Annotated in this window: 52 protein-coding genes and 3 tRNA genes (2 of these 55 only partly in view); 11 read left to right on the top strand and 44 right to left on the bottom strand. The window is 63.5% G+C overall.

Annotated elements, in window-relative coordinates; all coding sequences use genetic code 11:
- The 15 genes from HH302_RS20105 to HH302_RS20035 all read right to left on the bottom strand — a co-directional run.
- Positions 1 to 735 carry the 5' portion of an ABC transporter ATP-binding protein gene (locus tag HH302_RS20105; RefSeq protein ID WP_172204442.1) on the bottom strand. Its footprint begins 465 nt before the window's first position, so only the first 735 of its 1200 coding nucleotides appear in the window; its start codon is at positions 733 to 735; its stop codon lies beyond the left edge, outside the window.
- Between the two features lie 38 nt (positions 736 to 773).
- Entirely contained in the window at positions 774 to 1922 is a 1149-nt protein-coding gene (gene dgoD / locus HH302_RS20100) for a galactonate dehydratase (RefSeq protein WP_172204440.1), read from the bottom strand.
- Positions 1919 to 2524 (bottom strand): 2-dehydro-3-deoxy-6-phosphogalactonate aldolase, encoded by a 606-nt coding sequence (locus tag HH302_RS20095; RefSeq protein ID WP_172204438.1) that lies wholly within the window; start codon positions 2522 to 2524, stop codon positions 1919 to 1921. The genes dgoD and HH302_RS20095 overlap by 4 nt, the downstream gene beginning before the upstream one ends.
- Positions 2521 to 3432: an SMP-30/gluconolactonase/LRE family protein gene (locus tag HH302_RS20090; RefSeq protein ID WP_172204436.1), complete on the bottom strand. Its 912-nt coding sequence runs from the start codon at positions 3430 to 3432 to the stop codon at positions 2521 to 2523. Before HH302_RS20090 ends, HH302_RS20095 begins: the two co-directional genes overlap by 4 nt.
- Positions 3429 to 4196: an SDR family NAD(P)-dependent oxidoreductase gene (locus tag HH302_RS20085; protein WP_172204434.1), complete on the bottom strand. Its 768-nt coding sequence runs from the start codon at positions 4194 to 4196 to the stop codon at positions 3429 to 3431. Before HH302_RS20085 ends, HH302_RS20090 begins: the two co-directional genes overlap by 4 nt.
- Positions 4193 to 5260: a 2-dehydro-3-deoxygalactonokinase gene (locus tag HH302_RS20080; RefSeq protein WP_172204432.1), complete on the bottom strand. Its 1068-nt coding sequence runs from the start codon at positions 5258 to 5260 to the stop codon at positions 4193 to 4195. Before HH302_RS20080 ends, HH302_RS20085 begins: the two co-directional genes overlap by 4 nt.
- A gap of 206 nt (positions 5261 to 5466) precedes the next feature.
- Positions 5467 to 6654 (bottom strand): maltose/maltodextrin ABC transporter substrate-binding protein MalE, encoded by a 1188-nt coding sequence (gene malE / locus HH302_RS20075; protein ID WP_172204430.1) that lies wholly within the window; start codon positions 6652 to 6654, stop codon positions 5467 to 5469.
- A 165-nt stretch (positions 6655 to 6819) separates the two neighbouring features.
- Positions 6820 to 8049 (bottom strand): carbohydrate porin, encoded by a 1230-nt coding sequence (locus HH302_RS20070; protein WP_172204428.1) that lies wholly within the window; start codon positions 8047 to 8049, stop codon positions 6820 to 6822.
- Between the two features lie 404 nt (positions 8050 to 8453).
- A complete protein-coding gene (locus HH302_RS20065; protein ID WP_172204426.1) occupies positions 8454 to 10079 on the bottom strand; it encodes a methyl-accepting chemotaxis protein in 1626 nt (541 codons plus the stop codon).
- A 68-nt stretch (positions 10080 to 10147) separates the two neighbouring features.
- On the bottom strand, positions 10148 to 12088 hold the full coding sequence (locus HH302_RS20060; RefSeq protein WP_172204424.1) for a glycosyl hydrolase 53 family protein: 1941 nt from the start codon (positions 12086 to 12088) through the stop codon (positions 10148 to 10150).
- A 108-nt stretch (positions 12089 to 12196) separates the two neighbouring features.
- Positions 12197 to 13087, bottom strand: coding sequence for a maltose ABC transporter permease MalG (gene malG / locus HH302_RS20055; RefSeq protein ID WP_172204422.1), 891 nt, complete (start codon positions 13085 to 13087; stop codon positions 12197 to 12199).
- Positions 13088 to 13100: 13 nt separating this feature from the next.
- A complete protein-coding gene (gene malF / locus HH302_RS20050; protein ID WP_172204420.1) occupies positions 13101 to 14612 on the bottom strand; it encodes a maltose ABC transporter permease MalF in 1512 nt (503 codons plus the stop codon).
- Between the two features lie 44 nt (positions 14613 to 14656).
- Positions 14657 to 15865 carry a maltose/maltodextrin ABC transporter substrate-binding protein MalE gene (malE, locus tag HH302_RS20045; RefSeq protein ID WP_172204418.1) on the bottom strand — a complete coding sequence of 403 codons (1209 nt, stop codon included), beginning with the start codon at positions 15863 to 15865 and terminating at the stop codon, positions 14657 to 14659.
- 100 nt (positions 15866 to 15965) lie between these two features.
- A complete protein-coding gene (locus tag HH302_RS20040) occupies positions 15966 to 17090 on the bottom strand; it encodes an ABC transporter ATP-binding protein (protein WP_172204416.1) in 1125 nt (374 codons plus the stop codon).
- 33 nt (positions 17091 to 17123) lie between these two features.
- Positions 17124 to 19505, bottom strand: coding sequence for a beta-galactosidase (locus HH302_RS20035; RefSeq protein ID WP_172204414.1), 2382 nt, complete (start codon positions 19503 to 19505; stop codon positions 17124 to 17126).
- Between the two features lie 310 nt (positions 19506 to 19815).
- On the opposite strand from HH302_RS20035, the gene HH302_RS20030 reads away from it, so the two are divergent.
- Genes HH302_RS20030 through HH302_RS20020 form a run of 3 tightly spaced genes read left to right on the top strand, consistent with a single transcriptional unit; the run spans position 19816 to position 23914 of the window.
- Entirely contained in the window at positions 19816 to 21813 is a 1998-nt protein-coding gene (locus HH302_RS20030) for a beta-galactosidase (RefSeq protein WP_253946247.1), read from the top strand.
- Between the two features lie 37 nt (positions 21814 to 21850).
- Positions 21851 to 22849 (top strand): aldo/keto reductase, encoded by a 999-nt coding sequence (locus tag HH302_RS20025; protein ID WP_172204412.1) that lies wholly within the window; start codon positions 21851 to 21853, stop codon positions 22847 to 22849.
- A gap of 36 nt (positions 22850 to 22885) precedes the next feature.
- Entirely contained in the window at positions 22886 to 23914 is a 1029-nt protein-coding gene (locus HH302_RS20020; protein ID WP_172204410.1) for a LacI family DNA-binding transcriptional regulator, read from the top strand.
- 24 nt (positions 23915 to 23938) lie between these two features.
- On the opposite strand, the gene HH302_RS20015 is transcribed toward HH302_RS20020, so the two are convergent.
- Positions 23939 to 24994: a glycosyl hydrolase 53 family protein gene (locus HH302_RS20015; RefSeq protein ID WP_253946246.1), complete on the bottom strand. Its 1056-nt coding sequence runs from the start codon at positions 24992 to 24994 to the stop codon at positions 23939 to 23941.
- Between the two features lie 414 nt (positions 24995 to 25408).
- Between HH302_RS20015 and HH302_RS20010 the strand changes: the two genes are divergently transcribed.
- On the top strand, positions 25409 to 26407 hold the full coding sequence (locus tag HH302_RS20010; protein WP_216661996.1) for a LysR substrate-binding domain-containing protein: 999 nt from the start codon (positions 25409 to 25411) through the stop codon (positions 26405 to 26407).
- A gap of 216 nt (positions 26408 to 26623) precedes the next feature.
- Here HH302_RS20010 and HH302_RS20005 read toward each other — a convergent pair.
- Positions 26624 to 26713: transfer RNA gene (locus HH302_RS20005), tRNA-Ser, on the bottom strand.
- 114 nt (positions 26714 to 26827) lie between these two features.
- Here HH302_RS20005 and HH302_RS20000 point away from each other — a divergent pair.
- Positions 26828 to 27511, top strand: coding sequence for a Bax inhibitor-1/YccA family protein (locus tag HH302_RS20000; protein ID WP_172204408.1), 684 nt, complete (start codon positions 26828 to 26830; stop codon positions 27509 to 27511).
- Positions 27512 to 27557: 46 nt separating this feature from the next.
- Here the strand turns inward: HH302_RS20000 and rlmD are convergent, their stop codons facing one another.
- A complete protein-coding gene (gene rlmD, locus HH302_RS19995; protein ID WP_172204405.1) occupies positions 27558 to 28856 on the bottom strand; it encodes a 23S rRNA (uracil(1939)-C(5))-methyltransferase RlmD in 1299 nt (432 codons plus the stop codon).
- 82 nt (positions 28857 to 28938) lie between these two features.
- Between rlmD and HH302_RS19990 the strand changes: the two genes are divergently transcribed.
- Both HH302_RS19990 and HH302_RS19985 read left to right on the top strand, forming a co-directional pair.
- On the top strand, positions 28939 to 30048 hold the full coding sequence (locus HH302_RS19990; protein ID WP_172204403.1) for a cupin domain-containing protein: 1110 nt from the start codon (positions 28939 to 28941) through the stop codon (positions 30046 to 30048).
- A 125-nt stretch (positions 30049 to 30173) separates the two neighbouring features.
- Positions 30174 to 30398, top strand: coding sequence for a hypothetical protein (locus HH302_RS19985; protein ID WP_172204401.1), 225 nt, complete (start codon positions 30174 to 30176; stop codon positions 30396 to 30398).
- Positions 30399 to 30541: 143 nt separating this feature from the next.
- Here the strand turns inward: HH302_RS19985 and bamC are convergent, their stop codons facing one another.
- The 3 genes from bamC to HH302_RS19970 are packed head-to-tail and all read right to left on the bottom strand — an operon-like array spanning position 30542 to position 33577.
- Positions 30542 to 31705 (bottom strand): outer membrane protein assembly factor BamC, encoded by a 1164-nt coding sequence (gene bamC / locus HH302_RS19980; protein WP_172204399.1) that lies wholly within the window; start codon positions 31703 to 31705, stop codon positions 30542 to 30544.
- A gap of 12 nt (positions 31706 to 31717) precedes the next feature.
- A complete protein-coding gene (dapA, locus tag HH302_RS19975; RefSeq protein ID WP_172204397.1) occupies positions 31718 to 32596 on the bottom strand; it encodes a 4-hydroxy-tetrahydrodipicolinate synthase in 879 nt (292 codons plus the stop codon).
- A gap of 57 nt (positions 32597 to 32653) precedes the next feature.
- Positions 32654 to 33577: a histone deacetylase family protein gene (locus tag HH302_RS19970; protein WP_246479837.1), complete on the bottom strand. Its 924-nt coding sequence runs from the start codon at positions 33575 to 33577 to the stop codon at positions 32654 to 32656.
- A gap of 90 nt (positions 33578 to 33667) precedes the next feature.
- Here HH302_RS19970 and HH302_RS19965 point away from each other — a divergent pair, with 90 nt between their 5' ends.
- Genes HH302_RS19965 through mltB form a run of 4 tightly spaced genes read left to right on the top strand, consistent with a single transcriptional unit; the run spans position 33668 to position 38532 of the window.
- Positions 33668 to 34609 (top strand): MoxR family ATPase, encoded by a 942-nt coding sequence (locus HH302_RS19965; RefSeq protein ID WP_172204395.1) that lies wholly within the window; start codon positions 33668 to 33670, stop codon positions 34607 to 34609.
- A gap of 8 nt (positions 34610 to 34617) precedes the next feature.
- The gene (locus HH302_RS19960; protein ID WP_172204393.1) at positions 34618 to 35583 is read left to right on the top strand and encodes a DUF58 domain-containing protein; all 966 of its coding nucleotides are present in this window, start codon (positions 34618 to 34620) and stop codon (positions 35581 to 35583) included.
- Positions 35576 to 37522, top strand: coding sequence for a DUF3488 and transglutaminase-like domain-containing protein (locus tag HH302_RS19955; RefSeq protein ID WP_172204391.1), 1947 nt, complete (start codon positions 35576 to 35578; stop codon positions 37520 to 37522). Before HH302_RS19960 ends, HH302_RS19955 begins: the two co-directional genes overlap by 8 nt.
- Positions 37501 to 38532 (top strand): lytic murein transglycosylase B, encoded by a 1032-nt coding sequence (gene mltB / locus HH302_RS19950; RefSeq protein ID WP_172204389.1) that lies wholly within the window; start codon positions 37501 to 37503, stop codon positions 38530 to 38532. Before HH302_RS19955 ends, mltB begins: the two co-directional genes overlap by 22 nt.
- Positions 38533 to 38556: 24 nt before the next feature.
- On the opposite strand, the gene rpoS is transcribed toward mltB, so the two are convergent.
- The 23 genes from rpoS to rpsA all read right to left on the bottom strand — a co-directional run.
- Positions 38557 to 39495, bottom strand: a complete 939-nt coding sequence (gene rpoS, locus HH302_RS19945) for an RNA polymerase sigma factor RpoS (protein WP_172204387.1) — start codon at positions 39493 to 39495, stop codon at positions 38557 to 38559.
- A gap of 9 nt (positions 39496 to 39504) precedes the next feature.
- The gene (locus tag HH302_RS19940; protein WP_172204385.1) at positions 39505 to 40479 is read right to left on the bottom strand and encodes a peptidoglycan DD-metalloendopeptidase family protein; all 975 of its coding nucleotides are present in this window, start codon (positions 40477 to 40479) and stop codon (positions 39505 to 39507) included.
- On the bottom strand, positions 40476 to 41132 hold the full coding sequence (locus HH302_RS19935; RefSeq protein ID WP_172204382.1) for a protein-L-isoaspartate(D-aspartate) O-methyltransferase: 657 nt from the start codon (positions 41130 to 41132) through the stop codon (positions 40476 to 40478). The genes HH302_RS19940 and HH302_RS19935 overlap by 4 nt, the downstream gene beginning before the upstream one ends.
- Positions 41129 to 41872, bottom strand: a complete 744-nt coding sequence (gene surE / locus HH302_RS19930) for a 5'/3'-nucleotidase SurE (protein WP_172204380.1) — start codon at positions 41870 to 41872, stop codon at positions 41129 to 41131. Before surE ends, HH302_RS19935 begins: the two co-directional genes overlap by 4 nt.
- Positions 41873 to 41928: 56 nt before the next feature.
- Positions 41929 to 42005, bottom strand: a tRNA-Pro gene (locus HH302_RS19925).
- Between the two features lie 46 nt (positions 42006 to 42051).
- Entirely contained in the window at positions 42052 to 42432 is a 381-nt protein-coding gene (locus HH302_RS19920; RefSeq protein ID WP_172204378.1) for a MerR family transcriptional regulator, read from the bottom strand.
- Entirely contained in the window at positions 42407 to 42736 is a 330-nt protein-coding gene (locus HH302_RS19915; protein WP_172204376.1) for an integration host factor subunit alpha, read from the bottom strand. The genes HH302_RS19920 and HH302_RS19915 overlap by 26 nt, the downstream gene beginning before the upstream one ends.
- A gap of 2 nt (positions 42737 to 42738) precedes the next feature.
- On the bottom strand, positions 42739 to 45120 hold the full coding sequence (pheT, locus tag HH302_RS19910) for a phenylalanine--tRNA ligase subunit beta (RefSeq protein WP_172204374.1): 2382 nt from the start codon (positions 45118 to 45120) through the stop codon (positions 42739 to 42741).
- A 3-nt stretch (positions 45121 to 45123) separates the two neighbouring features.
- Positions 45124 to 46155 (bottom strand): phenylalanine--tRNA ligase subunit alpha, encoded by a 1032-nt coding sequence (gene pheS, locus HH302_RS19905; RefSeq protein WP_172204372.1) that lies wholly within the window; start codon positions 46153 to 46155, stop codon positions 45124 to 45126.
- A 69-nt stretch (positions 46156 to 46224) separates the two neighbouring features.
- Positions 46225 to 46584 (bottom strand): 50S ribosomal protein L20, encoded by a 360-nt coding sequence (rplT, locus tag HH302_RS19900; protein ID WP_172204370.1) that lies wholly within the window; start codon positions 46582 to 46584, stop codon positions 46225 to 46227.
- Between the two features lie 15 nt (positions 46585 to 46599).
- A complete protein-coding gene (gene rpmI / locus HH302_RS19895) occupies positions 46600 to 46797 on the bottom strand; it encodes a 50S ribosomal protein L35 (protein ID WP_172204368.1) in 198 nt (65 codons plus the stop codon).
- 148 nt (positions 46798 to 46945) lie between these two features.
- Positions 46946 to 47476: a translation initiation factor IF-3 gene (gene infC, locus HH302_RS19890; RefSeq protein WP_172204480.1), complete on the bottom strand. Its 531-nt coding sequence runs from the start codon at positions 47474 to 47476 to the stop codon at positions 46946 to 46948.
- Positions 47477 to 47501: 25 nt separating this feature from the next.
- Entirely contained in the window at positions 47502 to 49418 is a 1917-nt protein-coding gene (thrS, locus tag HH302_RS19885) for a threonine--tRNA ligase (protein ID WP_172204366.1), read from the bottom strand.
- A gap of 145 nt (positions 49419 to 49563) precedes the next feature.
- Positions 49564 to 49640: transfer RNA gene (locus tag HH302_RS19880), tRNA-Val, on the bottom strand.
- Between the two features lie 97 nt (positions 49641 to 49737).
- Complete coding sequence (locus tag HH302_RS19875) at positions 49738 to 50454, bottom strand: hypothetical protein (protein WP_172204364.1); 717 nt, start codon at positions 50452 to 50454, stop codon at positions 49738 to 49740.
- Positions 50451 to 51341 carry a cysteine synthase CysM gene (gene cysM / locus HH302_RS19870; protein ID WP_172204362.1) on the bottom strand — a complete coding sequence of 297 codons (891 nt, stop codon included), beginning with the start codon at positions 51339 to 51341 and terminating at the stop codon, positions 50451 to 50453. The genes HH302_RS19875 and cysM overlap by 4 nt, the downstream gene beginning before the upstream one ends.
- Before the next feature lie 13 nt (positions 51342 to 51354).
- Complete coding sequence (gene rfaD, locus HH302_RS19865; protein WP_172204360.1) at positions 51355 to 52362, bottom strand: ADP-glyceromanno-heptose 6-epimerase; 1008 nt, start codon at positions 52360 to 52362, stop codon at positions 51355 to 51357.
- Between the two features lie 10 nt (positions 52363 to 52372).
- Positions 52373 to 53314 (bottom strand): D-glycero-beta-D-manno-heptose-7-phosphate kinase, encoded by a 942-nt coding sequence (gene rfaE1 / locus HH302_RS19860; protein WP_172204358.1) that lies wholly within the window; start codon positions 53312 to 53314, stop codon positions 52373 to 52375.
- Between the two features lies 1 nt (position 53315).
- Entirely contained in the window at positions 53316 to 54638 is a 1323-nt protein-coding gene (locus HH302_RS19855; RefSeq protein WP_172204356.1) for a UDP-glucose/GDP-mannose dehydrogenase family protein, read from the bottom strand.
- 30 nt (positions 54639 to 54668) lie between these two features.
- A complete protein-coding gene (lapB, locus tag HH302_RS19850; RefSeq protein WP_172204354.1) occupies positions 54669 to 55844 on the bottom strand; it encodes a lipopolysaccharide assembly protein LapB in 1176 nt (391 codons plus the stop codon).
- Positions 55845 to 55848: 4 nt separating this feature from the next.
- Positions 55849 to 56157, bottom strand: a complete 309-nt coding sequence (locus HH302_RS19845; RefSeq protein ID WP_172204352.1) for a lipopolysaccharide assembly LapA domain-containing protein — start codon at positions 56155 to 56157, stop codon at positions 55849 to 55851.
- Positions 56158 to 56245: 88 nt separating this feature from the next.
- The gene (locus tag HH302_RS19840) at positions 56246 to 56527 is read right to left on the bottom strand and encodes an integration host factor subunit beta (protein ID WP_172204478.1); all 282 of its coding nucleotides are present in this window, start codon (positions 56525 to 56527) and stop codon (positions 56246 to 56248) included.
- A gap of 12 nt (positions 56528 to 56539) precedes the next feature.
- Positions 56540 to 57447: the 3' portion of a 30S ribosomal protein S1 gene (gene rpsA, locus HH302_RS19835; RefSeq protein ID WP_172204350.1), read on the bottom strand. 793 nt of this gene lie beyond the right edge of the window; 908 of the gene's 1701 nt are visible here — the last part of the coding sequence; its start codon lies beyond the right edge, outside the window; the stop codon is at positions 56540 to 56542.

Here is a 57447-nt window from a genome sequence, read left to right as displayed (position 1 = left end):
CGAGCCGATGAAGCCGGCCGCGAACAGGTTGCGCGGGCGGTGGTAGAGCTCAAGCGGCGAGCCCACCTGCGCAATGCTGCCGTAGCGCTGGGTGTCCTCGCCGGTGTTCAGCAGCACGATCTTGTCGGCCAGCGTCATCGCTTCCACCTGGTCATGCGTCACGTAGATCATGCTCGCCTTGCCGAGCTTGCGCTGCAGGCGGGCGATCTCGATGCGGGTCTGCACGCGCAGCGCTGCGTCGAGGTTGGAGAGCGGCTCGTCGAACAGGAACACGCCCGGCTCACGCACGATGGCGCGGCCGATCGCCACGCGCTGGCGCTGGCCGCCGGAGAGCTCCTTCGGCTTGCGTTCGAGCAGGTGCTCCACCTGCAGGATGCGCGCGGCCTTGTCCACGCTGCCATCGATCGCCGCCTTGGCGGTGTGCGCCAGGCGCAGCGCGAAGCCCATGTTGCGCGCCACCGTCATGTGCGGATACAGCGCGTAGCTCTGGAACACCATCGCGATACCGCGCGCCGAGGGCGGCAGTGTGTTGACCAGTTTGCCGTCGATCAGCAGGTCGCCCGAGGTGATGTCTTCCAGCCCCGCGACCATGCGCAGCAGCGTCGACTTGCCGCAGCCCGAGGGGCCGACGAATACGCACAGCTCGCCGTCGGCGATTTCGAGATCGACGTCGCGGATCACCGGCACGTTGCCGGCGTAGGTCTTGTTGATGCCGCGGAAGGAAATGCTGGCCATGCTTGGTTCTCCTGATGTGTTGCTGGTGGTGAGCGGGCTCACCACTCCGCGACGCTGCCGTCGGCGTGTCGCCAGACCGGGTTGCGCCAATCGGGCGCATTGCGGCTGGCGGCGATCACGCTTGCCTCGTCGATCTCGACGCCCAAGCCCGGCCGTGGCAGCGCTGCGATGCAACCGCCATCGATGCGGAAGTCTTCGCGGTTAACCACGTAGTCGAGCAGATCTGCGCCCTGGTTGTAATGGATGCCAATGCTGTGTTCCTGCAGCACGGCGTTGTATGCGACGAAATCAAGCTGCAGGCAGGCCGCCAGCGCGATCGGCCCGAGCGGGCAATGCGGTGCGAAGGCCACGTCGTGCGCTTCCGCCATCGCGGCGATCTTGTGGCATTCGGTGATGCCGCCGGCGTGCGAGGGGTCGGGCTGCAGGATCGCGAGGCCGCCCTCGGCCAGCACGCGCTTGAAGTCGAAACGGGAATACATGCGCTCACCGGCCGCCAGCGGAAGCGAGGTGCTGTCGGCGAGCCGGCGGTAGTGCTCGGCCTGCTCGGGCAGCACCGGCTCCTCGACGAAGAGCGGGCGGAAGGGCTCAAGCTCACGCAGCAGCACACGCGCCATCGGCGCGGCGACGCGGCCGTGGAAGTCGATACCGAAGTCGACCCGCTCGCCGAAGGCTTCGCGCACCGCGACGACACGCGCGACGACGGCATCCACCGCGCGCGGGCCAGCGAGCATCGCCAGTTCTTCGCTGCCGTTGAACTTGAAGGTGTCGAAGCCGGCTTCGAGCTGTTCGCCGATCGCGGCGACAAGTTCGGCCGGACGGTCGCCGCCGACCCAGCGGTAGGTGCGCATGCGGTCGCGCACGCGGCCACCGAGCAGCTCGTAGACCGGCACGCCGAGCGCCTTGCCCTTGATGTCCCACAGCGCCTGGTCGATGCCGGCGATCGCACTCATCAGCACCGGGCCGCCGCGGTAGAAGCCGCCGCGGTACAGCGTCTGCCAGATGTCGTTGATCTGTGCCGGGTCGCGGCCGACGACGTATTCGGCCAACTCATGCACCGCGGCTTCCACGGTGCGCGCCCTGCCCTCGATCACAGGCTCGCCCCAGCCGGTGATACCGGCGTCGGTCTCGACCTTCAGGAACAGCCAGCGCGGTGCGACGCGGTAAGTCGTGAAACGGGTGACCTTCATGCTGCAACGGCCTCCAGTGCCGCTTGCAGCGCGATCGCGCGCGCGTAGGTCTGGCGCGCCGTCTGGCCAGCGCGGTAGAGCGCCCCGCCAAGGCCGGCGCCCGTGCAGCCGGCAGCGATGAAGGCCGCCAGGTTGCGCTCGTCGATGCCGCCCACCGCGTACAGCGGTACCGGCGGCAACACCGCGCGCAGCGCCGCAATGAAGCCGGTGCCGAGGCTCGCGGCCGGGAAAATCTTCAAGGCCGCAGCGCCTGCTGCCAGCGCGGCGAAAGCTTCGCTCGGCGTGGCGACGCCAACCACCGCTTCGATGCCCTGCGCTGCCGCCGCATGCACCACCGCATCGTTCAGGTTGGGTGTGAGCACGAAATGCGCGCCGATGCGTGCGACGCGCGATAGCACCGCGGCATCCAGCACCGTGCCGGCGCCGATGCGCATCTGCGTGCCGGCGTAGCCCAGCGCGGCTTCAAGCGAGGCTTCGGCCCCCTGCGCGTTGAGCGGAATCTCCACGGACTCGATGCCCGCTGCGCGCAGCGCATCGAGCTGCGCGGCGACCTCGTGCTCACGCACGCCACGCAGGATCGCAATGATGCGCGGCGTACTCACAGCGAACCTCCGAAACGGGTTTCGGCGAGCCCACGCAAGCCGGGAATCCGCAGTTCGAGCATTGCGCCGGCAAGCGGTTCGCGCCGCTGCAGATCCGGCGGCAGGAAGGCGCGCGCGGTGGCCACATAGAGCCGCTCCAGCGCCGTACCGCCGAAGCCGGGGCACGCCGGCTGGCTCACCGGCAAGATGTATTCGTCGCTGATGCGGCCGCGTGCATCCAGCCGCACCACGCGGCTGCCGCCCCACAGCGCGCACCACACACCGTCGGCGTCGTCGACGACCGCGCCGTCCGGTTCCACGCCGGCGCCGAAGTACGGGCCGAAGGGGCGCACCGCGCTCACGCGGCCAAGCTCGGCGTCGTAGTCGGCGCAGCGCATGCGCGAGTCGAGCGAATCGGCGAAGTGGATCCGCGAGCCGTCGCGGCTGAAGCACAGACTGTTGGTGATCACCACCGGCGGCAACGCCAAGGGCTGCAAATCGCCAGCCGCGGTATAGCGCCAGAAGCTCTCGCGCGGCGTGCGATCGCGTTCGTTCTTCAGGCCGAACACGAAGTTGCCGGCGCGGTCGCAGCGGCCGTCGTTGATCCGCAGGCCGGCACCGATTGGCAACTGACACAGGTCGGTCAGCGTTGCAGTGTCGAGGTCGAAGCTCGCGAGGGTGCGTTCAAGGCCCAGCAGCACGCGACCGGGCCGTTCACCCAGCGCGAAGCAGGCGAGCCGCGACGGCATTGCCCAGCGCTGGACTTCGCCGCTGGCGGGCGTCCAGGCGTAGAGGCAGCGGCCCTCGATATCGGTCCACAGCAGGCGGGCGGCGTCGGCATCCCAATGCACGCATTCGCCCAGCTCGCAGCGCAAGCCGGTAAGCGAGAACGGCACGGCCGCGATCGGCGGTGTGACGATGCCGTTCATGACCAACCCCCGTCGATAACGAAGTCCTGCCCGGTGCACATCGCGCTGTCGTCCGCCGCGAGGAACAGCGCGAGGCGCGCCACATCCCCCACCTGAAGACGCTGGCGCAGACATTGATTGCGTTCGATCTCTTCGTCGGCACCGGGGCCGACCCACAGCTTGAGCTGGCGTTCGGTCATCACCCAGCCAGGCACCAGCGTGTTCACCCGCACCCCGGCGGCGCCGAACTCGCGTGCGAGGCTGCGCGTGAGGCCGTGGATCGCCGCCTTTGCGGCGGCATACAGCGGATAGCCCGGCGCCTTGATCATCCAGCCATTGGAGCCGACGTTGATGATCGCGCCGCGCCCCGCCGCACGCATATCGGGGAACACCGCCTGCGCGGCGAAGAAGTGATGGCGCAGGTTCACCGCGAAGGCATGCTCCCAGTACTGCGGGCTTACCTCGCCGACGGTATGGCGTTCGTCGTTCGCGGCGTTGTTGATCAGCACCTCGATGCCGCCGCGCGTGCTGCGCGCCTGCACGATAGCCGCCTCCAGCGCCGCCACGTCGCACACATCGCAGGGGACAAACAGCGGGCGATGGCGCACGCCGGCCAACCGGGCGACGAGTTGCTCGCCCGCTTCGCGGTCGATGTCCAGAAAGCTCACGCGCGCATGCTGCTGCGCAAAGTGTTCGACGAGGCTCGCACCGATGCCGTTCGCGCCACCGCTGATCAGCACATGGCGGCCGGCGAGGCTGGGGTAGTACGCGTAGGCTGTGCTCATGCCGGCACCTTCGCGCGCGCAGGTTTGCGCCGTGTCGCCACCGCAGCGGGCTGCGGGAAAAAGGCTTCCGGCACCAGGCCGCGCACGCGTGCAATGCAAAGCGCGCCCCAGCCGGCCAGATCGGCCTGTTCGATATCACTGGTGACCGTGACACGACCAGAGAAGAAATCGTCCCCCGCCACCAGCAGCGCCAGCGCCTCGCGCAGCAGCGGTTTGCCGGTGATCACGAACTGCGTGCCGGGGCTCATGCGCACTGCGCTGCTGTTCTTCAGCGTCATCAGATCCGCCGCCAGCACCGCGCCAAGCAGGTAATTGGCCCGCGCGTTGCGGCCATACACCGTGAATTGATCGAGGATACGCACGACAAAGCCTGCGCGGCCGAGGCCGATGTCGCGCGCGGCGCGCGCGCCGGCCAGCAGCATCTCGGCGTCGATCGAGTCGGCGAAGCCGCTCTCCAGCGAACCGGCCAGAATCGTGTTGTGCGTGAGCACATGCAGCAGCTCGCCCGCCAGCGTGGTGACGCAGCCGATCACCTGCTGCTGCGCATCGAGATGCACGAACTTGGAATGCGAACCGGGCAGCACAACGACCGCCGGCGCGGCGATGCCGACGCGGTCGATGAGGCCCATCGTCTCGGTCTCTTCGCCGCGCATCATGTCCATCGCCTCGCAGTTGTGCAGGCCGAGATCGGCGGCAACGTTGCGCGCGCCGGGCACGAACCACAGCGTCTTGCGGCACACCTCGGGGATACGCGCCGAGGCCATCGCGGCGGCCAGCACATCACACCCCGCCGGCACATCAACATGCGGCACCTGACGCAGCCCCAACTCCGAACTGATCATGCCCGACGCGATCACCCGCGTGACCGCATCAATACCGACGCCAGCGCCTTGCAGCGCATCGGCGATCGTGTCACGCACACCGGCCTTCAAGATCTCACTGCTGCCGCTGATCGCGGTATCACGAACGCCGACCTGGCGGGCCGCGCGATGCAGCACCGCGCCGTCGCGCCACACAGTGACGCGGGTGTTCGTGGTGCCGGTATCGATGGTGAGGACGTTCATGAGTCTTCGTGTCTGCCGCGATGCGACGGGGTGATCCTGGAAAATGCGCTCTCTGACTGAGTGCCATCTTCGCGATCGCGGGCGCGACGATCAAACGATCAATACTTGGGCTTTCGCCTCATTTTTCTTAACGAAAACACACCATCGAAATGCGGCACTCCGAAAGCAGGATTTCGCGAGTGCCGCACCCCAACTGCTGCCGGAAGTCAGCGTTCGCGGATACGCTTCGCAGCCGCGCCCAACAGCTCCGCAGGGGCCTTGCGGCCTTCGACGATGCCTTCCAGCGCGGTTTCCATCGGCGCCCAGAAGTAGGTCATCTCCGGGTTGTTCGGCATCGGTGCGCCATTGCGTGCGGCCTCGCTCATGCCGCGCACATGCGGGTCACTCGCCAGCTCGGCGCGCACGCGCAGATCCGCTGGCACGCCGAGCGACTTGTCGGCGTTGCACGCCTTCAAGGCTGCCGGCGTCAGCAAGGCGTTCTCGATGAACTCGGCGGCGATCTTCCGGTTGGGGCTGGCGCGACTCACCATTGCGCCGGTGACTCCGACAAACGGCGCGCCCGGCTTGCCACCAACGCGCGGAATCGCTGCGGTGCCGAAGTCGATGTTCGCGTCCTTGAGCTTGTCCCACACCCAAGGGCCGTCGATCGTCATGGCGACTTTGCCTTCGAGGAAGGCACTTTCGGCTTCCTCGCGGCTGGCGCCGTTCGGCAGCACGCCGTCTTTCACGAGGCGCGCGAGCAGGTTGGCGCCCTTCTGCGCGCCGGCGTTCGCAACGCCCACGTCGTTGGCGTTCCAGCCGTCTTCACGCGACTTGAATGCGTAGCCACCATTCGCGGCGAGCAGCGGCCAGCTGTAGTAGATGTGCGAGAGATCCCAAAGGATCGCCTTGCGGTTCTGCGGTGCGAGCCGCCTATCCAGCGCCACCACGTCGTCAAAGCTCTGCGGCGGTGCATTCACGTAGCGTTTGTTGTAGATCAGGTGGATCGCCTCGATGCCGATCGGGTAGCCCCAGAGCTTGCGGCCGAGCGAAAACGCCTGCCAGCCCTGTGGGTCGATCGCCTCGCGCACCCGCTGGCTCGGCACCACCGGTTGCAGCAGGCCATCGGCGACCCAGCGGCCGAGGATGTCGTGCGCCCAGATCACCACGTCCGGCCCTTTGCCGGCCGCGGCGGCGTTGTGGAAGAAGTCGGGAATGGTCGCTTCGACCTTCACCGGCACACCAGTCTGCTTCGTGTAGCGCTCGGCCGTGCCGACCCAGGCATCGAAGCATTTGTCCTTGTTAACCCACACAAGCAATTTGCCCTGCTCGGCAGCGGCAACACCGCCCGCTGCGAGCGCGAGACTCAGCGCGGCAAGGCAACGAAGGCGACGAGTCCGTGTTTTGTTTTTCATCATGCGCTCCGCAGTGCATCGCTGCAGCCGACGCGCGATGCACGAAAAAAATGCCGTCTTACCTCCGGGCAAGACGGCAACCACAGGAAGGAGGTGACCTTCCAGTCAAAGGAGGAATGCAGCGGTCCACACCCGTGCCCGCTTACGCGGGCACGGAGCCGACTCTTACCACCAGCTCTCGGCCTGGATGCCGAAGGAGCTGCCGCTGGTCTGCGTGCCGTAGGCGTCGTACGCAACCCAACCCTTGGCGTTCTCGTTCCAGGTTGCGTAGGTGTAGAACACGCGCAGTTCCGGGCGCGAGTACGGCGTGCGGCCGGCCGCTGCGGTCAGCGCGATCGTGCCCTTGGTCAGGTTGCGCGACTTGTCGTCACCCGAGGACTTCAGCTGCGTCCAACCGATTTCGGTCGCCACACCCCAGATGTCGTCGAAGTGGTAGTGCGGGCGGGCACCGACCGAGAACCAGGTCTGGTCTTTCCAGATGTCGGTACGCTTGTCCTTGCGGTAGATGACGTTCGCCAGCGCGGTCCATTTGCCATCGCCCGAGGTGTAGCTGACGTTGTCCAGTATCTGGAGGGTGTCGTCATCCTTCGTCGTGTCGGTCGCGATCTGACCGAAGTTGCCGTTCGCCATCGACGCGGTACCGTACTGGATGCCAACACGGTTCCAGGCGTTCAGGCTGCCCAGCTGCGCATCGTAGAAGGCGCCGACGTACCAGCCGTCCTCGGCCTTGTAGGCCTTGTTGCGGCTTTCCTTGCCCATCGCAAAGCCGGCGTTGACCGTGAGGTAGCCGTTATCGTGCAGCTTCACGCTTTCGAGCTTCAGCAGGTTGGCGTAGTACAGGGTGTCGTCGTCGGTCTTGCTGGCGTCGTTCCAGGTCACCGCAGTGCGTTCGATCGCGTAGCTGAACTTGCCGAAGCCGAAGTCCAGGTTCTCGATACCGGCGCCGTCACCGTCGCTGTTCTGGTACTTGTAGTCGAGGATGTGGATGTCCGGGCGGTCGTAGTAACGGCGGCCGGCCCAGATGCTCGCGCCCTTCAGCACGCCTTCACCCAGGTTGTGGCCCGACAGGTACAGCTGCGACCAGTTCACATCGGCGCCGTTGATCGAATTCGGATAGCCCTTCCAGCCGGTCACCATCGCGTGGCCTTTCCACACGGTGCCATTGGCCATCGCGGGCGCTTCGACATCCAGGCCCAGTTCAGCGTAGTTGTCGCATTCGTTACCCAGACGGTACTTCGCCGGGCCGAGGCCGAAACAGGCCTGATCGCCCTCGTCGCTGGCGCCAAAGCCGGCGCGGAAATAGCCGTTGCTGGAAAGCCCCGGCGCAGCGATTGCGCTGGTGCCGGCCATCATGAGTGCAGCTGCAATCACACGCATCGGAAACCGTTCTTTCATGATTTGTTTTCTCCTCAAAAAACCTTGTCCACCCACTGTGGCGTGCTGCCGCCCGCATCAATTGCGGGCTGACATTCCTGTTGTCGTCGCCGACGACATCCGGGTATCGGCGACGATGTATTTCCTGGATTAGCTGCCGCGTCGCGCTCGAAATTCGCGTATGACCGGCGGCCTGTTTTGCATTGTTCGTTTGACTGGAATTGCGCTGCAAACGAGCTTTTTTGGGCGCTTCGTCAAGTTTGATTTAACGAAGCGCTTGCCTTCGAAGGCGTGCAGAAGCCTTGCCCGGCGCGGGTTTCGCGCAGGCGACGACTGGAATTCAGGCTTGCTGTTGCTGCGCTGCGCGCTAAGGCGCGCCAGCCCTGGGTGGGCCGCAGCCGGGTAGTTGTGTGCGCGTCATCGGATCAGGCCAGGCGATAGGCCGAGATGGCCCGCTGCATGTCGGCCGCGAGGCTGTCGAGCTCGCGCGCAAGCGATGCGCTGACGCTGGAGGAGCGACTTGCGTCCTCCGCCATCTGCGCGATCTGCTCGACACGTTGCGCTACTGCAACACTGGTACTGCCCTGCTCGCGAATCGCATCGCTGATCTCGGTGACGCGCGCTTCGGCGCTCGCGTTCGCATGGGCGATGCGCTGCACCGCATGGCTCGCATCGTTGGCACGCGCCACGCCCTGCGACACGCAGTCGACAGCGTGATCCATGCCCTCGATCGCTGCGCGTGCGCCACCGCGGATCGCGTCCACCATCTTGGTGATCTCGCGTGTGGAACTCGCTGTACGTTCGGCGAGCTTGCGCACTTCGTCCGCCACCACCGCGAAGCCGCGCCCCTGCTCACCCGCTCGAGCAGCTTCGATTGCGGCGTTGAGCGCCAGCAAATTGGTCTGTTCGGCGACTTCACGGATCACCGCTACGACGGACGAGATGCGGTCGCTGTCCGCACCCAACGCGCGGATGCGGTTCGAGGCCTCATCCACCGCCGCGGCAATCTGGGCAATGTCGTCCAGCGTGCGGCCGATCACCTCGCCACCGCTGGCGGCCAGCGCGCCGGATTCGCGCGACAGCGAATGTGCTTCGCCGGCCTGGTCACCGATATGCGACACGGTGACCGTGAGCTGCTCCATTGCCGCGGCCATTGCGGCGGCGGCTTCGCTCTGCGCATCGGCACTCGCCGCACCGTCGCCTGCGCCCTGCGCCACGCGCGCTGCAGCGGTACCGACCCGAGATGCGCCGCCGGCGAGCGCCACAAGATCAGTCTGCAGTGACTCGAACAGCGCGTTGAGCGATTGCGCGATGCGGCCCAGCTCGTCGGCGCGCACCACCGGCACGCGCAGCGTGAAGTCGCGCTCGGCGCCGATGCGCGTCACGGTGTCCTGCACGCGCCGCAATGCGTCGGCAATACCGCGCACCAGCATCGCACCGAGGCCCGCAACCGTTGCAATCGCCAGCACGATCACCGACGCAATCATCAGGTGACCGCGCTGCGCGTCGTCCGCCGCGGCCTTGGCCGATACGCTGGAGCGCTGCGCGTTGTAGTCGGCATGCGCGCGCAGCGCGGCGAGCGCCTTGGCGCCGGCCGGCAGCAGATCGTTTTCAACTGCGTGGCGCGCGGCGTCGTCCATGTTCTTGCGCGAAAGGTTGAGCACCTCGGGCACCACGGCCAGGAAGGCCTTCACGCCTTCGCGGTCGGCCTTCATCAGCCGCGCCTCGTCGGCGCCGCTGATGTGCTTCTCCTGCGCCGCCAGTTGCTGTTCGAGGGCTACCAGGTCGGCGTTCAGCGCCTTCTCGATTTCGTCCTTCTTGCCGTCGGCAATGTTGGTCATGTGGCTCAGCACGTCGACCTGTGCGCGCAGCAGCGCGGTTTCGGCACCATCGATCGCGGTGATCGACGGAATCGTCTGGCCGTTCGCAACGCCCAGCGCGCGGTCGAGCGCGCCAGCAGCCAGCAAACCTGCAGCGCCCACCAGCAACAGCGCCGCCGCAGACACGCCGACGATCAACCACAGCCGAAGCGATATTCCTTTGTGCTTCATGGAATGTCCCCCCACTCCATTGTTTGATTCATGCCGGGCGCGGCTTGTGACTGCGCCCGGCATGCCGCTCAGTTCGCGCCGTCGCGAATGAACTCGAAGTCGTCGAGGTTGCCCCAGTTGCCGGTCTGGCCATCGATCGCAACGCCCACGGTGCAGGCACCGTTGGTCACCTTGATGCCGCTGACGGTGTATTGCGCCCACTTCTGCCAGCCGGTGTTGGTGATCGTCTTCGTGTAGCGCTTGCCGTCGCCACAATCGCGGGCGATCAGTTCGATCGACTTCTCGCCACCGCCGCCAGCAGCCCAGGCCTTGAGGCTGTAGGTGCCGTTAGGAATGCCGGCGTAGCTGCGGGTCGCCTCCACCTTGAACGGCTCGCCGAGCCAGTAGTGCATCGATTGCTGGCCGGTCTTCGCGTTGCCGGGGTTGCGTTCGTTGCTGATCGCCGCAGCGGTGCCGGTGATCGTCCAGCCTTCCAGCTTGCCGTTCTCGAAGCTCGGGTCTTCGATCAGGTTGCGGCGCGGCACGACCGCGACCGCCGCCTCGACCGGCACATCGAAGTTGCTCAGGTGGCCGACGAGCTTGAAGTTGCCAGCCTGCTTGAGTTGCTCGGCCGATACGTCGTTCCAGCTGACCCAGACCTCGCGCTGCGCATCGTCGGAGAACGCGACGCGGATCTTCTCCGGCGGCGCGAAGTTCTCACCCACGTAGGTCGTCAGCTTCAGCGGCGCGACCGGCAGCAGGGTCGGCACATCGGCCGCCGTGCCGGCTTCACGCACCCGCTTGAACACGGCCAGCGAGGGCAGCGCGCGGCCCTTGAAGTCGAACATCGCCTGGTTGTCCCAAGCGTTGCCTTCGCCAGTACGCCAGCCTGCGCCCTTGACCGGAATCCAGCCCGGCTCCCAGTAGAAGACGCCGGCACCGCGCTGCCCCGGCACTTGCGCAACGGCGTTGATCACGTCACGCACCAGGCTCGCCTGCCCCTGCGGTGTGGCCTTGTAGCCCACGCTCTTCTGCATGTCGCGATTGAACAGGTTGGGGAAGCCATCGCCGTCTTCAGTGGTGTAGGCGTAGGCGGTTTCCATCACGACCACTTCCTTCGCGTAGCGCGAGGAGATGTCGTCGACGTTGCTCTGGAAATCGTCGAAGGTGCCGTGCCAGTACGGGTAGAAGGACAGGCCGATGACGTCGTAGTCCACACCCTTCTTGGTCAGCAGATCGAACACTCGACGGTAGAGATCATTGGTCGCACCGTTTGCGAGATGCACCGCCACCTTGGTCTTGCGGCTCGGGTCCGATTCGCGCACCGCCTTGATGCCCTGGCTCAGCAGCGCGACGAAGCCATCGTCACCACCGATCTGCTCTTCAGGCTTGGCTTTCCAGGTCTTGCCATCCGGCCACAGCATGCCGCCGTTGAGCTCGTTGCCGATCTGCACCATGTCCGGCGAGGCGTTCGCCTCACGCAGCGCTTTGAGCACATCGGCGGTGTATTGATGCACCGCGGCTTCGAGTTCCTTGCCCTTGAGCTTTTCCCACGCGGCCGGCTTGAATTGTTTGTCCGGATCGACCCAGAAATCGCTGTAGTGGAGATCCAGCAGGAACTTCAGGCCCTGCGCCTTGGCGCGTTGCGCCATGCGGATCGTTGCAGCGAGGTCGTTGTTGCCGCCGCCGACCGGCTCGCCCTTGCGCGAGATGGTCTTGCCGCCTTCCACCACGTCGGCCGCGTTGACCGGGTTGTTCCAGATCCGCAGGCGGATCCAGTTGACGCCGTTTTCCTTCAGGATCGCGAAGAAATCTTTCTGCTGGCCCTGCGCGTCGTAGAACTTGCCGCCGAGTTTCTCGATCTCGTCGGTCATCGACACATCGGCGCCCATCATGAAATCGGCGCGCAGCTCGGGCACCGGTTGCACCGTCACCGCGGCGGGCGCGGCAGCGAAGGCAGCGTTCGGCAGCGCGGCAGCGCACAGCAAGGCGACGGCCAGCGTGCGCAGTCGGAACGAAGTCTGGTTCATGTTCGTTTGTCCCCTGTTATTTTCGGTCTGTGTTGCGTGGTCGATAGGCGTGCGCCGCCCGCACCGGCCGCCGAACGGCCGGTGACGGAGACACGCTTGTGGAGAGGTTCAGCCCTTGACTGCGCCCGAGGTGAGGCCCGAGACGAGCCACTTCTGCGTGACAAGGAACAGCACGGTCAGCGGCATGCCCGCGAGGATCGCCGTCGCGGCGAAATCCCCCCACAGGTAGCGTTGGTTGAAGAGGAACAGCCGCGAACCGATCGCAAGCGTGAGCTTGCTCTCGTCGTGCATCAGCACCGAGGCAACCGGGTACTCGATCATGCCGCCGAGGAAGGCGAGCACGAACACCACCACCAGAATCGGCACTGCCATCGGCAGCAGCACATGCACGAAGGCCTGGAAGGGTGTTGCGCCATCCACGGCAGCCGCCTCTTCGAGTTCGCGCGGCACGCTGTCGTAGTAACCCTTGATCAGCCAGATGTGCTGGGCCACACCGCCGGTGTAGGCGAGCGCCAGGCTCCAGTGGCTGTTGAGGCCCAGCCAGGGCACGAAGTCGCCGATGCGGTCGAACAGTGCGTAGATCGCCACGAGCGCCAGCACCGACGGGAACATCTGCAGCAGCAGCAGCGCGTTGAGCATCGTGTCACGCCCGCGGAAACGCATGCGGGCGAAGGCATAGGCACTGGTGATCGACAGCACCAGCGACACGATCGCGGAGATCAGCGCGACCTTCATCGAGTTGATGATCCATTGCAGCACCGGGAACGGCGGCTTCACCAGCGCGCCGTCTGCATCAAGGTAGGACATGCCGAGCGCGAGCTTCCAGTGTTCGAAGCTGATGTGCGAGGGGATCAGGCTGCCGCCGGCGAAGTTGCCGGGGCGCAGCGAGATCGACACGATCATCAGGAAGGGCATCACCGTCAGCGCGATGAAGGCGATCATCGCGGCGTGGGTGGCAAACACGCGCCAGCGGTGCGATTTCTTGAGAACGATGGCCATGGTCTTGGATCCTTCAGGCGTTGGCGTGGTTGACCTTGAACAGGCGCAGGTTCACCACCGCCAGCGTGGCGACGATGAGGAACACGATCGACGAGATCGCGCAGGCCAGTGCGTAGTTCTGCCCCGAGTCCTGGAACGCGATGCGGTAGGTGTAGGACGCCAGCAAGTCCGTCGCCCCCACCGGCACCTGGGTGTCGAGGTAGTCCGGCGCACCGCCGGTGAGCAGCGCGATCAGCGTGAGGTTGTTGAAGTTGAACGCGAACGAGGCGATCAGCAGCGGCGCAATCGGGCGGGCGATCAGCGGCAGCGTGATGCGGAAGAAGTTCGTCAGCGGGCCGGCACCGGCCAGCGCCGAGGCTTCGTAGAGCTCCGACGGGATCGCCTTGATCAGCCCCATGCACAGAATCATCATGTACGGGTAGCCGAGCCAGGTATTCACGATCAGCACCATGCTGCGTGCCAACGTGGCGTCCGAGAACCAGCTCGGGCGCACGCCGAAGAACATCTCGAGCACCATGTTGATCTCGCCGAGGTTCTCGTTGAAGAGCCCGCGGAACACCGGAATCGAGATGAAGGCCGGCACGGCATACGGCAGGAACAGCATCAGCCGGTAGAAATTGCGGTAACGCAGTGCATCCCAGTTCAGCGCGTTGGCGAGCAGGATGCCGATCGCGAAGGTGAGGATGGTGTTGATCGCGGCGAAGCTGATCGTCCATCCGAATACGCGGCCGAAGGGTTCGAAGAAGCGCGGATCCTTGAAGATCTGCACATAGTTTTCCCAGCCGACGTACACCCGGAAGCCCGGCTCGACCGGATCGCCGTTGGCGCGCAGCCAGTAGCCGCGGGCGAAGTCGGCCGTCAGGCGCGAGCCGTCCGCCGCGTCGGTGAGCGAGCCATCCTTGTTGCGCGAGAACGCCGGGTGCATTGCCGAGAAGCGACGCAGGCTGCTCATGCGCATTTCGGTGCCGTCGGGCATCACGGCGACGAGATCCTTGATCTGCGCCTGCAGGCCAATCACATCCTTGAGCGTTGCCGGCTCGCCTTGCGGTTCATCGGCGACCGCTGCCACCTTAACGCGCTGCACACCACCGAGCTTCACCGGCTCGGATGCGAAGTGCTGCTCCGCGTCGTCGGTAAACACGAAGCGGTAAGCGCCACCCTGCTCCGGCAACATGCGGAAGCTCATGCCTTCGCCACTGCTGACGGTGCGGCCGAGCAGCACATCGGTTGCCCGCTCGAACGACAGCAGGTGCGCCGAGCTGTAGTTGGTAAAACCGATGGTGAGCGTGTAGGCCATCGGGAGGACGATGAAGAGCAGCGCGGCAAAGATGCCCGGCACCACATAGCGCCACGCATAGAAACGCGGCGACAGGTAGATCCAGACCGAACCGCCGATCAGCCCGAGCGCGGCAAGCGCCAGCGCGGGCTGGCGCGCCATGTAGAACACCACCACCAGCGCAAAGCCAGCCACCAGCGCAATCACGCCGAGTGCCGCCAACGCCATGTGCAGATACGAGCGCTTCATTCCCTCACCGCTTTCATCATCACTTCCCGATTAACCTGTTTGCTTCACTCGCCGCGGATACGCTTGGCTGCGCGGGCGAGGCCATCCTTCACCGATTCACGACCCTGGGTGATGTTCTGCAGCGCGGCCTGCATGGCCGACCAGAAGCGCGTCATCTCGGGGTTGTTCGGCATCGGCGAGCCTGCTTGCGCAGCCGCCATGGTGCCGGCGATCAGCGGATCGCTCTTCAGCTCGTTGTAGAACGCCTTGTTGGCCGGAACACCCAGCGGCACATGCGCATGCATTGCCTTGAGGCCGTCTTGCGACAGCAGGTAGTTCTCGAGGAACTCGTTGGCCGTTTCCTTGTTCGGGCTGGCGGTGCTGACCATCGCGCCGAGCACGCCGACGAAGGCGCCACCCTGCTTGCCATCGACCTTCGGGAACGGAGCAACGCCGAAGTTGATCTTGCTCTTCTTCAGGTTGTTCCACGCCCACGGGCCGTTGATCGTCATCGCCACGCGGCCTTCGTTCATCGCCGCTTCGGCCTCGGCGTAGCTCGCCGTCTTCGGCATCACGCCGGCCTTGATCAGCGCCATGATGGTTTCCATGCCACGGATTGCGCCGGGGCTGTCCATGCCGGTGCTCTTGGGGTCGTAGGTGCCGTCGTCATTGCGCTTGAAGGCGTAGCCACCGCCCGCCGAAAAGAGACCGTAGGAGTAGTAGATCTCGGTCATCGGCCACATGATGGCGCGCTTGCCCTTCGGTGCCAGCGTCTTGTCCAGCGCGATGACTTCTTCCCAGGTCTTCGGTGCGGTCGGCACGAGATCCTTGTTGTACAGCAGCGCCACGGCCTCGATCGAGATCGGGTAGCCCCAGGTCTTGCCGCCGATGTTCCAGGCTTTCCACGCCAGCGGATCGATCGATTCGACTGTCTTCTTCGACGGCGTTACCGGCGTGATGAGGCCAGCCGAGATCCAGCTGCCGGCGCGGTCGTGCGGCCACATCCAGATGTCCGGGCCCTTGCCCGCTGCCGCGGCCTGCTCGAACTTGGCGATCGCGTCTTCCGGATGCTCCACCTTCACCGCGATGCCGGTGTCCTTGGTGAACTTCTGCGCGATCTTGGCGATGCCCTCATAGCCCTTGTCGCCGTTGATCCAGATGAGCAGGCTGCCCTTCTCTGCCGCCATGGCCGGGAAGGCGGCACTGCCCAGTGCGCCGATCACGCCTGCTGCAATGAGACCCAGCGCCCGACGACGGGGAGTGAATACTGTCATTACATGTCTCCTGATTTTTCTAACACCCGAACTCACGCCGCGCACCCACTGGCGCACGACCCACCTTGGGCGGCCCGCAACCGGGGCCACCCCCCAATTGCTAGTAACCCAGTCGCTCGCAGGCGCGGCCATCGGCGTCGAACAGATGGCAAGCCTGTGGTGGTACATGCAGCCGCACGGCGTCGTCGATGCGCACCGCGTGCGTACCATCGATGCGCGCCAGCAGATCCTCACCTTCACCGCCATCGAGGTAGGCGAAAGTCTGGTCGCCAAGGTGCTCGACCCAGCGCACGCCGCACCCAATCGTATCGGCGTCGTGGCTGGCGCACAGCGCCACATGCTCCGGGCGCACGCCCAGCGTTGCACGGCCACCCACGGCCAGCGCGCCCGGCTTGACAGCCGCGTTGAGCACATCACCACGGCGCGTGCGCACCTGTACGCCCTGCGGCGCGATGCCGCAGACCTCGACATCGATGAAATTCATCTTCGGCGAACCGATGAAGCCCGCCACGAACCGATTGGCCGGCGCGTTGTAGAGCTGCATCGGCGAGCCGACCTGCGCCACGCTGCCGTAGCGGGCGACGTCGTCGCCGGTGTGCAGCAGCACGATCTTGTCCGCCAGCGTCAGTGCTTCCACCTGGTCGTGCGTCACATAGATCGTGCTGGCCTTGCCATATTCGCGGTGCATGCGGGCGATCTCGACGCGCATCTGCGTGCGCAGCGCGGCATCGAGGTTCGACAGCGGTTCGTCGAACAGGAACACCCCCGGGTCGCGAACCAGGGCGCGGCCAATTGCCACGCGTTGCCGCTGCCCGCCGGACAGCGCACGCGGCCGGCGCGCCAGCAGGCGCTCGATCTGCAGCATCTCGGCGATCTTCGCCACGCGGCTCTTGATCGTTTCCTTGTCGTGGCCGGCGAGCCCCATACCGAAAGCGATGTTGGCCGCCACATCCATGTGCGGATACAGCGCGTAGTTCTGGAACACCATCGCGACGTTGCGTTCCGACGGCGCGAGGTCATTCACCCGTTGCTCGCCGATCAGCATGTCACCGGCAGTGATGTCTTCCAGCCCGGCCACCATGCGCAGCAAGGTGGACTTGCCACAGCCGCTCGGCCCGACGAACACGCAGAACTCGCCGTTGGCGATTTCGAGCGAGACATCCCGTACGACCGGCGCATTGCCGTCGTAGGACTTGCTGACGTTCTTAAGCGTTACCCCTGCCACACCATGCTCCGATTCTGTGAGTCGTCTGTTCGGTCAGATCGCCGAAGCGAGGAGTGCCTCGCGCCATGCACTGAGCTTGACCGTCACCAGGCAGCCGCGATGCGCGGCATTGTTCAGACGCTCACGCGCCGCGGCCTCCAGGAAGATCGGCAAATCGGGTCGTGCAGCGACGATGCGCAGTTCAAACGTTGGCCACTGACCGTCGCGGATGAAGCGATCGAGGCCGACGTACCAGGGTTCGCCGTCGAAGAAGTTGTCGTCGACCAGCACACCATCGGCGTAAAGCCGGGCAGCGTCGCCAACGTAGTTGATCTCAGCCAGCAGGCGGCCCTTGATGCCGGCCCATTCGGCGGGCGGCTGCAGGCGCACCGTCGTGGCGTCTGCAAATTCAGCGTCGTCCGGTGCGAGCGGCACCGGGCCGGAGCGCCAGGAAATGTGCGGACCGAGGCGCACGGCCGGCGGCATCGGCTGATCCTGCTGCACCGTGAAACCGACTTCGGCGGCGAGCGGTGCTGCCGCGGCTTCGGCCACCGTCACCCGCACGATGCCGGCGCCCAGCGCATCGCCGACGAGGTCATCGCCGGGGAAGAAGCTGATCGTCGCGGCCTGCGCGGCGGGCGAAGCCACCACGATGTCGGCGCCGCGCTGGTAGGTCGCATGCTCACTGAATGCCAGCCGCTCACGGCCACGGAACTGCACGCGGGCGGCCTGCTCGGCGAGCTGGCGGTCGAGCAGCAGCACCTCGTGCTGCACACCCGAGGCATCAATCAATTGCAAGCGCGTTGCCGGGGCGCCGCCAGCCGGGCGAACGATCAAGTCGTTGCCTACGGTTTCAAGCGTCGCGCCGCCGGCGTCGACAACCGTGACGGTTGTGGCGTCGAACGCAAGGCTCGGCGCGATCGACGGATGCACGAACGCAACCCAGGTCGTGCGGCCATCCTCGACCCAGCGCGTCAGCGGCTGCACGGTAGCGTTGCGCAGCACCGCTGCGCCGATACGCGCACCCAGCGGCCAGATCGTGTAGGCGCCGGTCGGCACGTCGACCTGCGGGAAGCGCTGCTCACCGGCCGTCGTCTTGACTGAAATCTGCACTGCGGGGAAATCCGGCAGCGGGTGGTGGCGCACATGGTTGTTGATGAACACGAAACCCTGCTCGCCGGCACCGCGCGCGGCAACCCGCAGCGGCTCACGTGCCGCGGCGTCGAGGCTCGCGCCCTCGGCCATCACAGCTTCCATCGGCGCCAGTTCCTCACCGAAGGCCTGCAGGAACAGGTGCAGACAGCGCAGCCGGCCATAGGATTCGCGCGTCTGGCCGTACTGCCCGAGCGGCGCGCGGAAGTCGTAGCCCAGCACTGCAACGTCGTTGGGGTAGCCGGTGTCCTGCGTTTCGTTATAGCGGCGCGGGCCAAGCGGGTTGGTGCCGCCGTGATACATGTAGTAACCGTACAGCGAGGCGCCGGAGCCAATCTGCACCAGCGTCGTCGCGGCCAGATCGTCGGCCATCAGCGTCGGGCGGCGGTGGTAGGAAACATGCATGCCGCCGCCGGCCTCGGCGAGGAAGAACGGATAGTGCGTCTTGTCGACACGGCCTTCGGCTGGCGTGCCGCCAACGTTGCCCATCTCCCCGATCGCGCGTTCGGTGTTGAACACGAACACGCCAGACGGCGGCAGCGGCTCGCTGCTGCCCTGCCAGAAGCCATCCGGATAGGCGCCGGAAACCGGCACCACATCGTGCGGCGGAATATCCAGCGTCGGCCAGCCGGTCACCGTGTAGAGGGGCACGCGCAGGCCAGCCTCGATCGCGATGCGCTTGAGCTCGGCGATGTGCTCGGCGCCACAGCCAGGGCCGGTCCGGTCGTATTCGTTTTCAAGCTGCACGCCAACCACCGGGCCGCCGTCCGCCCACATCAGGCCCGCCACTTGCGCGCCGATCTGCTGATAGAAACGGGTGACTTCAGCGAGATAGGCCGGCGCATTGCAGCGCAGTTCGCCGATGCCGATCAACCAGTCCGGGAAGCCGCCATAGCGCGACTCCGCATGCACCCAGGGACCGGGACGCAGATAGACGTAGAGCCCCGCGGCGGCTGCGAGCTGCACGAAACGACGCAGATCGCGCGAGCCCGCCCAGTCGAACTGCCCTCGCTCGGCTTCGTGGTGATTCCAGAACACGTAGCTGGCTACGATGCTGACGCCACCGGCGCGCATCTTGCGCAGTTCTGCCTCCCACTCGTCGGCCGGATAGCGCGAGTAGTGGAACTCGCCCATCACTGGCAGCCACGGCTTGCCATCGAGTTCAACGTAGCGGCTGTTGACCGTCAGGCGGCGCGTCGCCGGCTGGTAGTGCCCGAGGTTGAGGAAATCACGCTCCACGGGAGCGAGGTCGGCAGGAAGGCTGAGCGAGATCAGAGAGGTCACGTTTTTGGTTAAGCGTTTAAGTTTCGGCGCAGTCTCAGGTTTCGATGATACACAAGCAATGAGGGTAAACCCCTACGTATTCGCAATTCTCGTCAAACAGAGAACCCTTGCTTGGTCGCCAACCCTTTGCTGCACAAGGCCCTCACAAAGCAAACACCCAGCGCGCTTGCAAGTTCTGCATGTAGCCAGGGCTTTTGATCCAACGCAAAAACCAAACCCCACCCGTACAAGCCAGGTGACAAGCATCGGCGGACGCGTATGATTCGCAGCGCGTTAATCGCTTAACCTCACCAATAGGATTCGTCGGAACATGGAGCCCCTACCCGCCCGGACGATGCAGCTTGGCGTCTGCTACTACCCCGAACAATGGCCGCAGGCAATGTGGGCCGACGACGCGCGTCGCATGCACGCGATGGGTATCCGCATTGTCCGGATTGCCGAGTTCGCCTGGAGCAAGCTCGAGCCGAAACCGGGCCAGTACGACTGGGCGTGGCTCGATGAAGCAATCGAGACACTGGCTGGCGCGGGGCTGCAGATCGTACTCGGCACGCCGACCGCCGCTCCGCCACGCTGGTTGCTCGACCAACACCCGGACATGCTGGCGCTGGATGCCCACGGCCACCCGAAAGGCTTTGGCTCACGCCGCCACTACTGCTTTTCCAACGAAGCCTTTCACGCCGCCAGCCGCAGCATCGTCGAGGCAATGGCGTGCCGCTACGGCCAGCACCCGGCGGTGATCGCCTGGCAGACCGACAACGAGTACGGCTGCCACGACACGGTGCTCTCGTACTCTGCCGCAGCCGTGCAAGGCTTCCGGCGCTGGCTGGCCGAGCGCTACGGCACGATTGCCGCGCTCAACGAGGCCTGGGGTAACGTGTTCTGGAGCATGGAATACAGCAGCTTCGATCAGATCGGCGCACCGGTGGCCTTGCCGACCTTCGCCAATCCGATCCACGCACTGGATTACCGCCGCTTCGCGTCCGACGAGGTGATCCGCTACAACCGCATGCAGGCGGAGATCCTGCGCGCGCACTCGCCGGGCCGCGACGTGCTGCACAACTTCATGGGTTTCTTCGCCGAGTTCGAACACCACGAAATGGGCCGCGACCTGGACGTGGCGAGCTGGGACAACTACCCGCTCGGCTTCACCGACATGGCGCACTTCATCGCGGACGAAGATCGCCTGCGCTGGATGCGCACCGGCCACCCCGATGTGTCCGCCTTCAACCACGATCTCTACCGCGGCGTCTGCAAAGGCCGCTGGTGGGTCATGGAACAACAGGCCGGCCCGGTGAACTGGGCCAACGCCAACCCCGCGCCGCTGCCCGGCATGGTGCGCACCTGGACCTGGGAGGCCTTCGCGCACGGCGCCGAAGTCGTCTCCTACTTCCGCTGGCGCCAGGTGCCTTACGCACAGGAGCAGATGCACTCGGGCCTGCACACGCCCGACAATCAAATCGACGTCGGCGGTGCCGAGGCCACCCAGGTCGCGCGTGAGCTCGCCCGCCTGCAGCCCGGCCCCGCCGGCCGTGCCCGGGTTGCACTGGTGTTCGACTACGGCGCGAAATGGATGCACGAGATCCAGCCGCACGGCGCCACCATTGACTACTACAGCGAGGTATTCAGCTGGTACAGCGCGCTGCGCCGGCTCGGCCTCGACATCGACATTCTGCCCGCCAGTACTACCAGCCTCGCCGGCTACGCACTGATCGCCGTACCCGCACTGAGCACCATCAGCGAAACACTCGTCGAGCGCCTGCGCGCCAGCGGCGCCCAACTTGTGTTCGGCCCGCGCAGCGGCGCCAAGACAGCGCGCTTCTCGGTGCCAGAAGGGCTGCCGCCCGGCGCACTCAAGACACTGCTGCCGATGCAGGTGACGCGGGTGGAGAGCCTGCGGCCCGGTATCAGCATCCCGGTGCTGGCGGCCGGCCGTGAGCTGGGGAGTGCCGGCACATGGCGCGACTTCGTCGAACCGCTTGGCGCCACCGAGGTGCTGGCGCGCTTTGGCGACGGCCACCCGGCTATCCTGCGCCATGGCAACGCGCGCTATTTCGCCGGCAGATTCGCCGCCGCGCTGCTGCTCGACCAGCTCGAAGGCTGCGCACGCGAGGCCGGTGTGATGGTGCGGCGGGTTGACGACGGCCTGCGCCTGCGCCGCCGCGGCAAGCTCCAGTTCGCGATCAACCACGGCCCACACAGCGCGCGCGTGCCCGCGCCAGCCGGCGCGCGCTTCGTGCTCGGCAGCGAAGTCCTGCCTGCCGCCAGCGTCGCAGCATGGGAAGTCGGCCCCCAAGACGAGCCCGCCTGATGGATACTCGTCCCCTTGACCGAACCCGGAGTCAGCCATGAGCCCGTACACGCCAACAGACAACCGCTACGGCGCCCTGCCCTATCGCCGCTGCGGCCGCAGCGGCCTGAAGCTGCCCGCAGTCTCGCTCGGCCTGTGGCACAACTTCGGCGGCGTCGATCGTTTCGAGAACGCGCGGGCCCTGGTGCGTTGCGCCTTCGATCACGGCATTACGCACTTCGACCTCGCGAACAACTACGGCCCGCCGCCCGGCTCCGCCGAGGAGACTTTCGGTGCCCTGCTAGCAGGCGACCTGAGGCCTTATCGCGACGAGTTGGTGATTTCGACAAAGGCCGGCTACACCATGTGGCCCGGCCCCTACGGCGACTGGGGCTCGCGCAAGTATCTGGTGGCGAGCCTAGACCAGAGCCTGCAGCGCCTGGGGCTGGACTATGTGGACATCTTCTACCACCACCGGCCGGACCCGGAGACGCCGCTCGAAGAAACGATGGCAGCCCTCGCGCACATCGTCGCCAGTGGGCGCGCGCTGTACGTCGGCCTCTCCAACTACCCCGCGGAACTCACACGCCGCGCGGCGGCGATGCTGCGCGAGCTGGGTACGCCCTGCCTGATCCACCAGCCGCGCTACAGCATGCTGGATCGCTGGGTGGAAGGCGGCCTGCTCGACGCACTTGCCGATGAAGGCATAGGCGGCATCGCCTTCTCGCCGCTCGCGCAAGGCGTGTTGAGCGACCGCTATCTCGGTGGCGAGATCCCTGCCGACTCACGCGCCGCGCGCGGCGCCTTCCTGAAACCGGAGCAGATCACGCCGGCGCGCCTTGCGCTGGTGCGTGCTCTCAACGACATCGCCGCGGCGCGCGGGCAGAAGCTCGCGCAAATGGCGCTGAGCTGGGTGTTGCGCCAGCCAGCGATCAGCTCGGTGCTGATCGGGGCGAGTCGAAGCGAGCAGATTCTCGATGCAGTGGCCGCAGCAAACGCAGCGCCGCTCACTCAGGAAGAAATCCACGCCATCGAAGCTGTTTTGAGCACGCACTGAACAGCCCACCTGCGGTCACGCTGCTAAGATCCACTCATGTCCACCCTCGTCGAAGTCGGGCGCCTGGCCGGCGTTACCCCCGCCACCGTATCCAATGTGCTGCGTGGCCGTGGCCGCGTCAGTGAGGCAACCCGCGAGCGCGTTCTCGCCGCCGTGCAGCAACTGGGCTACCGCCCGAATCTGAATGCGCGCGCGCTGGTCGAGGGGCGTCCGCACACGATCGCGCTGATCGTTTCCAGCATCGCAAACCCGTTCTATCCCGAGTTCGCACTCGCGGTGGAAAAGGCGGTGCGCAAGCGCGACTACTTCCTGCTCGTCTGCAACACCAACAACGACCCGGCGCAGGAAGCGGCCTACCTCGATGCGGTGGGCGGCTCGCTGGCGCAGGGCGTGCTGGTGATGAACGCGGACTTCGTGCGTGTTGAAGAACTGCTTGCGCTGCGTCGCCGCGGCGTGCCGGTGGTGCTGTGCATGTGGGAGAAGCCGGACGAAGCGCCGGAGCTGCCCTACATCGGCGTGGACTTCCACCAAGCCGGCGTGATCGCAGCCGAGCACCTGCTCAAGCTTGGCCACACGCGCATCGGCGCCGTGGTCGGTAGCGAGCCGACCGGCAACCACATCTGGCGTTACCGCGGTTTCTGCGATGCGCTGGCGCGCGCTGGCGTGCCGCACCCACCCGAGGAAGTGCGCTTCGGCGGCGACACCATCGACGCTGGCCGCAACGCAGCGCACGGCCTGCTCGCCGCAGTGCCGGATCTGTCTGCGATCTTCGTCTCGAACGACCTACCGGCGATCGGTGTGCTGCAAGCGGCCGCGGATCTCGGCCTGGAAGTGCCGTCGGATCTGTCGGTCATCGGCATCACCGACATCCAGCTCGCGCACCAGGTGCGCCCGGCGCTGACCACCGTCGCCGTGCCATCGGAGGAGGCTGCGGAACTGGCCGTGCAGCTGATGATGGAGGTGATCGAGGATGGCAACAACGCCGTCCCGCGCCATGCGATGACCTCGGTGCCGCAACTGGTGGTGCGTGATTCCACCGCGCGGGTGCGCAGGTCGCGCAACTGAGCGCGACCCACACGCCCCCCCGATCTAGTCGCTGTAGGCCTTCAAGGCCTCGGTCAGGCGACCATTGCTGTCGACCGCGCCCATCGTGTAGCCCTGCCAACCGGGCCAAGCGAGCGGCTCCCAGTAGAAAACGCCGCGCCCGTACTCACCCTGTTGCGCAATGCGGGCGATAAGGTCGCGAATCATCGCGCGCGAAGTCGCCGCCTTCTGCCAATCCATGCCGACTTCGGTGACGATCACCGGTTTGCCGTAGCGGCTCACCATATCGGCCATCGTTGCGCCAATCAGCTGGTTGTAGCGCAGCCAGTCATTCGCGGGCGGATAGTGCGACATCCCGATCACATCCCACTGCCCGCCCGCTGCCTTCAGCGCATCGAAGAACCAACGGAACAATGAGTCGTCGCTGCCGTTTTGCAGATGAACCACGACCTTCGCTTCCGGATACACCGACTTCACCGCCGCGTAGCCGCTGTTGATGAGCCCGGCGAGCTGGTCGAAATGCTGATAGCTGCCTTCCGGCCACAACATGCCGCCACCGATCTCGTTGCCAACCTGGACCCATTCCACGCTCACGTTGGCTTGCTTGAGCGCCGCCAACACGTCGCGGGTGTGCGCGGCAACATCATCCTTCAGCGCAGCATAGTCATGCGTCGCCCAGGCGGCCGGTTTCGTCTGGTGCCCGGGGTCGGCCCAGGTATCGCTGTAGTGGAAGTCGATCATGATGCGCCGCCCGGCAGCCTGCGCCCGGCGCGCCTTCGCCACGACGTCGGCAACACCATTCCAGCCATCGGCCGGATCAACCCAGACACGCAGGCGGATCGCATTCACCGCGTTCGCGCCGAGCAGCGCGAAGGCATCGGTCTCGACGCCGCTTGCGCCCTGAAAGCGATAGCCCGCCGCCTCTTCTGCACTCAGCCAGCCCACATCAGCACCGCGAGCAAATGCAGCAATCGGCTTGGCGGCAGGCGTATCGCCTCCCGACGAGCCTCCATCTGTCGCCCCCCCGCCTCCACCACACCCGACCAGTCCCAGCATCAACGCGAGGCATAGCCCGCGACCGCATTGTTGCGGATTCATCATTCAAGTCTTCCCAATTAAAGACGCCAGACGGGCGACCGACACCACTACAGCGAAGGAACACGCATCTTCGTACGCAAGCTGCAAACAGAGTTGCCGGACCACGCCGACCAACCCCACCCAATCCAAACCCGGGCGATCGCCCGCCCATCTTCCTCCACGCGCGAGTCCAACGCCTTCACGGCGTGCTGCGGCGCAATCGCTGCACAGTTCCAGTTGGCGCCACTCGAAGCCATATCCGGCTCCATCTTTTCGCGCCGCACCAGAGCCCATTCGAGAGTGCCGCCCGGATCTCCCACGTTCAGCGGCTCAAAACGGCAGTTTTGCTTAAAGCTTAAATCTCAAGACAAGCGCCCCCTTGGCAGACTCCGAACACGCACGAGAGCACCTTGTTTTTTCTAACATTCTTTGACACCCATGACCGCCCGGCGCCACAAGATAATCCTTGACTGCGGCGCGGCAAATGGCAAACTACATAAACTTAATGAAACGATTAATCAGACTCAAGGCATGCACGCACGCAGACGATTACCGCCGCTCAACGGGTTACGCGTGTTCGAGGTCGCAGCGCGGCACATGAGCTTCACTCGCGCCGCAGACGAACTGTGCGTCACGAATGCCGCGGTGAGCCACCAAGTCAAACAGCTTGAGGAGTTTCTCGGCCTGAAACTGTTTGATCGCCATAACAACCAGTTGCTGCTGACCGGAGCCGGAGAGAACTACCTGCCCCGCATCCGCGAGGCCTTCCGCTCGGTCCAGCAGGCCACCGAATTACTGCTCTCGGACACCGCCCGGCCACTCCGGATCGGCGTCCCCCCCGCACTTGGGAGCAAGTGGCTGGTGCCGCGTCTGTTCAGGTTCCTCAATGCCAACCCGGACCTACGCGTCGAGGTCATCACCGAACCCGAACTGCAATCGCTCGACTCGCTTGACCTCTTGATCGCCGAGCGCCAATCCGCCGAGCGCGGCACCGTCACCGAACGCTTCGCCACAACGGGCTTCTTGCCAGTCTGCAGCCCCGCGGTCGCGGCAGAGCTCGACGGCCTGCCCAGCCTGCTTGAGCACAACTTGCTGCACGACCGCAGCGCCCAACGCCTCGCGCACGTGCCAACCTGGCGGCAATGGCTGGAAGAAGTCGGGCTGTCGGAAAACCAGGCGCGCCGCAGCATGGGGCTCAGCGACACACAACTCGCCCTGCAAGCAGCGATCGATGGCCAGGGCATCGCCCTCGGCCAGCAGCTTCTCGTCGAATACGACCTCGCCGCCGGCCGACTCGTCAGCCCTTTCCGCACCGAAGTGTCGCTCCGGCTTTCCTACTACCTGATGTATCGGGACGGATTGTTGGGGCAAGAAGGCCCCGCCGCGCTGCGCCAATGGCTCATGGATGAGGCCCAGCCAGCCACGCTGGACGCCTGAGCCTGCGCCCCTTAAACCCCGAGAAATTCGCGTACAGACGCGCTAGCTCAGTCGCCTATCTCTCGCGCAAGGTTTGACTAGCAGCGTGCGCAACGTATTGTCCGGTTATCGGAAAAGCCGCAGGATCCATGACTGATCGACCGCATCAGACTCAGCGTAAGCGGGCCGTGCAAAACAAAAAAGCGCCTCGGAAGGCGCTTTTTCTTATTCAGAATATGGCGGATGGGGTGGGATTCGAACCCACGAGCCCCGCGAAGGGCCGCCGGTTTTCAAGACCGGTGCATTCAACCACTCTGCCACCCATCCACAATTTGCTATTTTAACACGGTGGGCCAAAAATCGATCGCTGAGCGGCTCGCAGAACCATTCGGCGCACACTCGGTCTTAATCGCAACTGAAACACTCCACTGGAGGATCTGAATGACCCTGAACACCTACGCGTCTGGCGGCATTGCTGCATCGTCGCGCAACCGCGTGCTGCGCAATACGTATGCGCTGCTTGCACTATCGATGCTGCCGACGATCCTCGGCGCCTTCATCGGCGTGCAACTCGGCTTCTCGTTCTTTGCCGGCAGCCCGATGCTGGGCTTTATGCTCTTCATGGCGGTCGCCTTCGGCTTCTTCTTCGCGATCGAAAAGTTCAAGAACAGCAGCGTGGGCGTTCTGCTCCTGCTTGGCTTTACCTTCTTCATGGGCCTGATGCTGTCGCGAAGCCTGCAGTACACGCTGGGCTTCTCCAACGGCGCAAGCCTGATCGCGTTGGCCGCCGGCGGCACCGGCGTGATCTTCTTCGCGATGGCAGGGCTTGCGACGGTAACGAAGCGCGATCTCTCCGGCATGGGCAAGTTCCTGTTCGTCGGGATGATCGTCGCGCTGATCGCGGGCGTGGCGAACATCTTCCTGCAGTTGCCGGCACTGTCGATCGTCATGGCGGTCGCGTGCCTCGGCATCTTCTCGGCATACATCCTCTACGATGTGAACCGGATCGTTACCGGCGGCGAGACGAACTACGTCACCGCCACGCTGGCGATCTACCTCGACATCTACAACGTATTCGTCAGCCTGCTCCAGTTGCTCGGCATCTTCGGCGGCGACCGCGACTGATCGCGTCGCCAGTCAATGCAACGGGCGGCCTCGGCCGCCCGTTTTCTTAGTCGCGCTCGAATAGGGCGATCGACTCCACATGCGAGGTATGCGGGAACATGTTCGCCACCCCCGCACCCTGCAGTCGGTAACCCTTCTCGTGGACCAGCACTGCCGCATCACGCGCCAGCGACGACGGATTGCACGACACGTAAACGAGGCGGCGCGGCGCATCGTCACCCAATGCCTTGACCACGGCGATCGCGCCCTCTCGGGGCGGATCGATGAGCATCTTGTCCAGCCGCCCTAGCGCGGCAATGCTCCGCGGCGTTGCCTCAAAGAGGTTGGCCACCGAGAACTCGCTACGCGCGGACAGGCCATTTGCCGCGGCGTTCGCGGCAGCACGCGCGACCAACGCGGCACTGCCTTCAACGCCGACGACGTGCGCCCCTTTGCGCGCAATCGGAAGGCTGAAGTTGCCTAGACCACAGAAGAGATCCGCAATACGTTCGCCCGGCTGAGGATCAAGCAACAGCATCGACCGCCGAATCAACAGACGATTGATGTCGACATTGACCTGCGTGAAATCGGTCGGGCGGAATGCGAGCCGCAAACCGAATTCCGGCAGCGTGTAGAACAGCTCGCGCCCCTCGCCCTTGGCAAGCGGCTGCACGGTGTCTGGCCCCCCGGGCTGCGACCACATGCTGAATCCATGCGCTTCGCCAAACGCCAACAAGGTCGAAACGTCTGAGGACGTCAAAGGCACGAGGTTGCGCACCACAAGCACCGTTCGATCCTGCGTCACCGCAACTTCGATCTGCGGAATCCGATCCGGCGCTGAGAGTTGCGCGACCAGTTCGCGCAATAGCGTCAACTTGTGGCCGATCTGCGGGGGCAGGATCTCGCAGGACCGCATGTCCGCGATGTAGCTGCTCTTCTTCTCATGGAATCCGACCAACACGCCGCCGAGCCTCGGTACCTGTCGCACGCTTAGCCGTGCACGATACCGGTAGCCCCAGGTCGGCCCCTGAACCGCCGGATAAACGATTGCAGGACGTATCCGTGCAATGTGCCAGAGGTTGTCTTCAAGCACCCTTTGCTTGGCCGCCACCTGGGCACTCGGCTCCAAATGCTGCATGCTGCAACCGCCGCACACGCCGAAGAACTCACAGCGCGGCTTGACGCGCTGCGAGCTCTGCGTAATCGAGCGAGTCATCGTCGCCTGTTCGAACTTCGGCTTCTTGCGGTAGCTCGAGTACTCAACCCGCTCACCCGGCAAGGCGCCTTCGATGAAGATCGCCTTGCCGTCCACGCGCGCCACGCCACGCCCTTCGTGGTCCAGCGATTCAACCTTAGCGACTGGCATTTGCAAGCCCCTTGAAGCCCATGCTTAAAAGGGGCCGGATTGTACCAGCCGGCCTCCGAACGGTCGTCGCTATAATCTTGCGATGATCTCCACTCTTCTTGGCGGCCTAAGTGCCGATGAATTTCTTCGCGAATACTGGCAGCGCAAGCCGCTCCTGGTACGTGGCGCGCTCAAAGAATTCAAGGGCGTGTTCAGCAAACCCGAGCTGCTTGAGCTGGCCACCCGCGACGACGTCGAATCGCGTCGCGTCTGGAACACCGACGGCCAATGGCAGCTGGAACGCGGGCCTTTCAGCAGTCGCGCGTGGCGCCAGAAAGGCCCCTGGACAGTGCTTGTTTCCGGCACAAACCTCGTCTCCGACGAAGCCGACGCGCTTCTCCGTCAGTTCGATTTCATACCCCAGGCGCGTCTTGACGATCTAATGGTCAGCTACGCCACCGACGGCGGTGGCGTCGGGCCGCACTTCGACAATTACGACGTATTCCTGATCCAGGGTGTCGGCCAGCGTCGCTGGCGCATTGGCGCCCAGCGTGACCTCACCGTCATCGAAGGGGCACCGCTGCGCCTGCTGAAGGACTTCCGACCCTCGCGGGAGTGGGTGGTCGAGCCTGGCGACCTCCTGTACCTCCCCCCGCAATACGCTCATGACGGCGTCGCGATCGGCGAATGCATGACCTATTCGGTTGGTTTCCGGACAGCAACTCACCAAGAGTTGGCGGAAGCCTTTCTGGGCTATCTGCAGGAGAACTTGTCGTTGAAGGGGCGCTATGCGGACCCGGGTTTGAAGCGCCCGAAGAATAGCGCCGAGATCAGCAACGAAATGATCGAGCAAGTCGCAGCCACCCTCGCCCGGATCAGCTGGAACAAACAAACAGTTGCAAATTTTCTCGGCGCCTACCTCAGCGAGCCCAAGCCCCACGTCTTCTTTGAGCCGCCGGAGTTGCCGATGAGCGAGCGGAAATTCGCGACAACCGTTGGCCAGCGCGGCTTTCGGCTCGACATCAAGACACAGCTGCTATACCGCGGAAACCGCTTCTTCCTGAACGGCGAACCGTTCGACGCCGAGCCTGCGCAACGCGCCGCCCTGAAGCTTTTGGCGCGCGATCGAAAACTGAGCGCAAATGCTGTCAACCCGACGCTGCTTTGTGCGTTTTATGATTGGTATTGCAGCGGATTTGGGGCTCCGGCGTAACAGCAGCAGTAGGTGCAGAGCGCTTGAGCTTTGAAAAACATGCTAGAATCTGAGATCGGTTAGGCGTCTAGCCGTGCCGACCAAAAGAATTTGGCGTTTGTCTTTATCGATAAGGGAAACCAACAATGAAGCAATCTCTCCTCGTCGCCGCCCTCGTGGCGCTGGCCGTTACCGCTTGTGGCAAGAAAGAAGAAGCGCCGGTTGAGCAGTCCGCTCCGGCTGCTGTTGAGCAGTCCGCTCCGGCTGCTGCTGAGCAATCGGCTCCGGCTGCTGACCAGTCGGCTCCGGCCGCTGAAGCTCCGGCTGCTGAGCAATCGGCTCCGGCTGCTGACCAGTCCGCCGCCAAGTAATTCGCGCCAGCGGAAGAAAGAGCCGACCTTCGGGTCGGCTTTTTTTCGTCTAACGATTTGGTAGCACGCGGCCATTTGGCCCACCCAGATCTACAGGCGAAAAAAAAACGCGCCCAACGGGCGCGTTTTGTGGGTGTCGCCAATTACTTGAGCTGCTCGTAAAGCAACTTCAGAATCTTGCTGGCCTCTTCACCCTTGTCGATGTTGCCGTCCTTATCTAGAACGCGCACCAGCGACCGCTTGTCGTCGCCCTTCACGAAGATCCGATAAGCCGCACCGGCCTTCAGCTGCGCAGCGGGGCTTACGACCGGCTCAGCCGGCGCACTCCGCCAGAAAGCCAGCTTGTCGAGCCAACCGCTCTCCTGCTTCTGCTCCACCTTCGCGCCTGCAACGCGCACATCGAACAGGCCGATATCGCGATCGCGATCCTCGACCAACAAACCGTTGCGATCCAGCGCAAGACCAACCTGACGCCATGCGTCGTCGATCGAGCCCGCCAGGATTAGCGCCGCGCCGCCATCGGCAGCACGCTCGAAACGCGCCTTGTCGGTTGCAGGCGAACCAGCCATCAGTTCCTTAGCACGATCTTCGGACACGCCGAGCGACAGCATCAGGCGGCGAAGCATCTCGGCCTCCATGCCCGGATCCGGCTTGCGCCAGGTCCAGACGGAGGAGTCTTTCTCCACGCCGCCCGTCAGTACCTCTTCGAGCCCACGGTGGCTGATGAACACGTCGGTTGAACCCGGCTGGGTGCCCGGCTCGATACGAGTACGGAAGCGATCCTTCTCCGGCGAGCTGTACATGCCATCGAGGAACTTGCCGACGGTGTCGCGGACGATGTCTTGCTTGATCTTCGTACGATTCTCAAGCCAGTCCGTTTCAAGAATGCCGACTTCAGGACTATCGACGACGAGTGCATAGCCGTTCTGCAACCAGAAGGTCTTGATCTTCGGGTAGAGCTGGGCCGGAGCAAGTGGCACCGTCAGCCAGCGCTCTGAACCAGCGCGGCCGATCGTCATTCTGGCAACGTCGGGAACAACCTCGGGGCCGCTGGCAACCGCCATGCCGCCTGCCGACGGCTTACGCCCCGCCTGATATTCAGACAGGGTCGCTGCAGCCGATTCTCCTTCGACCGCATAGCGGTCATCGCGGCCCGGCTTGGTCAGGTCAGGCGGAACATCCAGAGGCGTTGCGCGCTGTTGAGCGCCCGCCTTGTAGTCGACCTTGCCCACATCCTTGGTTGAAAACGTGCACGCGCCGAGCACGACGAGCAGGCACACCGGTGCAACGCTTTGCAGCTTGAACATACTGCAGACTCCTCAGGCCTCAATGCCGGCCTGACGCAGTGCGTCGAGCAGCTTGGATTCGTTTGCGACGGTCAGTCGCGTCAATGGAAGACGGATACCCGAACCGATAAGCCCCATACGCTCAAGGGCCCATTTCGCGGGAATCGGATTGGGTTCGCAGAACAGGTGCTTATGCAGACCGACCAGCTTGGCGTTGATCGCACGTGCGCGAGTCAGGTCACCCGCAGCCGCCGCAACGCACATTTCGTGCATGGCGCGCGGCGCGATGTTGGACGTCACCGAGATGACGCCGTGGCCGCCGAGCAACAGGAAGGCCAGCGAGGTCATGTCGTCGCCGCTGTAGAGCGCGAAGTCGGCCGGTGCTCGCAGGATCAGATCGAGCGCGCGATCGATCGCCCCGGTTGCATCCTTGAGGCCGACGACGTTCGGAATCTCGGCAAGGCGCAGCGCGGTGTCGTTCGACATGTCCGCCCCGGTCCGCCCCGGGACGTTGTATAGGATCACCGGGATATCGACTGCTTCGGCGATCGTGCGGAAGTGCTGGTACAGGCCCTCTTGCGTGGGCTTGTTGTAGTACGGCACCACCGACAGGATGCCGTCGGCTCCGGCAGACTTTGCAAATTGCGACAATTCAATCGCTTCTGCCGTCGAATTTGCCCCGGTTCCGGCAATGACAGGCACACGGCCGGCGGCATGTCCGACCGCAGTCCGGATCAGTTCGCAATGCTCTTCGACGTTGACGGTCGGCGATTCACCGGTCGTCCCGACGATGACGATGCCGTCGGTTCCTTCCGCGACGTGCCAGTCGATAAGACTCTTGAGCCGCGCCAGGTCAAGGCTGCCATCCTCACGCATCGGCGTGACGATCGCGACAATCGAACCCTTAATCATGCGTTTGCCGCCACAAAGACAAAGCCGAGATTCTAGCGCATACGTGGAAAATCAGCGTCAAAGGTCCGCCAGCGCCTTGATATGAGCAACCGCACTGCGCGCAAGTGCAGACAGCGCATAGCCCCCCTCGAGCATCGACACGATGCGGCCGCCGCAATGCTGCTCGGCAAACAGCCGCAACTGCTGTGTCACCCAAGCGTAATCCGCCTCGACGAGGCCAAGGGACGCCATATCGTCTTCGTAGTGCGCATCGAACCCAGCCGAGATGTAAAGCATCTCCGGTGCGAAGTTCCGCAAGGCCGGCAACCAGACGTCTGTGACGATATCGCGGAAAACATCGCCACGCGTACCGGCAGGCACCGGCACATTGACCATGTTCGCCGCGGGTTTATCCGCCCCGGTGTAGGGATAGAAGGGGTGCTGGAAGAAGCTGACCATCAGCACCCGCTCGTCACCAGCGAAGATGTTTTCCGTGCCGTTGCCATGATGTACATCGAAGTCCACCACCGCGACACGCTTCAAGCCGTGCGATTCGAGCGCATGAGACGCCGCAACGGCGATGTTGTTGAAGAAGCAAAAACCCATGGCGCGATCGCGCTCGGCGTGGTGCCCGGGCGGCCGCACCGCGCAGAATGCGTTGTCGACTTCCCCGCGCATCACGAGATCTGTTGCCAGCACGCCGGCGCCCGCGGCACGCAGGGCGGCACGGATGGTGTGCGGACACATGGCGGTGTCGGGGTCGATATGCTTGATACCCCGCTCCGGCGCACTGCCGATAAGATCCTCGACATGCCGCTTCGGATGAACGCGCGACAATTGTTCGATGCTCGCCTGCGGCGCGTCATGAAAATTGAGGAACGAATCGATGCCGGAGGCGATCAATCTATCCTGAATCGCAGAGAGGCGATCCGGGCATTCGGGGTGCATGGCCCCCATGTTGTGCATCCAGCAATCCGGATGCGTGATGAATGCGGTCGCCATGTGGCCCCTCGCCGCCTCGTTCTGATCTGAATAAATGGGCCGACCAAACGCGACGACCCTCCCCCATACCGATATTATCCGACCGACACCATGAGCCCACAACAAAAACTGCCCATCACCGAAGCGCGCGCCCTGGCCCATGCCATTGCCGCCGCGGTAGGCGAATCCATTCTCGGCAAATCGGCGCAGATCCGGCTCGCAGTCGCGTGCCTGATTGCGCGGGGCCATCTGTTGATCGAGGACGTACCCGGCGTCGGCAAGACAACCCTGGCGCATGCGCTGGCCGATGCCTGCGGCCTTGCCTGGCGGCGCGTGCAGTTCACCAGCGATCTTCTGCCGGCGGACCTCGTCGGCGTATCCGTCTGGGAAAGTGCAAACGCACAGTTCGCCTTCCGGCCAGGCCCGGTGTTCTCGGAAGTGCTGCTCGCCGACGAGGTCAATCGCGCCTCACCCAAGACTCAGAGCGCCTTGCTGGAAGCCATGGAGGAACGCCGCGTCTCGGTCGACGGCGTAACGCATCCGCTGCCGGATCCGTTCTTCGTGATCGCGACGCAAAACCCTGCCCACCATGCGGGTACGTTTGAACTGCCGGAATCGCAGCTGGATCGCTTCCTGATGCGACTGGCGCTCGGCTACCCGCCGGCAGATGCCGAACTCGCCCTGCTGGCCGGGCGTGACCGGCGAAATCGTAGTGTCGTCGCACGCGTCACCGACCGAAGCACCCTAACAGCGCTACAGGCCAGTTGCGCCGACGTCTTCGTTGGCGAACCGGTCGCGCGTTACGTGCTGCGCTTGGTCAGCGCAACACGCAGCCATCCAGCGATCGCGCTCGGCCTGAGCCCGCGGGCCGGCCTTGCGCTCCTGGCTGCGGCGCGCGCCTATGCGCTCACCGAGGGGCGCGACTTCGTGGCGCCGGAGGACGTTCAGGCGGTATGGCATCCGGTGGCAGCGCATCGCCTGCACACGCCGGATGGTCGTCATCTGCCGGACGCGCTGGTCGCCGAATTCCTGCAGGGCACGCCTGTCGCGTGAGCATCTCGATGCGGCAAACCCTGCGCGAGCGCCTGCAACGCTGGATGCTGCGCGGCCGGCCACCGGAGCAACTGCCGGTCACGCTCGGCCAGCGACGCATCTACGTGCTGCCAACCGGACCCGGCCTGAGCTTCGGCCTGCTGCTTCTGGCGATGCTGCTGGCAAGCCTCAACTACACCTTGTCGCTCGGCTTCGCGCTGACTTTCGTGCTGGCCGGCGTAGGCCACCTCTCCATGGTGCGGGCGCATCGCAACCTGCTTGGCGTCACGCTGCAGAGCGGACGCTGTGACGCCGTGTTTGCCGGCGAACCGCGCGCACTGTCTCTGGTCATGCAGGAGCAGGCGGGGCGCGAACGGCCGTCGCTGGCGATCATGCATACCGCGTCGGCACCAGTGGGTTTCTCTATCCCCGCACGAGGCGCACAAGCGCTGAGCTTGCCGCTGCCTGCCCAGTCGCGCGGCCGGCACCCGGTCGGGCGCCTGCGTCTGGAGACCCGACATCCACTCGGGCTGATCGTCGCCTGGAGCTATTTCGAGCCCGCCGTGTACGGCCTCGTCTATCCGACCCCGGAAGTAGACCCGCCGACGGCGCCCTCGCATCACGGGAGCGGCGAAGGACGCCCGGTTCCGGGTAGCGACGGCGTGCTGTTCGACAGCCTTCGCCCCTACCGCACCGGTGATCCGCTGCGTCAGATCGCCTGGCGACAGCTCGCGCGGGGCGGCACGCTGGCAACGAAGCACTTTGCGGCCGAGGCCGGCGGTGAGCAATGGCTGCGCTGGGCCGACTGCCCGGCATCGATGGACACTGAAGCACGCCTTTCGCGCCTGTGCGCCTGGGCACTCAAAGCGGACGAAGCAAAGCAGCGCTTCGGCCTCGAACTACCGGGCCGCCACATCGCCCCCGGTAGCGGCACGGCACACCTGCGTGAAGTACTCGACGCACTCGCCCGCCATGGGGTGACTGAGCATGCGTAAGTCCGAGCCAGTCGATCGCCATGGCCAGCTGTGGATCCTCGCAGCGGTCTTGCTGACCCTGCTGCCTTTGCTGCCACGCCTGACGCTGGAAGTCGGCCTGGTCGCGGGCCTGCCGTTGCTGTGGCAAGGGTGGCGGCTGCACGCTGCAACGCCCGCTCGCCCGCCCAATCGAGTCGTGCTGCTGCTGATCGCGGCGGTCGCAGTGGCAACCACCGTTGCGCGCTATGGCACCGCGTTCGGGCGCACACCCGGCCTTGCGCTGCTGGCCATGCTGCTGGGGCTGAAAATGCTGGAAGCCCGCACGCGGCGCGATGCGCACATCACGATTCAGCTTTGCTTCTTCGTGCAACTGGGCTACTTCCTCATTGAACAGAGCGCGCTGACCGCCGTCTGTGCGCTGGCCGCCTGCGTGCTGGCGCTGACTGCGCTGCTGCGGGTTGAGCAACCGGACTTGCTTCTAAAGCCGGCCCTCAGCGGTAGCGCGCGGATGGTGGGCATCGCTCTGCCGCTGGCTGCGCTGCTGTTCGTGCTCTTCCCGCGTATCGACACGCCGCTCTGGGGCATGCCCACCGATGGCGCCAGCGCCACCACCGGAATGTCGGATCGCATGCGCCCCGGCTCCATCGCAGACCTCTCGCTGTCCGGCGAGATTGCCTTTCGCGTCGAGTTCGCCGGCTCGCCGCCCCCGCCAGCAGAACGCTACTTCCGGGGCCCGGTGATGAGCCAGTTTGACGGGCTTGAATGGCAGGCAAGGCCAGCAGTTCGCGCGACGTCGCTGCCGCAGGGGAAAAGACGGATCGACTATGTGATCACACTGGAGCCTCATCAGAACCGCTGGCTCTTCGCGCTAGAGCACGCAACACCGCGAGAAGGTCAGACGCTCGATGCCTTCAATGTACTGCTCGCCGGGGCGGCGATACGCAGCCGCGTACGGGCGCCGATCACAAGCTATGCCGACGCCCAAATAGGCCTGGACGCCGCGCCGGCCACCCTGGCCGTCAACCTCGCTTTGCCCGCCGGCAGCAATCCGCGCACCGCTGCATTCGGGGCGAAGCTTCAGCAAGAGCAGACAGCACCAGCCGATCGCGTGGCAGCGGCGCTGCGATTCCTGCGCGAGGGCGACTTCGTCTACACGCTGTCACCTCCGCGTCTTGGCCAAAATGCCGCGGATGACTTCCTGTTCGAGACGCGGCAAGGCTTCTGCGAGCACTTCGCAAATGCTTTCACGGTCTTGATGCGCGCGGCGGGCGTGCCCGCCCGCGTCGTGGCCGGATACCAAGGGGGCGAAATCAATCCGATTGACGGCACCTTGGTCGTTCGACAATCCGACGCCCACGCATGGTCGGAGGTATGGCTCAGTGAGCGGGGCTGGGTCCGTGTGGACCCAACCGCCGCTGCGGCCCCGAGGCGCATTGACGGCGGACTGACTGCGTCCCTGCCCGCCAGCGACCCGATTCCCGGCTTGGTGCGTATCGAGTCGCAATGGTTGCGTACGCTGCGCAACCGCGCCGAGGCGCTGTCGCACACATGGAACACGTGGATTCTCGGCTATACCGCCCAACGGCAGCGCGACCTCTTTGCCGGGCTGGGTATTGATGCCGACTGGCGCAACCTGACGCTGGGGCTCGTCGCAAGCGGCGCCCTCTGGCAAGCAGCGGTGTGGATCGGCATGTTCCGCAGCCGACGCCGCCTGACGCCAGCCGAACGTGCGTGGCAACTGCTGCTACGCAAGCTCGCGCAACAAGGACTCGTGCCGGCGATCAGCGAAGGGCCGATTGCCTTCGCGGCGCGTGCAGGTACCATCCACCCCGAATGGCAAGCTGCGCTCACGGAATTCGCAGCGCGCTACGCTCGCCTCATCTACGGCCCCACAGCATCGGCGGAAGACGCCGAGGCGCTCAGAATCGCAATCACCGAATGGCTCGCACGCACCTTCTGAAACGCATCACCATCGCCCTTGCCATCACGCTCGGCGCACATTCGCTCGCACACGGCGCCTCGGCACCCGAGCCACAACCCTACGGCGAACGCGACGAGGTCAAAGCCTTCGCACACGAACTCGCGCAGAAGGAATCGCTGAACGAGCCCCAGGTGCTCGCCACCCTCTCCGAAGCGCGCTACCTACCCGCGGTGATCAAGGCCATCCTTCCGCCTGCGAGCCCGAGCGTGAAATCCTGGGTACGCTACCGGGCCCGATATCTCGACCGCACGCGCATCGCCGCCGGTACCGCCTTCTGGCGCGAACACGCCGCCACCCTTGCGCGCGCCGAGGCAGAGTTCGGCGTACCGGCCGACATCATCGTCGGCATCATTGGCGTCGAAACCATCTACGGCCGCAATCAGGGCAACTTCCAGACCCTCTCCGCGCTCGCCACGCTCGCCTTCGACTACCCACCGCGAGCGGAACTCTTCCGGCGCGAGTTGGGAGAGTTGTTCCTGCTGGCGCGCGATACCTCGATGCCGGTCACCAGCTACAAAGGGTCCTACGCGGGCGCGCTTGGTCTGCCGCAGTTCCTTCCGAGCAGCATCCGGCGCTACGCGGTCGACTACGACGGAGATGGCAAAGTATCGCTCGACACAAGCGCCGACGACGCAATCGGCAGTGTTGCGAGCTTCCTGAGTCAGCATGGATGGGAACGCGGCGGCGACATCGCAGTGCCGGCCCGCGTGACGGATCCGCAACGCGCGGCCGCTTTGGTGGAAGCGGGCATCGCACCCAGCTTTCGCAAGCAGGACTTCGAACGCCTTGGGGTTGCGGCCGATACACCTGCGGCCGAAGACAAGCCCGCGGCCTTGATCGATCTCGTCTCGCCCGAGGCGGCAACCGAATACTGGTTGGGGTATCAGAACTTCTACGTGATCACGCGTTATAACCGCAGCAGCTTCTACGCAATGGCGGTCTTCCATCTGGCCACGGCGATTCGGCTGGAGCGAGAGCGCGGCGCGTAGCCGCACAGACAGCGTCTGGCGGGCTCAGAGCAGAACGTCGCGGGAGACACCGCGACGTTTGAGGATCCGCCGCAGTTGCGCTAGCGCCTCAAGCTGGATCTGGCGCACCCGCTCACGCGTCAATCCAAGTTGCAGCGCGAGCTCTTCCAGCGTCTGCACATCGCAGTCGTCGAGTCCGTAGCGACGCTGGATCACCATGCGCTGCTTCTCCGATAGCTGCCCGATCCACTGACGAACCAAGTCTTCGATTTCGGCGTTCTGCAGCGTGGATTCCGGCCCGTCTGAAGCTTCGTCGGCGAGCGATTCGCCGATTGACAGGTTGGGGTCGATATCAAGCGGTGCATCGAGCGAGGCCGTGTGCTCGTTGAGCGCCAGAATCGCCCGCACATCGTCGACCGGCCGCTCGAGGCGCTTGGCCACGTCCTCGATCGTCGCGCCACCATGGCTCGATTCGATCGAGCGCTGCGCGCGCAAGACCTGGTTCAGTTCCTTCACCACGTGAACCGGCAGGCGGATCGTGCGCGACTGGTTCATGATCGCGCGCTCGATGTTCTGCCGGATCCACCAGGTTGCGTACGTGGAGAATCGGAAGCCGCGCTCCGGATCGAACTTCTCCAAAGCGTGAATCAAACCCAGATTGCCCTCTTCGACCAGATCGAGGAGCGGGATTCCACGGTTGAGGTAGTGCTTGGCGATATTCACAACCAGGCGCAGGTTGTGCTCGATCATCTTCTGCCGTGCAGAGAAGTCGCCGAGTCGCACACGGCGCGCCAAGGCCACTTCTTCGTCGGCGGTGAGCAGCGGATTCGCGCCGATCTCGTTGAGGTAGATCTGCGTGACGTCGTTGAGGAATTCATTCTCGGGCGGCGCCTGAACAGGCTCCGCACCGAACGCTTCGATCTCAGGTGGGAGATCCGGTTCCTTTTCGTCTTCGTCGTCGAAAAAGGTTGCCGGATCGTACATATCCCACCCTTAGCGTTTAGGAAGGTACTTCAGAGGATCAACGGGTTTGCCTTGACGCCGAATCTCGAAGTGCAGCTTGGCGCGATCCGCATCACTGTCACCCAACGCCGCGATCTCCTGCCCCTTTTTCACTGACTGCCCTTCTTTCACCAGAATCTTCTGGTTGTGGGCATAGGCGCTGAGGAAGGTCGCGTTGTGCTTGATGATGACGAGATTTCCATAGCCACGCAAGCCGGCACCGACATAAACAATTTTCCCCGCCGCTGCGGCGAGCACCGGCTCACCAATCTGGCCGCCAATATCGACGCCCTTGTTGGTCGAATCATTGAAACCGTTAACGACCTTTCCGGCTGCCGGCCAGACCCATTCGAACTCGTCGTCCGCCGAAGGCTTCGCCTCATCCTTCTTGGGTTCTTCCTTCTTCGTCGCGTCTGCGGCGGGTTTTGCGTCAGCAACCGGCGCAGCTGCAACCGGCTTGACGCCGGCGCGGGAGGCTTCGTCAGCCTTCACGGCAGCTGCAAGCGCCTGATCCGAGTAGGCGACCTTTCCACCCTTGGGATCACGCCGCAATGATTCGTCCGCCTTGCCCGACGGAGCCGCCGCGGTTGTCTTCGGCTCCAATGGTTTGGATTCGATCGTCGGTGAGACGACAGGCTTCGCGGCGGTGCCGTCGGCCGGCTTCACTCGAAGTTCCTGCCCGACAAGGATCAGGTTCGGATTCTCGATCGCGTTCCAGTTGGCAATGTCACGCCAGTCCTGACCGTGCTCCAAAGCGATGCTGATCAGCGTGTCGCCACGCTTGACGATGTAGTAGCCCGGTCTCGCAACTCCGGGCGCTGCATCCTGCGCGGGCGTGCCGGCAGCGGGCCGCGACGGCGCCGTGCGGTCTTCCACCGGCGCACGGCCACTGCTGGTGCAGCCAGCAATTCCAATCAGGGCAATCAAAGCAAAGGGCAGCCCGCTACGGGCGACAAACAGTCTCATTCGGTTCCTGCCAACAACGGTACAAATCGAACCGCATCGTAACGCGATTCCTTAAGCCTTCCATCCGCCGAGCGCTCCACCATCAACAAGGTCTGGTCGACGCTGCCCAATGGAAGGATCAGTCGCCCAAGCGGGGCCAACTGCTCCAGCAATGGTTTGGGCACACTCGCCGTGCCGGCGGCGACGATGATCGTGTCAAAAGGCGCAGCCTCCGGCAATCCAACGCTACCGTCACCGTATTTCAGCCGCAGGTTCGGCAAACGCAGCGGTCGAAGATTGTCCTTCGCGCGTTCGATCAGTGTACGGATTCGCTCAATGGCGTACACCTCCTTCGCCATGCAGGACAAAACCGCCGCTTGGTACCCGCACCCAGCCCCTACTTCAAGCGTTTTGCCAAGTTCGCGTCCGTGCGCAAGCAGTTCGATCATGCGCGCAACCACGTAGGGCTGCGAAATCGTCTGCTGGCAGCCGAGCGGCAGCGCGGTATCTTCGTAAGCGCGGCTAGCTAGGGCTTCCTGAACAAACAGATGACGGGGAACCTGGTTCATCGCAGCGAGCACGCGCGAGTCCGCTATTCCCTGTTCGCGAAGGCGCTCGATCATCCGTGCGCGGGCGCGCACAGCGGTCACGGCCGAAGTACTCCGCTGATTCATGCGGACAAACGCTCCTGCCACGACGACAAGGCCGAAAACTGTGTCAGATCCACCTGCAGCGGCGTTATCGAAACGAAACCGTTCGCGACAGCATGGAAATCAGTGCCTTCGCCTGCATCCTGGGCTGCACCAACAGCCCCGACCCAGTAGATCGTCTCGCCGCGCGGATTGACCGACCGCACAACTGGCTCCGCCATGTGACGCTTACCCAGGCGAGTGACCTGGCGGCCCTTCATTGCCGACGAGGGCAGATCCGGAACGTTTACATTGAGCAGATAAGGGGCGCCGGACGCATCGTCAGCGCAGGCACGTACAACGTCGGCAGCAACGGCCGCTGCGGTACTGAAATGATTCAGTTCGCGCCCGACGAGCGATACGGCAATTGACGGTATCCCCAGCAGGTAACCTTCCATTGCGGCAGCGACCGTGCCCGAGTAAATCGTATCGTCGCCCATGTTGGCGCCGTGATTGATGCCGGACACCACCAGATCAGGGCGAAAGCCAAGAAATCCGGTGACAGCAAGATGCACGCAATCGGTCGGCGTACCATTCACGAAATGGAAACCACTCGGCGCACGCCGCACAGAAAGCGGGCGATCCAGTGTGAGGGAATGACTCGCTCCGCTGCGATCACGTTCGGGCGCGACAACGAAGACTTCCGCGAATCCAGACAAGGCCTCGGCCAACGCGGCAATGCCTGGGGCAAAGTAGCCGTCGTCGTTACTGAGGAGGATTCGCATGGACCGAGCGCTCTAAGGTATTGAGTAAAGCCGAAGGACGCCGGAGGGGAAGAATTTGGTCGGGGCGGCGGGATTCGAACTCGCGACCCCTTGCACCCCATGCAAGTGCGCTACCAGGCTGCGCTACGCCCCGACACGGCAAAAATTATAGCAGGATTCGAAACTCCTGCTGGATTTATTTAACTCCGCAGTAGCGAGAGCACATCTTCCAGCTCGCCGCGGATTGCGCCGAACAAAGCTTCTTCGCGTTCGCTCTGCGCGGCCTGCTCACGCTCGCGCTCGGCCTGGTCATCCAGACGGTTGCGCGCACCACTGATCGTGAAGCCGTCGTTGTAGAGCAGATCGCGGATCCGGCGCACCAGCAACACTTCGTGATGCTGGTAGTAGCGACGGTTACCGCGGCGCTTGACTGGCTTGAGTTGCGTGAATTCCTGCTCCCAATAGCGCAGCACATGCGGCTTCACACCGCATAGTTCGCTAACCTCACCGATGGTGAAGTAGCGCTTCGCGGGAATCGGAGGCAGTTCAGCCGCGTCAGGCGGCGCGCTGGTTTGCGACATTGACCTCTGCATCACTCAACAAGTCCACCGCCGCCTTGAGTTTCTGGCTGGCGTGGAAGGTGACCACACGGCGCGCCGTAATCGGGATTTCTTCCCCGGTCTTGGGATTGCGACCAGGACGCTGCGGCTTATCGCGCAACTGGAAATTGCCGAAACCGGACAGCTTCACGGTTTCGCCCCGTTCCAACGCATTACGGATTTCGTCGAAGAAGCCATCAACCATGTCTTTGGCTTCCCGCTTGTTCAGGCCGACCTTCTCGAACAGAAGATCGGCCAATTCGGCTTTCGTTAGCGTCATCGACACAATCAGCTCCTCAATTGGGCGCCCAACCGCTCACTGGCACGACCAACCAATACGTCGATTGCGGCGTCGACTTCAGCGTCTTCAAGCGTCTGGTCAGTATGTTGGAAGCGTACCCGGAAGGCAACACTCTTGCTGTCCGGATCGATACCTTTGCCCTGGTAAATATCAAATATTTCAATCGCCTGCACGATGTTCAAGGGTGCCTCACGCAGCACGGCAAGCAGTTCTCCAACCGGCGTCGCGGCACGAACAACCAAGGCCAGATCGCGCACCACCATCGGGAATTTCGACGGCGCAACAAAGGCCGGCAACGGGCGGTAGGCCGCGGCCTCAAGGTCAAGCTCGAAGACCACCGGCGCTGTCGCGAGTTCGTAGCGCTGAACCCAGTTTGGATGCAACTCACCGATCCAGCCGATGGCAACCCCATCGCACCGCACTTCTGCAGCACGTCCTGGGTGCAGAGCGGGATGCGTCAAACGCACAAACTCCAGCGAGCGGCCATCAAGCATGGCCTCGACATCAGCCTTGACGTCAAAGAAATCCACTTTCCGCGTAGCAAGACCCCACTGCTCCGCCGACGCAGGCCCCCATGCAAGGCCCGCAACTTTCATCGGCTGGCGATAGCCTGCAACCGGCTGACCGCTGGCGTCCTTCGCGAAGCAACGACCAATCTCGAAAATGCGCACGCGGGACGCACGGCGACGCTGATTGGTCGCCAGCGTGCCGACCAGGCCACCAAGCAGACTCGACCGCATGACGGAAAGATGGCTCGCGATCGGGTTCGCCAGGCGGATCGGATCAAGGTTGCCGCAGAAGTCGCGCTCCCATGCCTCTTCCACGAAGGCGTAGTTCACCACCTCTTGGTACTCGCGCCCTGCCAGCAGTCGGCGCAAGGCGGAAGCGCTGCGCCGGGACTCCGGCAATGGCAGCATGCCAAGCGTGCCTTGCGGCAGGTTCTCCGGGATGTTCTCGTAGCCATGAATACGCGCGATCTCTTCGATGAGATCTTCCTCGATACGCAGGTCGAAGCGATAGGAAGCGGGCGTGACGGTCACGCGATCTTCCTCGATCGTCACCGGCATACCGAGGCGCCCCAGGATCTCGCCAATCTGCGCAGCAGTGAAGGGAATGCCAATCACTTGCGAGGCGCGCGACACGCGCAATGTCACGGACTCCCGCTTTGGCAAGGCCTGAGCATCCAGCGACTCGACCGCCGGACCAGCTTCACCGCCGCAGATCGAGAGAATCAGTTCAGTGGCGCGCTCCATCGCGCGCGGCGCCAGTTCAAAATCGACGCCGCGTTCGAAGCGATGTGAGGCATCAGACGAGAATCCGTAAGCGCGAGCGCGACCAACAATCGCGTCCGGCTGGAAGAACGCGCTCTCAAGAAACACATCGCGGGTCGCGTCAGTAACACCGCTCAGTTCGCCACCCATGACCCCAGCCAGCGCAAGGGGGCCCGATGCGTCGGTAATCAGCAAGGTGCGAGCGTCCGGCTCCACCTCCTGCCCGTTCAGCAGCAAGAGCTTGTCGCCAGCCTGCGCCCAGCGAACAACAACATCGCCTTGAAGCTTGTCGTTATCGAACGCGTGCAGTGGCTGTCCAAGCTCCAACATCACGTAATTGGTCACATCAACGATGGCACTGATCGAGCGCACTCCGCAGCGCTCCAAGCGCTGCTTCATCCACGCCGGCGTCGGTCGCGTCGGATCGACATTGCGCAGAACACGCCCGACATATCGAGGGCAACCATCCGGCGAAGCGAGACGCACACCGCGAGTGATCTCGTGACGCGCCGGCACCGGGGTGACCACGGGCTCAGTCAGCGCGGTACCCGTGAGCGCGGACACATCGCGCGCGACGCCAAGCAGACTCAGACAATCGGCACGGTTAGGCGTGAGCTTGATCGTGAAGCAGACATCGTCGAGCGCCAACGCATCGCGGATGTTCGTCCCCACCGTGAAGTCCGCCGGCAATGCGAGCAGCCCTTCGTGCGCATCCGAGATGCCAAGCTCGCGCGCCGAGCACAGCATGCCGAAGGATTCGACGCCGCGCAGCTTGGCCGCCTTGATCTGAAAGTCTCCCGGCAGCACCGCACCAACTACCGCGCACGGGACTTTCATCCCCGCAGCCGCATTCGGCGCACCGCAAACGATCTGCAACGGCTCACTCGCCCCTACATCAACCTTGCACACGCGCAAACGGTCGGCGTTGGGATGCGGATTGGCTTCCAGGATTTCGGCGACGACGACGCCCTCGAAAGCCGGCGCCACCGCGTCGGATTCCTCGACCTCGAGGCCCGCCATGGTAAGCAAATGCCCCAACGCGGCGGAATCCAGCGCGGGACTGACAAACGTACGTAACCAGTGCTCGGAGAACTGCATGGCTTACCTGAATTGGCTGAGGAAGCGAAGATCGTTTTCGAAGAAGAGGCGCAAGTCGTCGACGCCGTAGCGCAACATGGTGAGACGATCGAGCCCCATTCCGAATGCAAAACCGGTGTAACGCTCCGGATTGATACCGCCGTTGCGCAGCACGTTCGGGTGCACTACGCCGCAGCCCGCAATCTCGAGCCACTTGCCCTTGTTCGGACCGCTCATGAAGGCGAAATCAATCTCGGCGGACGGCTCGGTGAACGGAAAGAACGACGGCCGGAAGCGCACCTGCAGCGCATCCGTTTCGAAGAAGCGGCGCAGGAATTCGGCGATTACGCCCTTGAGATCGGCAAAGCTCACGCGCTCGCCAACCCAGAGGCCTTCGATCTGATGGAACATCGGCGAATGCGTCGCATCGTAGTCGACGCGATACACGCGCCCCGGCGCAATGATGCGAATTTCGGGCATCACTTCGGCAGCCTCGAACTGCGCGACATGCTCACGCATGTAGCGCACCTGAACCGGGCTGGTGTGCGTTCGCAGCAGCACGCCCGGGGCGTCCTGCAAATAGAACGTGTCATGCATTGAACGCGCCGGATGATTCTCAGGCGTATTCAAGGCGGTGAAGTTGTACCAATCCTCTTCGATTTCGGGGCCGTCCGCGACCTCAAAGCCGATACTGGCAAACAGTTGTTCGATTCGGTCCAGCGTGCGCGTCACCGGGTGAAGGCCGCCACTACCCTGACCGCGCCCCGGCAAGGTGACATCCAGAGCCTCGGCTGCAAGCTGTTCGGCAAGTGCGGCCTCGCGCAGAGCTTCGCGACGAGCTTCAAGGGCCTGCTCAACCGCGACTTTCGCGCGATTGATGGCGGCCCCAGCCTCGCGGCGCACGTCCGGATCCATCTTGCCGAGCCCCTTCAGGAGATCGGTCAGCGACCCGCTTTTGCCAAGATATGTCGCCTTGGCCTGTTCAAGGCTGTTGGCGTCCGATGCAGCGCCGAAATCGGCGATCGCTTGTTCTACAAGCCGTTGCAGATGATCCACGAACACGCTTCCGGGATGTTTGGGACAAAAAAAAGGAGGCCAGGCCTCCTTTTTTTACGCTACGACAAATTACGCAGCGAGCTGGGCCTTGGCCTGGTTCGCAATCGCGGCAAACGCCGGCTTGTCGAACACGGCCAGGTCGGCCAGCACCTTGCGGTCGATCTCGATCGATGCCTTCTTGAGGCCGTTCATGAACTTCGAATAGTTCAGACCGACTTCACGAGCAGCTGCATTGATACGAGCAATCCACAGCGCGCGGAACTGACGCTTGCGCTGACGGCGGTCACGGTAGGCATATTGACCCGCCTTCATCACCGCCTGTTTGGCGATGCGATAGACGTTCTTGCGACGACCGCGGTAACCCTTGGCCTGGTCGAGGACTTTTTTGTGACGAGCACGTGCGGTAACACCGCGTTTTACGCGAGACATGACGTTCCTCCTGAATTACGCGTAGGGAAGCATCGACTTGACCTGGGCGACGTCGGACGCGTGCACGCCCTCCATGCCGCGCAGCTGGCGCTTGGTCTTGGTCGTCTTCTTGGTCAGGATGTGGCGCTTGAACGCCTGCGAACGCTTGATGCTACCGCTCGAGCGCACCTTGAAACGCTTCTTGGCGCCGCTCTTGGTCTTCATTTTGGGCATGAAACACACTCCAAACTGTTAGTCGATGAAGCCGGGTGGCCTTCCGCAGAAGACGCTTCTGGAACCTGGCTCCACTTGTATGCAGACCCTTTCGGGGCTGTTTCCTGGAGCTGCTTGCGCAACTCCGGAATGCTTTTGCTGCCGGCGATCAGACCGGCTGCTTCTTCTTGCTCGGCGCCAGAACCATGATCATCTGGCGCCCTTCGAGCTTCGGAAACTGTTCAACCGTGCCCACTGCCTCAAGATCAGCCTTGATCCGCTCCAGCTGGCGCACACCAAACTCCTGGTGAGCCATTTCGCGGCCGCGGAAGCGAAGGGTCACTTTGACCTTGTCGCCCTCCTGCAGGAAGCGCGTCATGTTGCGAAGCTTGATCTGGTAGTCATTCTCGTCGGTGCCCGGACGGAGCTTGACTTCCTTGACCTGAATCTGCTTCTGCTTGAGCTTGGCCTCGTGCGCCTTCTTGGACTCTTGGTACTTGAACTTGCCGTAGTCCATAAGCTTGCAGACTGGCGGCTTTGCGAGCGGCGCGATTTCAACGAGATCAAGCCCGGCCTCTTCGGCCATTTCAAGTGCTTGTCGCGTCGCAACGATACCGAGCTGCTCGCCTTCTTCTCCTACCAAGCGCACTTCGGAAACATTGATTTCTCCGTTAAGGCGCTGCGGCTTTTCCTGAGCGATGGTCTAAGTCTCCAAAAAATAAAAATTAAGCCGCACTGCCACGGGTTTCCACCTCGTGGCGCCAGCGATCGAGCAATTGATCGAGAGGCATTTGGCCAAGATCTTGACCGCCTCGGGCACGTACGGCCACTACGCCAGCCGCCTTTTCTTTCTCACCGACGACCAGCTGATAGGGTAGCTTTTGCAAGCTATGTTCTCGAATTTTATAGGAAATTTTCTCGCTGCGCAAATCCGTCTCGACGCGGAATCCAGCCGCAATCAGCGCGCGAGCAACATCCTCAGCGTAGTCCGCCTGATGCTCCGAGATGCTCATTACGACGGCCTGCTTCGGTGCCAACCACAGCGGGAAATTGCCGGCAAAGTTCTCGATCAGGATGCCAATAAAGCGCTCGAGCGAACCGAGGATCGCGCGATGCAGCATGACGGGACGCTTGCGCGTGTTGTCTTCGGCGACGTACTCGGCATCGAGACGCTCCGGCAACACGAAATCCAGCTGCATCGTGCCGCACTGCCACGAGCGACCCAGCGCATCCTTGATGTGGTACTCGATCTTCGGACCATAGAACGCACCCTCGCCGGGGAGCTCCACCCACTCGACGCCTGACGCCTTCAGCGCGTCACGCAAGCCCTGCTCCGCCTTATCCCAGACCTCGTCCGACCCGGCACGCTTTTCCGGCCGAAGCGATAGCTTGACGACGACATCCTTGAAGCCGAAATCGCGGTACACCGCCATCAGCAGATCGTTGAACGACTGCACTTCGGAAACCACCTGATCTTCGGTACAGAAGATATGCGCGTCGTCCTGCACGAAGCCACGAACCCGCATCAGGCCATGCAAGGCACCAGAAGGCTCGTTGCGATGACAGGATCCGAACTCTGCAAGACGCAAGGGAAGCTCGCGGTAAGAGCGCAGACCGTGATTGAAGATCTGAACATGGCCAGGACAGTTCATCGGCTTCACAGCGTAGTCGCGCTTTTCCGACTCCGTGACGAACATGTTCTCACGGTAGTTCTCCCAGTGGCCAGAGCGCTCCCATAGGACGCGATCCATGACCAATGGTGTCTTTACTTCACTGTATCCCGCAGCATCGAGACGCCGACGCATGTACTGCTCGATCTGCTGCCACAAAGTCCAGCCCTTGGGGTGCCAGAAAACCATCCCGGGCGCCTCATCCTGGAGATGGAACAGGTCGAGCACTTTGGCCAGCTTGCGGTGATCGCGCTTTTCCGCCTCTTCGATCATATGCAGGTAGGCATCAAGATCTTCCTTGCTTGCCCATGCCGTGCCGTAGATCCGCTGCAACTGCTCGTTACGCGAGTCACCACGCCAGTAGGCACCAGCGACCGACATCAGCTTGAAGTGCTTGAGCTTGCCCGTAGACGGCACGTGCGGGCCGCGACACAGATCGACGAAGTCGCCCTCGCGATAGAGCGAGATTGTCTGGTCCGCTGGAATGCTGGCGATGATCTCCGCCTTGTAAGCCTCGCCAATCCCCTTGAAAAACTCGACTGCAGCATCACGAGCCCACTCTTCGCGTACCACCGGGATGTCGCGGCGGGACAGTTCAGCCATACGCTCCTCGATACGCACGAGGTCATCAGGCGTGAAGCCGCGCGGGAACGAGAAGTCGTAGTAGAAGCCGTTTTCGATGACCGGGCCGATGGTGACCTGCGCCTCGGGAAACAACTCCTTCACGGCATACGCCAGCAGGTGGGCCGTAGAGTGGCGGATCACTTCAAGACCTTCGGCATCCTTGGCCGTCAGGATCGAGAGCTCGCAGTCCGACTCAATGAGGTGGCTCGCATCCACAAGGGTGCCATTCACACGCCCTGCAAGGGTCGCCCGAGCAAGGCCTGCGCCAATGTTCGCCGCCACATCGGCGACAGTTACCGACTTTTCGAAGGACCGGACCGAACCATCCGGCAGACGCACGTTAGGCATGAATACTCCCGCTTGGGCAAAAAAAAAGTGCGGCCATGGGGCCGCACTTTTTCGTTCAATCGAAGCGTATGAACCCGGCGAACCCGCGTACTACGGACAAACCGTGGTGCAAGTTCGCAGAATCATCACCGCTCCGCATGGGTGTTGGTAGGCGCGATTGGACTCGAACCAACGACCCCCACCATGTCAAGGTGGTGCTCTAACCAGCTGAGCTACGCGCCTGAAAGAGAAGCGATTATAGCCTGAATTTCTGGGCTGTCAAAACTTTTTTTGAAAATCAGCCCTGTCACCGAGCCGGGCTGTCACCCGCGCCAAACCGCTATGCACGCCGTGCAGCGATCGCCCGCTCGGCCGCTGCACATTGCGCTCCGTCGATCACGCCGGCCACACATCGGGCGCGCAACAAGACGTGCAGGGTCGCAAACGCGCGACGCTCACATTCCGCAGTGACGGACTTCAAGTCGCCGCCTTGCCACGCACTCCACACGGCTGCGTCGTCAAGCGCGCGCGCCGGGGCTGCGCCAAGCAGGCGGATCAGTTGGTCGACGGGAACGTCCAAATCCGGTGAGGCGCCCTGCAACTGACCTGACAGGTCTGCGACGCGCCCTAGGAGCTCAAGCGCGTCTTGCTGAGCACTGCTGCGCTTCACGCAAACCTGCGCGGCATGAGTCAGCGCGCGCAATCGAAGGATAGGTATCTGGCGGCGCATAGCGCCCCAACACGCAACTTCCCCGTCGCGCGCCGCGAGTCGTGCGACAAAGCGCTCGATCAGTAGCCCCTCATCCCGATCGGCGGCGGACAAAGAGGACACTGTCAAACCGGCGTCACCCCATTCGGCAAGCGAGATCTCGACCACCCGCTGAAGGTGCGGCGGCAAATTGTCGCCACCGCTGGCGGCGCGCTGGCGCTGGAATGCGTACTCGGCCACATCACCATCGGACAGTGCGACATCAAGGTCGTAGATACAACGAATGCCGGCTATATCCGGCACGGTGACGATCTCGAACGCCACCGAAGAAGGCTTGATCGCTGTCACCCCGGAAACACCCCGGTGGAGAGGTAGCGGTCTCCACGATCGCAGACGATGGACACGATCACTGCATTCTCAAGCGTGGCCGCAAGGCGCACAGCCACTGCCATGGCGCCGCCCGATGAAATGCCTGCAAAAATGCCTTCCTCACGCGCCAGGCGACGCGTCATCTCTTCCGCTTCCGCCTGAGCCACCGACTCGACCTGGTCGACGCGATCCGCCTGATAGATCTTCGGCAGATATTCCTGGGGCCACTTCCGGATACCGGGAATTTGGGCGCCATCGGCCGGCTGACAACCAACGATGCGGATGGCCGGGTTTCGCTCCTTGAGAAAGCGCGACGTACCCATGATCGTACCGGTGGTACCCATGCTGCTGACAAAGTGGGTAATGCGCCCGCCGGTTTGCTCCCAGAGTTCAGGCCCAGTGCCCTCGTAGTGGGCGAGCGGGTTGTCCGCATTGGCAAACTGATCAAGGATGATGCCCCGCCCCTCGTCGCGCAGGCGTTCCGCAACATCGCGAGCCATCTCCATGCCGCCTTCGCGCGGCGTGAGGATCAACTCCGCGCCAAACGCACGCATCGTCTGGCGCCGCTCCAAGCTTTGATTCTCGGGCATGACGAGAATCATCTTGTAGCCGCGCATCGCCGCGGCCATCGCCAAAGCGATACCGGTGTTACCACTGGTGGCTTCCACCAGCGTATCACCGGGCTTGATGTCGCCGCGCGCCTCGGCATGCTGAATCATCGACAAGGCGGGGCGATCTTTCACCGAACCGGCAGGGTTATTGCCCTCCAGCTTGGCGAGGATCACGTTGTTGCGCCCAGCATTGATCCGCTTCAGACGCACCAAGGGTGTGCGACCAACGTAGTCCTCAAGCGTCAGAAACGTCATGCGAACCCCTGGCTCAGACGCCGGCGCGCTGCTGCAGCGTGGCGACGTACTTCCCAACACCCTGGGCAACATCATGGAAGGCGTCTGCGTAACCGGCATCACGCAGCAACGAGATGTCGGCCTGAGTAAAACTCTGGTATTTGCCCTTCAGCGCCGCGGGGAACGGGATGTACTCAATCACGCCCTGAGCCTGCATTTCGGCGAGCGAAAGCGCAGCCTCACCCTTTGCCGCGCGGCACGCATTCACGGTTGCCACGGCAACATCGTTGAAGCTCTGCGCGCGGCCGGTGCCCAGGTTATAGATGCCGGACAGCGCGGGGCTGTCGAGGAAGTACAGATTGACGTTTACAACGTCCTCAACGAACACGAAATCGCGCAACTGGCCGCCATTGCCGTAGCCGTCCTGACCTTCAAAAAGCTTGACCTTGCCATGCTCACGGTACTGATTGAAGAAGTGATAGGACACAGAGGCCATACGCCCCTTGTGCTGCTCATTCGGCCCGTAGACATTGAAATAGCGGAAGCCCGCGATTTGCGAGCCACCTTCGGTCAGCGCCCGCCGCACCACCTGATCGAACAGGTACTTCGAATAGGCGTAGACGTTCAAAGGCGCTTCGTACTGGCGGTCTTCCTTGAACACGGAACCACCGCCATACACCGATGCGGACGAGGCGTAGAGAAACTGCGCCTCCTGCTCCAGGCAGAAACGCAGCAGCTCAAGCGAGTACCGATAGTTGTTCTCCATCATGTACTGGCCGTCCTGTTCCATCGTGTCGGAACAGGCACCTTGATGCAGGATAGCCTCGACCGAACCGTCCAGTTCGCCACCCTCGATCATTTCGAGGAAGACCTTCTTGTCGAGGTAGTCGGCGATCTCGCAGCCGACCAGGTTCTTGAACTTGTCACCCTTCGAGAGGTTATCGACCGCGATGATGTTATCGATACCCTTGGCGTTGAGCCCGGCAACGATGTTGGAGCCGATGAAGCCGGCGGCGCCGGTCACGACGTAGTAGCGCGACATACGCGTCTCCTCAGTCTGGAATCTTGATTTCGTCGAGCGTCACGGTCGCCGTGCCGAGCTTGCCGACAACAATGCCCGCGGCGTGATTGGCCCAGCGCATCGCGTCGGCCATCGGCGCCCCCGCGGCAAGCATGACGGCCAGCGTCGCGATCACGGTATCGCCTGCACCGGATACATCGTAGACCTCGCGTGCGCGCGTACCTTCATGAAGCGCCCCTTCGTCGCGGAAGAGCGTCATACCCTCCTCCGAGCGCGTCACAAGCAGCGCGTCGAGGGCAAGCTCTGCGCGCAACTTCTGCGCGCGCGCAGCGAGATCGGCGTCATCGCGCCACTTGCCCACCACCTGGCGCAGCTCGGAGCGGTTAGGCGTCAGCAAAGTGGCGCCACGATACTTCGAATAGTCATCCCCTTTCGGGTCGACCAGCACAGGCTTGTTGGCCTCTCGTGCCAGCTGAATCATCTCGGCAACGTGCGTCAGGCCGCCCTTGCCATAGTCGGACAGCACCACGACGTCGACGTTCGGCAAGCGCGCGCGAAATTCCGCAAGCGTCGCCTGCAAGGATTCGTGATTCGGCCATGTTTCGAAGTCGATGCGCAGCAATTGCTGCTGACGGCCGATGACACGCAACTTCACCGTCGTGGCCAAGTCCGGGTCGGTTTGCAGCGAGGCCACAACGCCTTCGCTTTCGAGCAGACGACCGAGCGCTTGCGCTGGCTCATCCTGCCCAACCACCGATAGCAACACGGTATGGGCCGCGAGCGCCGCAGCGTTGCGCGCCACGTTGGCTGCGCCCCCAGGTCGCTCCTCGCTGCGTTCAACCTTGACCACCGGCACCGGCGCCTCGGGGGAGATTCGGCTTACATCGCCAAACCAGTAGCGATCCAGCATCACATCGCCGACCACCAGCACGCGAGCACGGCTCGTATCAGGAAGCGGAGGCAGGTTTCGCATATCAGGGCCGCCCGATTGGCAGGTATTCGAGGCCAAAGCTGCGCGGCAGCTTGGGATCGTAAAGGTTACGCCCATCGACGATCACCGGACTCTTCAAGACGCTCTTGATGCGCTCGAAGTCCGGGCTGCGGAACTCTTTCCATTCAGTGACGATGAGCAACGCATCGGCCCCTTCGAGGGCATGCATCGGCGAGTTGGCATAGGCAAGACGCGCCTCGTCGCCAAAAATGCGCCGCGCCTCGTTGATCGCGACCGGATCGTACGCAGTCACGGCCGCGCCACGCTTGAACAACTCGTCGATCACCACACGGCTGGTCGCTTCGCGCATGTCGTCGGTATTGGGCTTGAATGCCAAGCCCCACAGCGCGAACTTCTTGCCGCTCAAATCGGCGCCAAAACGATTGACGATCTTTTCCACGAGAACAAGCTTCTGCGCGTCGTTGGCGTCTTCGACCGCCTGCAGCACCTTGAGGCCTTGGCCGGCGTCGCTCGCAGTCTTGATCAGGGCCTTCACGTCCTTCGGGAAGCAGGACCCGCCGTAGCCGCAGCCCGCGTAGAGGAAGTGGTAGCCAATGCGGGGGTCCGAACCGATGCCCTGGCGTACCAGTTCAATGTCCGCACCGAGCTTCTCGGCAAGCAGCGCAAGTTCATTCATGAACGAAATGCGCGTGGCGAGCATCGCATTGGCGGCGTACTTCGTCAGCTCCGCCGAGCGCACATCCATCACAACCAACTTGTCGTGATTGCGCTGGAAAGGCGCATAGAGCGCGCGCATCAAATAGACGGCCTGCTCGTCGTCAGCACCCACAACGATACGGTCAGGCTTCATGAAGTCTTCGACCGCAGCGCCTTCCTTCAGGAACTCGGGGTTCGACACGACCGCGTACTTGATGTCCACGCCGCGCTTTTCGAGTTCTTCGGCAATTGCCGCGCGCACCTTGTCGGCGGTCCCCACCGGCACCGTGCTCTTGTCGATGACCACCTTGTAGTCGGTCATCAAACGACCAATGTTCCGCGCCGCCGCCAACACGTACTGCAAATCCGCCGAGCCGTCCTCGTCGGGCGGGGTACCCACCGCGATGAACTGCAGCGTGCCGAAGCGGACCGCCTCTTCGACGTCAGTCGTAAAGTGGAGCCGGCCTGCCGCCACGTTCCGCTCGACGACCTTGTCGAGGCCCGGTTCGTGGATCGGAATGCCGCCTTCCTTAAGGATGCGAATCTTGTTCGGATCGACGTCGAGGCAGAGCACGTCGTTGCCCATTTCCGCCAGGCAGGCGCCCGACACCAAGCCCACGTAGCCAGTGCCGACAACGGTAACTTTCACCTTGGTGACTCCATTCAGGTCAACGCCCTATCAAGGCGTCAGGTCGAATTCTTCACTGCGCCGCGGCGGGTAAGTCTCCCATCCGCCGCAAGCGGGGCAGCGCCAGTAGAACTGACGCGCCTTGAAACCACAGGCATCGCAGCAGTAACGGGCGACACGACGGGTGTGGCCATGGATCAGGCCTTTCACCATCTCGATATCCTGCCGCTGCTCCGGCTGAGCATTCAGCAGCGCCGCCTCGAGCAACTTGTCGAGCCCCAGCACGGTCGGATTACGCTTGAGCTCTTCACGTACCAGCTTGTACGCCGCATCGGGGCCATCGCGCTCAAGCTCCCACTGGAAGACCGCGTCAAGCAGGTCGAGCGACGGATAGCGCTCCAGGTACGAATGGACCAGCTGCATGCCGTCGTCCTTGCGCCCCAGGCGACGGTACGCATCCATCATACGTTCAGCTACGAGCGCGAGATAAACCGGATTCTGCTGCTCCACACGCTGCCAGGCCTCGATGGCCGCAGCCGCATCGTCACGCGCCAGATGCACATCGCCAAGCAGCATGTTGGCGCGCACGCACTGCCGATTCACATCCAGCGCACGCTGGAGTTCGGTTGCGGCGTTATCAAGCTGCCCGCGTGCGAGCTCGTTGGCGCCCAGTTCGCAGTGGAAGTTGGCAATTTCCTTGAGCATCAGCGCCGAATCAGCGTTCGGCAACGCGCGGGCCACTTCGATCGCCTTGGCCCAGTCTTTTTCCTGCTGATAGATCTCAAGCAACTGCTTCAACGCAAACTCGCGCATGCCTGTCTCGCGCAACTTCACGAATACGGCTTCGGCGCGATCTAGCAAGCCCGCCTTTAGGAAATCCTGCCCCAGTTCCGACAAGGCATTGGAGCGCTGCTCCGCGCTCAAGTCGTCGCGATCGACCAGCGTCTGATGCATGCGGATCGCGCGGTCGAGCTCCCCGCGACGGCGGAACAGGCTGCCGAGCGCAAAGTGCAACTCCACCGTCTGCGGATCGATCTTGACCGCTTCCAGAAAGGCGTCAATCGCCTTGTCCGGCTGCTCATTAAGCAAGAAATTGAGGCCAGTGAGATAGGAGCGCGGCAACGCACGCGACTCTTTCACCAGATGTTTGATGTCAATACGGGCCGCGAGCCAACCGAGCGCAAAGAAGATCGGAAAGGCCAGCAGCCACCAGAGTTCGAATTCCATGGACTCAGAGCGATCGCAGGTAGTCGGCGGGCGGAGTGTCCCGCACGGAAATGGCTGAAACCGATGCCGAAGCGCCAGACGCGCTCTCGCGCAGGCGACGGATCTCGCGCCGTTGATTGCGCAGCGTCAGCACAGCCGCTGTCACGCCAAGCAAGACGCCAACAACGAAGGTCAGCAGGATCACCGCGATCAGCGGCAATCGCCATTCGGTTTCAAAGAAGAAGCGGAGCGTGACAATCCCATCGTTCTTGAGCGCGAAGCCAAGAAGAAGGAAGAACACCAATCCCCGCAGGAGCCAAAGCAGTAAGCGCATCGCGCAATTATCCCGCAATACGGCGCGACTCGCCAAAAAAGCGAAAGGCGGCTTTCGCCGCCTCCCTGGTACTGCAACCGCCGCAGGCTTACTGCGCGTCTACACGCTCACGCAGTTCCTTGCCGGCCTTGAAGTGTGGCACGTACTTTTGTGGTACCTGCACCTTCTCACCCGACTTGGGATTGCGCCCCATGCGCGGCGGACGGTAATTCAACGCAAAACTGCCGAAACCCCGGATCTCGATGCGGTCCGCACGCGACAACGCGAGCGTCATCGCATCGAGAATCACTTTCACGGCGTAGTCGGCATCCTTCACACCAAGCTGCGGAAAACGCTCCGCGAGCCTGGCAATCAACTCCGACTTCGTCATGACAGACAAGGCTTACTGCTGCGGGTTGTTGAGCTTGGCCTTGAGCAGCGCACCAAGGTTGGTGGTGCCGCTGGCAGCCGAACTGTCGTTCGAGAACTTCTGCATCGCTTCGTTCTGCTCAGCCTGATCCTTGGCCTTGACCGACAGGTTGATCGAACGGGTCTTGCGATCCACGTTCACGATCATCGCCTCGACAGCGTCACCGACCTTCAGCAGCTGCGACAGGTCTTCAACGCGCTCACGGGCGAACTCGGACGCGCGCAGGTAGCCTTCGACGTCATCGTTCAGCGCGATCACGGCGCCGCGAGCGTCAACCGACTTCACCGAACCATGGACGACGCTGTTCTTGTCGTGCGTGGCGATGAAGTTGGTGAAGGGGTCCCCATCCATCTGCTTGATGCCCAGCGAGATGCGCTCCTTCTCGACGTCGATCGACAGCACGACGGCCTCGACTTCATCACCCTTCTTGAAGTTGCGGATCGCTTCTTCACCCGGCAGCGACCAGGAGAGGTCGGACAGGTGGACCAGGCCGTCGATCGCGCCGGTCAGGCCGATGAACACGCCGAAGTCGGTGATCGACTTGATGGCGCCCTTGACGCGGTCGCCCTTCTTGAAGGTCTGAGCAAAGTCATCCCACGGATTGGCCTTGCACTGCTTCATGCCCAGCGAGATACGACGACGGTCTTCGTCGATTTCGAGGATCATCACTTCGACTTCGTCGCCCAGCTGGACAACCTTGGTCGGGTGAATGTTCTTGTTGGTCCAGTCCATTTCGGACACGTGGACCAAGCCCTCGATACCCTGCTCGACTTCGACAAACGCGCCGTAGTCGGTGATGTTGGTGACCTTGCCGAACAGGCGGGTGCCCGACGGGTAACGGCGAGCGATGCCCACCCACGGATCTTCGCCGAGCTGCTTGA

Origin of the sequence: Niveibacterium sp. COAC-50 (genome assembly GCF_013184235.1) — a bacterium.
Classification (GTDB): domain Bacteria; phylum Pseudomonadota; class Gammaproteobacteria; order Burkholderiales; family Rhodocyclaceae; genus Niveibacterium; species Niveibacterium microcysteis.
Note: the sequence above shows the minus strand (reverse complement) of the source record. Positions and strands in the feature narration are given on the sequence as shown.

Excerpts from the sequence above, each read along its gene's own strand:
- rfaD (WP_172204360.1), bottom strand. The coding sequence starts at position 52,362 with ATGTCGCGCTACTACGTCGTGACCGGCGCCGCCGGCTTCATCGGCTCC.
- HH302_RS20085 (WP_172204434.1), bottom strand. The coding sequence starts at position 4,196 with ATGAGCACAGCCTACGCGTACTACCCCAGCCTCGCCGGCCGCCATGTG.
- bamC (WP_172204399.1), bottom strand. The coding sequence starts at position 31,705 with ATGTTCAAGCTGCAAAGCGTTGCACCGGTGTGCCTGCTCGTCGTGCTC.
- rfaE1 (WP_172204358.1), bottom strand. The coding sequence starts at position 53,314 with ATGCGAAACCTGCCTCCGCTTCCTGATACGAGCCGTGCTCGCGTGCTG.
- rlmD (WP_172204405.1), bottom strand. The coding sequence starts at position 28,856 with ATGCCAGTCGCTAAGGTTGAATCGCTGGACCACGAAGGGCGTGGCGTG.
- HH302_RS20090 (WP_172204436.1), bottom strand. The coding sequence starts at position 3,432 with ATGAACGGCATCGTCACACCGCCGATCGCGGCCGTGCCGTTCTCGCTT.
- HH302_RS20060 (WP_172204424.1), bottom strand. The coding sequence starts at position 12,088 with ATGAACCAGACTTCGTTCCGACTGCGCACGCTGGCCGTCGCCTTGCTG.
- HH302_RS20010 (WP_216661996.1), top strand. The coding sequence starts at position 25,409 with ATGACCGCCCGGCGCCACAAGATAATCCTTGACTGCGGCGCGGCAAAT.
- HH302_RS19920 (WP_172204378.1), bottom strand. The coding sequence starts at position 42,432 with ATGTCGCAAACCAGCGCGCCGCCTGACGCGGCTGAACTGCCTCCGATT.
- HH302_RS20080 (WP_172204432.1), bottom strand. The coding sequence starts at position 5,260 with ATGAACGTCCTCACCATCGATACCGGCACCACGAACACCCGCGTCACT.
- dgoD (WP_172204440.1), bottom strand. The coding sequence starts at position 1,922 with ATGAAGGTCACCCGTTTCACGACTTACCGCGTCGCACCGCGCTGGCTG.
- cysM (WP_172204362.1), bottom strand. The coding sequence starts at position 51,341 with ATGACGTTTCTGACGCTTGAGGACTACGTTGGTCGCACACCCTTGGTG.
- rpoS (WP_172204387.1), bottom strand. The coding sequence starts at position 39,495 with ATGTACGATCCGGCAACCTTTTTCGACGACGAAGACGAAAAGGAACCG.
- HH302_RS19935 (WP_172204382.1), bottom strand. The coding sequence starts at position 41,132 with ATGAATCAGCGGAGTACTTCGGCCGTGACCGCTGTGCGCGCCCGCGCA.
- HH302_RS19845 (WP_172204352.1), bottom strand. The coding sequence starts at position 56,157 with ATGCGCTTACTGCTTTGGCTCCTGCGGGGATTGGTGTTCTTCCTTCTT.
- HH302_RS20025 (WP_172204412.1), top strand. The coding sequence starts at position 21,851 with ATGAGCCCGTACACGCCAACAGACAACCGCTACGGCGCCCTGCCCTAT.
- HH302_RS19990 (WP_172204403.1), top strand. The coding sequence starts at position 28,939 with ATGATCTCCACTCTTCTTGGCGGCCTAAGTGCCGATGAATTTCTTCGC.
- malE (WP_172204418.1), bottom strand. The coding sequence starts at position 15,865 with ATGACAGTATTCACTCCCCGTCGTCGGGCGCTGGGTCTCATTGCAGCA.
- HH302_RS20065 (WP_172204426.1), bottom strand. The coding sequence starts at position 10,079 with ATGAAGCACAAAGGAATATCGCTTCGGCTGTGGTTGATCGTCGGCGTG.
- HH302_RS19955 (WP_172204391.1), top strand. The coding sequence starts at position 35,576 with ATGCGTAAGTCCGAGCCAGTCGATCGCCATGGCCAGCTGTGGATCCTC.
- thrS (WP_172204366.1), bottom strand. The coding sequence starts at position 49,418 with ATGCCTAACGTGCGTCTGCCGGATGGTTCGGTCCGGTCCTTCGAAAAG.
- HH302_RS19970 (WP_246479837.1), bottom strand. The coding sequence starts at position 33,577 with ATGGCGACCGCATTCATCACGCATCCGGATTGCTGGATGCACAACATG.
- surE (WP_172204380.1), bottom strand. The coding sequence starts at position 41,872 with ATGCGAATCCTCCTCAGTAACGACGACGGCTACTTTGCCCCAGGCATT.
- dapA (WP_172204397.1), bottom strand. The coding sequence starts at position 32,596 with ATGATTAAGGGTTCGATTGTCGCGATCGTCACGCCGATGCGTGAGGAT.
- HH302_RS20015 (WP_253946246.1), bottom strand. The coding sequence starts at position 24,994 with ATGATGAATCCGCAACAATGCGGTCGCGGGCTATGCCTCGCGTTGATG.
- HH302_RS19960 (WP_172204393.1), top strand. The coding sequence starts at position 34,618 with ATGCGGCAAACCCTGCGCGAGCGCCTGCAACGCTGGATGCTGCGCGGC.
- malG (WP_172204422.1), bottom strand. The coding sequence starts at position 13,087 with ATGGCCATCGTTCTCAAGAAATCGCACCGCTGGCGCGTGTTTGCCACC.
- malF (WP_172204420.1), bottom strand. The coding sequence starts at position 14,612 with ATGAAGCGCTCGTATCTGCACATGGCGTTGGCGGCACTCGGCGTGATT.
- pheT (WP_172204374.1), bottom strand. The coding sequence starts at position 45,120 with ATGCAGTTCTCCGAGCACTGGTTACGTACGTTTGTCAGTCCCGCGCTG.
- HH302_RS19940 (WP_172204385.1), bottom strand. The coding sequence starts at position 40,479 with ATGAGACTGTTTGTCGCCCGTAGCGGGCTGCCCTTTGCTTTGATTGCC.
- mltB (WP_172204389.1), top strand. The coding sequence starts at position 37,501 with ATGGCTCGCACGCACCTTCTGAAACGCATCACCATCGCCCTTGCCATC.
- malE (WP_172204430.1), bottom strand. The coding sequence starts at position 6,654 with ATGAAAAACAAAACACGGACTCGTCGCCTTCGTTGCCTTGCCGCGCTG.
- HH302_RS20030 (WP_253946247.1), top strand. The coding sequence starts at position 19,816 with ATGGAGCCCCTACCCGCCCGGACGATGCAGCTTGGCGTCTGCTACTAC.
- HH302_RS20070 (WP_172204428.1), bottom strand. The coding sequence starts at position 8,049 with ATGAAAGAACGGTTTCCGATGCGTGTGATTGCAGCTGCACTCATGATG.
- HH302_RS20020 (WP_172204410.1), top strand. The coding sequence starts at position 22,886 with ATGTCCACCCTCGTCGAAGTCGGGCGCCTGGCCGGCGTTACCCCCGCC.
- HH302_RS19965 (WP_172204395.1), top strand. The coding sequence starts at position 33,668 with ATGAGCCCACAACAAAAACTGCCCATCACCGAAGCGCGCGCCCTGGCC.
- HH302_RS19985 (WP_172204401.1), top strand. The coding sequence starts at position 30,174 with ATGAAGCAATCTCTCCTCGTCGCCGCCCTCGTGGCGCTGGCCGTTACC.
- rpmI (WP_172204368.1), bottom strand. The coding sequence starts at position 46,797 with ATGCCCAAAATGAAGACCAAGAGCGGCGCCAAGAAGCGTTTCAAGGTG.
- lapB (WP_172204354.1), bottom strand. The coding sequence starts at position 55,844 with ATGGAATTCGAACTCTGGTGGCTGCTGGCCTTTCCGATCTTCTTTGCG.
- HH302_RS19840 (WP_172204478.1), bottom strand. The coding sequence starts at position 56,527 with ATGACGAAGTCGGAGTTGATTGCCAGGCTCGCGGAGCGTTTTCCGCAG.
- HH302_RS20000 (WP_172204408.1), top strand. The coding sequence starts at position 26,828 with ATGACCCTGAACACCTACGCGTCTGGCGGCATTGCTGCATCGTCGCGC.
- rplT (WP_172204370.1), bottom strand. The coding sequence starts at position 46,584 with ATGTCTCGCGTAAAACGCGGTGTTACCGCACGTGCTCGTCACAAAAAA.